The organism is Azospirillum cavernae, from assembly GCF_003590795.1.
Taxonomy (GTDB): Bacteria; Pseudomonadota; Alphaproteobacteria; order Azospirillales; family Azospirillaceae; genus Azospirillum; species Azospirillum cavernae.
In genome coordinates, this window is record NZ_QYUL01000002.1 from 1732036 (window position 1) to 1787018 (window position 54983).

47 protein-coding genes and 1 other RNA gene (2 of these 48 only partly in view) are annotated in these 54983 nt (G+C 66.7%); 28 read left to right on the forward strand and 20 right to left on the reverse strand.

The features are described 5' to 3' along the window. The 7 genes from D3877_RS19660 to D3877_RS19690 form a co-directional block, all read left to right on the forward strand. Positions 1–537: the 3' portion of a hypothetical protein gene (locus tag D3877_RS19660; protein ID WP_119832347.1), read on the forward strand. It extends 240 nt beyond the left edge of the window; only the last 537 of its 777 coding nucleotides appear in the window; its start codon lies beyond the left edge, outside the window; its stop codon occupies positions 535–537. Beyond that, complete coding sequence (locus tag D3877_RS19665) at positions 534–2042, forward strand: hypothetical protein (RefSeq protein ID WP_119832348.1); 1509 nt, start codon at positions 534–536, stop codon at positions 2040–2042. Before D3877_RS19660 ends, D3877_RS19665 begins: the two co-directional genes overlap by 4 nt. A gap of 11 nt (positions 2043–2053) precedes the next feature. Continuing rightward, on the forward strand, positions 2054–4174 hold the full coding sequence (locus tag D3877_RS19670) for a PP2C family protein-serine/threonine phosphatase (protein ID WP_119832349.1): 2121 nt from the start codon (positions 2054–2056) through the stop codon (positions 4172–4174). Positions 4175–4243: 69 nt separating this feature from the next. After that, positions 4244–4585, forward strand: coding sequence for an STAS domain-containing protein (locus D3877_RS19675; RefSeq protein WP_119832350.1), 342 nt, complete (start codon positions 4244–4246; stop codon positions 4583–4585). Positions 4586–4872: 287 nt separating this feature from the next. Beyond that, entirely contained in the window at positions 4873–5502 is a 630-nt protein-coding gene (locus tag D3877_RS19680) for a TetR/AcrR family transcriptional regulator (protein WP_119832351.1), read from the forward strand. Continuing rightward, a complete protein-coding gene (locus D3877_RS19685) occupies positions 5499–6695 on the forward strand; it encodes an efflux RND transporter periplasmic adaptor subunit (protein WP_119832352.1) in 1197 nt (398 codons plus the stop codon). The genes D3877_RS19680 and D3877_RS19685 overlap by 4 nt, the downstream gene beginning before the upstream one ends. Next, the gene (locus tag D3877_RS19690; RefSeq protein ID WP_119832353.1) at positions 6692–9808 is read left to right on the forward strand and encodes an efflux RND transporter permease subunit; all 3117 of its coding nucleotides are present in this window, start codon (positions 6692–6694) and stop codon (positions 9806–9808) included. Before D3877_RS19685 ends, D3877_RS19690 begins: the two co-directional genes overlap by 4 nt. A gap of 84 nt (positions 9809–9892) precedes the next feature. On the opposite strand, the gene D3877_RS19695 is transcribed toward D3877_RS19690, so the two are convergent. Further along, positions 9893–10366 (reverse strand): hypothetical protein, encoded by a 474-nt coding sequence (locus tag D3877_RS19695; RefSeq protein WP_119832354.1) that lies wholly within the window; start codon positions 10364–10366, stop codon positions 9893–9895. 320 nt (positions 10367–10686) lie between these two features. Here D3877_RS19695 and D3877_RS19700 point away from each other — a divergent pair, with 320 nt between their 5' ends. Then, positions 10687–12546: a PAS-domain containing protein gene (locus D3877_RS19700; protein ID WP_238474990.1), complete on the forward strand. Its 1860-nt coding sequence runs from the start codon at positions 10687–10689 to the stop codon at positions 12544–12546. A gap of 61 nt (positions 12547–12607) precedes the next feature. Here D3877_RS19700 and D3877_RS19705 read toward each other — a convergent pair whose 3' ends face one another. The 3 genes from D3877_RS19705 to D3877_RS19715 all read right to left on the reverse strand — a co-directional run bounded on the left by D3877_RS19705 (position 12608) and on the right by D3877_RS19715 (position 15878). Then, complete coding sequence (locus tag D3877_RS19705) at positions 12608–13621, reverse strand: 4-hydroxyproline epimerase (RefSeq protein WP_119832356.1); 1014 nt, start codon at positions 13619–13621, stop codon at positions 12608–12610. Between the two features lie 14 nt (positions 13622–13635). Then, positions 13636–14883: an NAD(P)/FAD-dependent oxidoreductase gene (locus D3877_RS19710; RefSeq protein WP_119832357.1), complete on the reverse strand. Its 1248-nt coding sequence runs from the start codon at positions 14881–14883 to the stop codon at positions 13636–13638. 62 nt (positions 14884–14945) lie between these two features. Further along, positions 14946–15878, reverse strand: a complete 933-nt coding sequence (locus D3877_RS19715; protein WP_119832358.1) for a dihydrodipicolinate synthase family protein — start codon at positions 15876–15878, stop codon at positions 14946–14948. Between the two features lie 88 nt (positions 15879–15966). Between D3877_RS19715 and D3877_RS19720 the strand changes: the two genes are divergently transcribed. Further along, positions 15967–16656: a GntR family transcriptional regulator gene (locus D3877_RS19720; protein ID WP_119832359.1), complete on the forward strand. Its 690-nt coding sequence runs from the start codon at positions 15967–15969 to the stop codon at positions 16654–16656. Positions 16657–16956: 300 nt separating this feature from the next. On the opposite strand, the gene D3877_RS19725 is transcribed toward D3877_RS19720, so the two are convergent. Next, complete coding sequence (locus D3877_RS19725) at positions 16957–18144, reverse strand: MFS transporter (protein WP_119832360.1); 1188 nt, start codon at positions 18142–18144, stop codon at positions 16957–16959. A 140-nt stretch (positions 18145–18284) separates the two neighbouring features. Here D3877_RS19725 and D3877_RS19730 point away from each other — a divergent pair, with 140 nt between their 5' ends. Next, the gene (locus D3877_RS19730; RefSeq protein ID WP_119832361.1) at positions 18285–19190 is read left to right on the forward strand and encodes a LysR family transcriptional regulator; all 906 of its coding nucleotides are present in this window, start codon (positions 18285–18287) and stop codon (positions 19188–19190) included. Positions 19191–19303: 113 nt separating this feature from the next. Here the strand turns inward: D3877_RS19730 and D3877_RS19735 are convergent, their stop codons facing one another. Further along, positions 19304–22822 carry an indolepyruvate ferredoxin oxidoreductase family protein gene (locus D3877_RS19735; protein WP_119832362.1) on the reverse strand — a complete coding sequence of 1173 codons (3519 nt, stop codon included), beginning with the start codon at positions 22820–22822 and terminating at the stop codon, positions 19304–19306. Between the two features lie 368 nt (positions 22823–23190). On the opposite strand from D3877_RS19735, the gene D3877_RS19740 reads away from it, so the two are divergent. Next, entirely contained in the window at positions 23191–23844 is a 654-nt protein-coding gene (locus D3877_RS19740) for a cation diffusion facilitator family transporter (RefSeq protein ID WP_119832363.1), read from the forward strand. A gap of 32 nt (positions 23845–23876) precedes the next feature. On the opposite strand, the gene D3877_RS19745 is transcribed toward D3877_RS19740, so the two are convergent. After that, positions 23877–24845 carry a tripartite tricarboxylate transporter substrate binding protein gene (locus D3877_RS19745; RefSeq protein WP_119832364.1) on the reverse strand — a complete coding sequence of 323 codons (969 nt, stop codon included), beginning with the start codon at positions 24843–24845 and terminating at the stop codon, positions 23877–23879. A gap of 594 nt (positions 24846–25439) precedes the next feature. Between D3877_RS19745 and D3877_RS19750 the strand changes: the two genes are divergently transcribed. Further along, a complete protein-coding gene (locus D3877_RS19750) occupies positions 25440–27662 on the forward strand; it encodes an anthranilate synthase (RefSeq protein ID WP_119832365.1) in 2223 nt (740 codons plus the stop codon). Positions 27663–27699: 37 nt separating this feature from the next. On the opposite strand, the gene D3877_RS19755 is transcribed toward D3877_RS19750, so the two are convergent. Further along, entirely contained in the window at positions 27700–27948 is a 249-nt protein-coding gene (locus D3877_RS19755) for a DUF2312 domain-containing protein (RefSeq protein WP_119832366.1), read from the reverse strand. 390 nt (positions 27949–28338) lie between these two features. On the opposite strand from D3877_RS19755, the gene D3877_RS19760 reads away from it, so the two are divergent. From D3877_RS19760 to D3877_RS30885, 5 genes are all read left to right on the forward strand, one after another. After that, positions 28339–29493: a Re/Si-specific NAD(P)(+) transhydrogenase subunit alpha gene (locus tag D3877_RS19760; RefSeq protein ID WP_119832367.1), complete on the forward strand. Its 1155-nt coding sequence runs from the start codon at positions 28339–28341 to the stop codon at positions 29491–29493. Positions 29494–29518: 25 nt separating this feature from the next. Continuing rightward, positions 29519–29938, forward strand: a complete 420-nt coding sequence (locus D3877_RS19765) for an NAD(P) transhydrogenase subunit alpha part 2 (RefSeq protein ID WP_119832368.1) — start codon at positions 29519–29521, stop codon at positions 29936–29938. Between the two features lie 4 nt (positions 29939–29942). Next, positions 29943–31343 carry an NAD(P)(+) transhydrogenase (Re/Si-specific) subunit beta gene (locus D3877_RS19770; RefSeq protein ID WP_119832369.1) on the forward strand — a complete coding sequence of 467 codons (1401 nt, stop codon included), beginning with the start codon at positions 29943–29945 and terminating at the stop codon, positions 31341–31343. A gap of 101 nt (positions 31344–31444) precedes the next feature. Then, the gene (locus D3877_RS19775) at positions 31445–31732 is read left to right on the forward strand and encodes a DUF1330 domain-containing protein (RefSeq protein WP_119832370.1); all 288 of its coding nucleotides are present in this window, start codon (positions 31445–31447) and stop codon (positions 31730–31732) included. Positions 31733–31902: 170 nt separating this feature from the next. Continuing rightward, the gene (locus D3877_RS30885) at positions 31903–32031 is read left to right on the forward strand and encodes a hypothetical protein (RefSeq protein WP_274379638.1); all 129 of its coding nucleotides are present in this window, start codon (positions 31903–31905) and stop codon (positions 32029–32031) included. 22 nt (positions 32032–32053) lie between these two features. On the opposite strand, the gene panB is transcribed toward D3877_RS30885, so the two are convergent. Together panB and rpsU are read right to left on the reverse strand one after the other, a co-directional pair. Next, positions 32054–32893: a 3-methyl-2-oxobutanoate hydroxymethyltransferase gene (gene panB, locus D3877_RS19780; protein ID WP_119832371.1), complete on the reverse strand. Its 840-nt coding sequence runs from the start codon at positions 32891–32893 to the stop codon at positions 32054–32056. Between the two features lie 336 nt (positions 32894–33229). Continuing rightward, positions 33230–33433, reverse strand: coding sequence for a 30S ribosomal protein S21 (rpsU, locus tag D3877_RS19785; protein ID WP_012974546.1), 204 nt, complete (start codon positions 33431–33433; stop codon positions 33230–33232). Between the two features lie 323 nt (positions 33434–33756). Here rpsU and def point away from each other — a divergent pair, with 323 nt between their 5' ends. Both def and D3877_RS19795 read left to right on the forward strand, forming a co-directional pair. Further along, positions 33757–34299, forward strand: coding sequence for a peptide deformylase (gene def / locus D3877_RS19790; protein WP_119832372.1), 543 nt, complete (start codon positions 33757–33759; stop codon positions 34297–34299). Continuing rightward, positions 34296–34991 carry a COQ9 family protein gene (locus D3877_RS19795; RefSeq protein WP_119832373.1) on the forward strand — a complete coding sequence of 232 codons (696 nt, stop codon included), beginning with the start codon at positions 34296–34298 and terminating at the stop codon, positions 34989–34991. The genes def and D3877_RS19795 overlap by 4 nt, the downstream gene beginning before the upstream one ends. A 27-nt stretch (positions 34992–35018) precedes the next feature. On the opposite strand, the gene D3877_RS19800 is transcribed toward D3877_RS19795, so the two are convergent. The 3 genes from D3877_RS19800 to ssrA form a co-directional block, all read right to left on the reverse strand. Further along, on the reverse strand, positions 35019–35417 hold the full coding sequence (locus D3877_RS19800; RefSeq protein ID WP_119832374.1) for a TfoX/Sxy family protein: 399 nt from the start codon (positions 35415–35417) through the stop codon (positions 35019–35021). Between the two features lie 10 nt (positions 35418–35427). Then, a complete protein-coding gene (locus D3877_RS19805; protein WP_119832375.1) occupies positions 35428–35925 on the reverse strand; it encodes an SspB family protein in 498 nt (165 codons plus the stop codon). A gap of 50 nt (positions 35926–35975) precedes the next feature. Beyond that, positions 35976–36338, reverse strand: a transfer-messenger RNA (tmRNA) gene (gene ssrA / locus D3877_RS19810). Positions 36339–36442: 104 nt separating this feature from the next. Here ssrA and thyX point away from each other — a divergent pair. The 3 genes from thyX (at position 36443) to D3877_RS19825 (ending at position 41276) form a co-directional block, all read left to right on the forward strand. After that, positions 36443–37384 (forward strand): FAD-dependent thymidylate synthase, encoded by a 942-nt coding sequence (gene thyX, locus D3877_RS19815; RefSeq protein WP_119832376.1) that lies wholly within the window; start codon positions 36443–36445, stop codon positions 37382–37384. A gap of 39 nt (positions 37385–37423) precedes the next feature. After that, entirely contained in the window at positions 37424–39319 is a 1896-nt protein-coding gene (locus D3877_RS19820; RefSeq protein WP_119832377.1) for an O-linked N-acetylglucosamine transferase, SPINDLY family protein, read from the forward strand. A gap of 241 nt (positions 39320–39560) precedes the next feature. Continuing rightward, positions 39561–41276 carry a methyl-accepting chemotaxis protein gene (locus tag D3877_RS19825; protein WP_238474991.1) on the forward strand — a complete coding sequence of 572 codons (1716 nt, stop codon included), beginning with the start codon at positions 39561–39563 and terminating at the stop codon, positions 41274–41276. A gap of 65 nt (positions 41277–41341) precedes the next feature. Here the strand turns inward: D3877_RS19825 and D3877_RS19830 are convergent, their stop codons facing one another. The 3 genes from D3877_RS19830 to D3877_RS19840 form a co-directional block, all read right to left on the reverse strand. After that, entirely contained in the window at positions 41342–42139 is a 798-nt protein-coding gene (locus D3877_RS19830) for an ABC transporter ATP-binding protein (RefSeq protein ID WP_119832379.1), read from the reverse strand. Further along, positions 42136–43029: an ABC transporter permease gene (locus D3877_RS19835; RefSeq protein ID WP_119832380.1), complete on the reverse strand. Its 894-nt coding sequence runs from the start codon at positions 43027–43029 to the stop codon at positions 42136–42138. Before D3877_RS19835 ends, D3877_RS19830 begins: the two co-directional genes overlap by 4 nt. An 85-nt stretch (positions 43030–43114) precedes the next feature. Next, positions 43115–44125, reverse strand: coding sequence for an ABC transporter substrate-binding protein (locus D3877_RS19840; RefSeq protein ID WP_199720841.1), 1011 nt, complete (start codon positions 44123–44125; stop codon positions 43115–43117). A gap of 166 nt (positions 44126–44291) precedes the next feature. On the opposite strand from D3877_RS19840, the gene D3877_RS19845 reads away from it, so the two are divergent. Then, complete coding sequence (locus D3877_RS19845; RefSeq protein ID WP_119832381.1) at positions 44292–44672, forward strand: DUF983 domain-containing protein; 381 nt, start codon at positions 44292–44294, stop codon at positions 44670–44672. Positions 44673–44825: 153 nt separating this feature from the next. Here D3877_RS19845 and apbC read toward each other — a convergent pair whose 3' ends face one another. Further along, positions 44826–45950 carry an iron-sulfur cluster carrier protein ApbC gene (gene apbC / locus D3877_RS19850; protein WP_119832382.1) on the reverse strand — a complete coding sequence of 375 codons (1125 nt, stop codon included), beginning with the start codon at positions 45948–45950 and terminating at the stop codon, positions 44826–44828. A 162-nt stretch (positions 45951–46112) separates the two neighbouring features. Between apbC and hflK the strand changes: the two genes are divergently transcribed. The 3 genes from hflK (at position 46113) to D3877_RS19865 (ending at position 50009) form a co-directional block, all read left to right on the forward strand. Continuing rightward, the gene (hflK, locus tag D3877_RS19855) at positions 46113–47354 is read left to right on the forward strand and encodes an FtsH protease activity modulator HflK (RefSeq protein ID WP_119832383.1); all 1242 of its coding nucleotides are present in this window, start codon (positions 46113–46115) and stop codon (positions 47352–47354) included. Positions 47355–47367: 13 nt separating this feature from the next. Beyond that, positions 47368–48231, forward strand: a complete 864-nt coding sequence (gene hflC / locus D3877_RS19860) for a protease modulator HflC (protein ID WP_119832384.1) — start codon at positions 47368–47370, stop codon at positions 48229–48231. Positions 48232–48476: 245 nt separating this feature from the next. Continuing rightward, entirely contained in the window at positions 48477–50009 is a 1533-nt protein-coding gene (locus D3877_RS19865; RefSeq protein WP_420796907.1) for a DegQ family serine endoprotease, read from the forward strand. A 99-nt stretch (positions 50010–50108) separates the two neighbouring features. Here D3877_RS19865 and hutG read toward each other — a convergent pair whose 3' ends face one another. After that, positions 50109–50933, reverse strand: a complete 825-nt coding sequence (hutG, locus tag D3877_RS19870) for an N-formylglutamate deformylase (RefSeq protein ID WP_119832386.1) — start codon at positions 50931–50933, stop codon at positions 50109–50111. 295 nt (positions 50934–51228) lie between these two features. On the opposite strand from hutG, the gene D3877_RS19875 reads away from it, so the two are divergent. Next, positions 51229–51705, forward strand: coding sequence for a DUF3299 domain-containing protein (locus D3877_RS19875; RefSeq protein ID WP_119832387.1), 477 nt, complete (start codon positions 51229–51231; stop codon positions 51703–51705). Positions 51706–51724: 19 nt separating this feature from the next. Here the strand turns inward: D3877_RS19875 and D3877_RS19880 are convergent, their stop codons facing one another. Beyond that, entirely contained in the window at positions 51725–52873 is a 1149-nt protein-coding gene (locus tag D3877_RS19880) for a succinylglutamate desuccinylase/aspartoacylase family protein (RefSeq protein ID WP_199720842.1), read from the reverse strand. Positions 52874–52977: 104 nt separating this feature from the next. On the opposite strand from D3877_RS19880, the gene D3877_RS19885 reads away from it, so the two are divergent. Then, the gene (locus tag D3877_RS19885) at positions 52978–54219 is read left to right on the forward strand and encodes a hypothetical protein (protein ID WP_119832389.1); all 1242 of its coding nucleotides are present in this window, start codon (positions 52978–52980) and stop codon (positions 54217–54219) included. Here D3877_RS19885 and D3877_RS19890 read toward each other — a convergent pair. Next, positions 54191–54983, reverse strand: partial view of a tyrosine-type recombinase/integrase gene (locus D3877_RS19890; RefSeq protein ID WP_119832390.1) — the 3' portion only. It continues 182 nt past the right edge of the window; the window shows 793 of its 975 coding nt (coding positions 183–975); the start codon falls outside the window, past its right edge — the gene reads right to left on this strand; its stop codon occupies positions 54191–54193. The two genes, D3877_RS19885 and D3877_RS19890, sit on opposite strands and share 29 nt — an antisense overlap.

Below are 54983 nucleotides of genomic sequence, written 5' to 3' on the forward strand. Positions count from 1 at the left end.
GCCGCGTTGCCGACGATCCAGTCGGTCGCCGTGCTGGACGAAAGCGACCGCGTGCTGTTTTCCACCAACGCGGTCGAGGTTGGCGATTCGTTGCCGCAAAACCCGACCTCCGTCAGCGCCGTCTGGTCCACCGACGTGGCGGGCGAGCGGGTTTACGGCGTTGGCTTGACCACGAGCTTTGACACGTCGGCGGGGTCGGTGCTGTTGCGCGTGCCGGTTGGCGCGATGACCGAGCGGGTGCGCCATTACGCGCTGACACTGGGCATTGGTGCGTTGGCGGCTGGCGCGCCGTTGGCGTTGATGGGGTGGCTGGGAGGTCTGTGGTTGATGCGCGAGCCGCGCCGCGCCCTGTCGGAGGTGGCGGAGGCGCTGGAGGGGTTGGAGGATGGCCGTCCGGGCGATGGCGCTGGAAGCGGGGCGGCGGCGGGCGCCGCGCTGGGCCTGCCGGTGCCGGGCTTTGTGGCGGCGGTGCGTCGGCGCTTTGGCGTTCTGGAAGGGGCTGAGCGCGAAGTGTCGCGTTTGGATGAGTTGGCATGATGATCGCCGCGCAGCGCGCCCGCCGCCGCTTTCTGCTGGGCATTCCGTTGGTGGTTCTGGCCGTCGCGCTGCTGACGATGATCGCCGTCGGGCTGATCGGCACGCGGCTGGCCGAAGAGCAGTTGGGGGAAACGGGCGCGGCCAAGGCCGCCGCCGTCGCCGAGGCTGTCCAATATGATCTGGAGCGCGCCATCGCCCTTGGCATTCCGCTGGAGCGGATCGAGGGAATCAGCGCGTATCTGCAAGGCATACAGGGCCGCAACCCCGATCTGGGTTTTCTTCTCATCACCGGCGAGGATGGGGCGTGGATGCATGGCGCCGCGCCCTTCGCCATTGGGCGCTTGGGCGCGCTGGTCGAATCGTTGCGCGGCATGGCGGTTCCGACCACGCGCGGCGCCGCCCTTCAGCCCATCGCGCGGGACGCGTTTTTGATTGTTCGGCTGCCCTTGCGCGCGGCGGCGGCGGCAGGACAGGGGCTGACGGCGGCGGGGCATGTGACGGCGGGGCATGTGCTGGTCGGGGTGCAGCCCGGACAGGTGCGCAGTCAGATCGCCGGAGAATTGGTGGCTGTGGCCTTGGGCGGGCTGGCGGTTCTGCTGCTGCTGGCCCAGGTGGCCGAGGCGCTGGTCGAGGCCAGCTTCTGCGCGCCCATCGCCGGGCTGTCGCAATTGATGGAGCGGGCCATCGCCGGGGATTTTGGCACCCTGATCGGGCGGCGGCCGCAAGACCAGGTTGGTCGGGTGCTCCACGCCTTCAACGCCGCCGTTTTCCGCGTCCATGACCGGCGCCAGCGCTTCACCGCCCACGCTGACGAGGTGCGCGGCGCGGTGTTCGATCCCGCTGTGGCCCAGGCGGTCGAAAAGACGCGGGCGGCGACGTTGGCCGCGTTGGGGCCGGGGTTGGACCAAGCGCCGCGCCGGGTGGTGGATCCACGCGCCAATGACGGACGGGCCTACGCCGCGTTGGCGATGACCGCGACCATTCTTCTGGCGCTGGCCGGGGCGAACGCCGGGGCGTCGCCAGGGGCGTTGGCGGCGGGTGGCTGGCCGTGGAACGTTGCGGTTGGCGTCGCGTTGGCGGCGGCGCTTGTGGGGGCGGCGGTCGCCTTTGGCGTCGACGCGGCGTGGCGGCGATTCGCGGCGGTGGTCGCCGCGTTGGGCGTTGGGTTGTGCGGCGGTCTGTTCGTTGGCGATTGGCTGCCTGGCGACTGGCTTCCGGGGGATTGGTGGTCTGGGGTTTGGTGGCTCGCCGATTCACGGCCGGTTTTGATCGTTGGGGCGCTGAGTGGCGGTCTGGCGGTTGGCGTCGCGCTGGCCTACGCCCGTCAGGCGGCGGAGGATGGCGGGGTGGCGCGGATCGCGTGGGCGCTGACGTCGGGCGCGGTTGTGGCCCTGTTGTGGGCGGCGGCGCTGGGGTGGGACGGCGTGGCGTTGGCCACGTCAGCGGTGCTTTTGGCCGTTCTGGCCGCCATGGTGGGGCGTCCCTTTGTCGTCTTGCGGCGTTGAGAGGCCCTTCAATGCTGCTTCAGACCCGGATCATCCTGTTCGTGCTGGCGACGTTGGCGGTGGTGGCTGGTCTGTTGATCGGCTTTTCCAGCCTGCGCGAGGAGGCGGCCAACCAGCAGGCCCGCGAGCTTGAGCTGAACGGCCTGGACACCGCCTGGCAATTGGCGGTCGCGGGGGCGGCGGGGCGGATCGACCAGAGCTTGGGACGGTTGGCCGGAGACCCGGAGATCCTGCGGGCGCTGGTGGCGGAGGAGCGTGGGACGCTGACCGCTCGGGTCACGGCCTTGGGTCTGTTGTCGGGCCGCGCCGGTCAGGGCGGCGCGGACAAGGGTGGGGAGACGGTGAGCGACGTCAATCTGTTCGCCGCCAACGGAACCCTGCTTTACAGCTCCGATCCCGCGCTGGACGCGGCGCCGTTGCTGAATCGGGCCTTGTTGGATCCGGTGTTGGCCGGGCAACGTTTGGCGCGTGGCGTTCGTTTGCTTGATGGAAACCGCCTGATCGTGATGGCCGGGGCGCCGATCTATGGCGCGGTGTCGGGCGATGGCGTGGTGGTTGGCGCGGTGGTGGCGGGGTTGGGCTTTCCGGCGGCGCTGGACGTGCTGCGCAAAAACACCGGCGGGCGGGTGTTCGCCGTCGGGCGGGACGGCAGCCCGTTGGATGGCGCCAGCGATCCCTTGTGGTCGGCGGTCCGGCAACGGATCAACCCGGCGGACCGCGAGATGCAGCTTTTGCGGTTCGACGGCCATCGTTACGCGCTGGCCAGTCTGCCGGTGGCCGATCTGGCGGGCGGACGGGTGGCGACGGTGCTGATCGCCACCGACATCACTCTGGCGATGGAAGAGCACGCCCTGTGGTCGGTCGCCTATGGGGTGGCGGTTTTGCTGGTTCTGGTGCTGGCGCTTGGGCTGCTCTACGGCTATTTGCGGCAGAATTTCACCGTGCTGGACGGCGCCGTGCAGGCGTTGCAGGACATTTCCCATGGCCGGGCCATGGGCTATGTCGAATTGCCCTCAGGCAACGACGAGATCGGACGGATTTCCGGCGCGGTCGATGTTTTCCGGGGGGTGATGCGCGAGATCGAGCGCACCGCCGGGCAGCGCGAACGCCGCCTGCGCCGCCAGCAGCGTTTCATCCGCCGCCAGATGGAGGCGTTGGCCGTCACGCTGGAGGACGAGGCGCGGCAAAGCCTGCTTGAGGAGCTTCGCCAGATCGAATCGGAAACCCACGACGCTGATTCCTCCCAATCCAGGGGCGTGGGGGATGAGCTGGGCTTGCTGGCGCTCGGCTTTTCCCGGCTGGCCACACGGGTCAGCACCCAGCAGGTGCAACTGACGCAGATGGTGCGCGATCTGCGCGACGCGCTGGCCGACAAGCGCCGCCTCATCAGCCTTCAGCAAGAGCTGGAAATCGCGCGCACCATGCAGTTGACCATTCTGCCCCAGGTCTTTCCGGAGTTGGCGGAGCTGGACACCGCCGCGCGGATGATCCCCGCCAAGGAGGTTGGCGGCGATTTCTACGATTTCTTCCCGATTTCCGAGGACAAGATCGCCGTCGTCATCGCCGACGTGTCGGGCAAGGGGATTCCCGCCGCCTTCTTCATGCTGATCGCGCGGACGATGCTGCGGGCGATCGCCGAGTCCGGCGTGGGGCCGGCGGAAACCATGCGGCGGGTCAACAATCTGCTGGCCGCCGAGAACGAACAGATGATGTTCGTCACCGTCTTTTACGGCGAGCTGGATTTGCGGACGGGCGTTCTCGCCTTTTCCAACGGCGGCCACAACCCGCCGCTGCGCGTCACCCGCGACGGGGCGGTGATCGAGTTGGAGCGCTGCCAGGGAATCGCTTTGGCGGTGATGCCCGACATGCCCTTCGCCGAAAAATCTCTGAGGCTCGACGCGGGCGACATGGTGGTGCTGTTCACCGACGGCGTGACCGAGGCCTTCAACGGGTCCGACACCATGTATGGCGACGCCCGGCTGGTCGAGGCGGTGGGCCGTCAGGTCACGGCCTCGGCGCGCGAGGGGCTGGATGGCGTGCTGTCCGACGTCGCCCGTTTCACCGCCGGGGCGCCGCAGTCGGACGACATCACCTGTCTGGTTCTGCGTTGGCGCGGGGCGGCGGGTGCGTAACCTGATGGCGCCGTGTTATACAGCCTGAAGCGTCATCACCTGAATCACCATGGTCACTGAGGGCAGAGTATGAACATCACCGAAGAATCGGTCGGCGGCGTCAGCGTTCTGCGGACCGAAGGTCGGATCGACAGCGGCAACGCCAGCGAGTTTGAGGGCCATCTGGTCCGCGCCATCGGCGATGGCAGCGTCAAGCTGGTCGTCGACATGGCGAAACTGACCTACATCAGCTCCGCCGGGCTGCGGGCGCTGCTGATCGCCGCCAAGAAGGCGCGGCCTACCGGCGGGCGCATCGCCCTGTCGGCGATGGCCCCGCACATCCGCGAGGTGTTCGACCTCAGCGGCTTTTCCTCCCTGTTCGAGATTCACAGCGATGAGGCTGCCGCCGTCGCCGCCTTCGGCGCGGCGTAAGCGACGATTCTCGGCAGAGAACTGCGTCAATTCTAAGCAGATTGACCGCATCGCCCATTAAGTGAGCGAAAAAAGAAAGGCTCCGGCGCGAAAACGCCGGAGCCTTAAGTCATGCGTGGAACCAACCGGAAAAAGCTTTGCAAGGCGTGGGCCACACGGACGCGGTCTGAGGGGCGGCGTGCGCGCGGCATTCCTTCGAGAGCAAATGATCGACAGTCAAAACCCTGTCACTTGACAGGGGGCGGAACTCGGCTATCGTCATTTTTGAAACTGACGGGTTCCATTTTATGCCACTCGACGCGGAAGACATCCCCGATTGGCGCGCCAAGCGGCGCGAGGAGATCCTCGCCGCCGCCACCACTCTGTTCGCCGGGCGGGATTACGCCGACGTTCAGGTCGATGAGGTGGCCAAACGGGCGGGCGTCGGCAAGGCCACGCTCTATCGTTACTTCCCATCCAAGGAAGATTTGTATCTGGAATCGTTGGAGCGGGCGCTGGGCGGGATGGAGGAGCGGCTCAACGCGCAGCCCGCGCCCGCCGCGACGGCGATCTCCCGCCTCAAAACCATGGTGTCAGCCCTGATCGACACGCTCAGCGAGCAGTTGTTAACCTTGAAGCTGATGGGCGGAGACCAGTCCGATCTGGCCGACCGAACCCGCCGCGTTTTGCGCCGCCGCAGCGCGCAAACCGCCGCGTCGCTGCGTCAGGTGCTGGAGGATGGGGTCGCCGCCGGGGAGTTCCGGCGGATCGACACCGACATCACGCCGCTTCTCATCATCGGCATGGTGCGCGGCGGCATCATGCTGGCGGGGGACCGCCCACGCGAGGCCCTGGAACGGGCCGTCCTTGATCTTGTTTTGACCGCCGCAACCACTCCGCCAGCCACCGCATCACACCCAGTCGGGAGCCAGACGTGACCACGAGACGAATCCTCATCCTGCTGCCGGTTCTGGCCGCTTTGGGCGCTGGAGGCGTCTGGTACGCGCAAAAAAGCGGCGGGGAGCCGCAAACCGCCAAGGCGGCGGCCCCGCCCGCCTCGCGCGCCATCCCCGTCGTCACCAAACTGGTGGAGCTGCGCGCGGTTCCCGACCGCATCGGCACCATCGGGTCGGTGCAACCCATCGCCGCCATCGCCATCAAGGCGCGGGTCGACACGGTGGTGGAGGCCGTCCATTTCATCGAAGGGCAGGAGGTCAAGGCGGGCGACCCGCTCTTCACGCTCGACGCCCGCGCGTTGGATGCTCAGTTGCGCCAAGCCCAGGCCAATCTGGAACGCGACCGCGCCAATCTGGAGAAGGCGAAGGGCGACGTGCGGCGCTATGGCGAGTTGGTCCGCACCAACGCGATTTCCCGCACCCAGTATGACGCGGCTGTGGCCGTCGCCGACGCGCTGGAGGGCACGATCAAGGCCGATCTGGCCGCCATCGAGGCCGCCAAGGTGTCCTTGAGCTTCACCCGCATCACCGCGCCGATGGATGGCCGCACCGGCACCGCCAACGCCAAGACCGGCACGATGGTCCGCGCCGCCGACGCCACGCCGTTGGTGACGCTGACCCAGCTTCGCCCAATCAACGTGTCGTTCAGCGTGCCCGAACGCCATTTGCCGACGATCCGCCGCGCGATGGCCGATGGGGTTCTGAAGGTGACGGCGGGGTTGCCCGGCTCGACTCTAGCCCCCGCCGAAGGAACCTTGAGCTTCGTGGACAGCCAGGTCGATCAGCAGACCGGCACCATTCTGGTCAAGGGCGAGTTCCCCAACGCCGACACCCGGCTGTGGCCGGGCCAATTCGTGGACACCGTGCTGACGCTGCGGGTCGATCCCCAGGCGCTGACGGTTCCTGACGAGGCGGTGCAAACCGGCCAGCAGGGGCGCTTTGTTTACGCGGTGAAGGCCGACGACACGGTGGAGGTTCGCCCGGTGACGGTCACGCGCAGCCAGGACGGCGTGACGGTGCTGGGCGGCGGCGTCGCCGCTGGTGACCGGGTGGTCGTGGATGGCCAGTCACGCCTTTATCCCGGCGCCAAGGTGGTGGAGCGCGCGGCGGACAAACCCGCCGACGGGGCCAAGAAAAAGGCTGAGACTCCCGCCGCCAGCGGAGGCGCGTCATGAACATTTCGGAGCTTTGCATCCGCCGTCCGGTGATGACCATCCTGCTGACGGCGGCGATGGTTCTGGGCGGTCTGGCGGCCTACCGGCAGCTTCCCACGGCGGCGTTGCCGCGCGTCGATTTCCCGGTGGTCAGCGTCTCGGCGGCCTTGCCCGGCGCCAGCCCGGAAACCATGGCGGCCTCGGTCGCCAGCCCGTTGGAGCGGGAATTCTCCACCATCGCCGGCATCGACACGCTGACCTCGTCCAGCACGCTGGGCAACACGTCGATCACCATCCAATTCGTGCTGGAGCGCGACATCGACGCGGCCGCCGCCGACGTGCAGGCGGCCATCGCCCGCACGCTGCGCCGCCTGCCCGCCGAAATGACGACGCCGCCCAGCTACCGCAAGGTCAACCCGGCGGATCAGCCGATCCTGTTCATCTCGCTGAACTCGCCGACGCTGCAACTGTCGGCGCTGAACGACATCGCCGAAACCATCGTCCAGCCGAAGGTCGCCACGCTGCAAGGCGTCGCCCAGGTGCAGATCTACGGGTCGCAGAAATACGCGGTGCGGGTCCAGGTCGATCCCAACGCGCTGGCGGTGCGCGGCATCGGCATCGACGAGTTGCAAAAGGCGATGACCGCCGCCAACGCCAACACGCCGGTCGGCACGCTGACCGGCAACCGTCAGCAATTGGTGATCGCGGCCAACCCGCAGCTTCCCAACGCCGCCGCCTTCCGCGACCTCATCATCGCCTACCGCAACAATGCGCCGGTGCGCGTCGGCGACGTGGCGAAGGTCGAGGACAGCGTGGAGAACAACCGCACGGCCAGCTGGCTGAACGGCACCCGCACCATCATGCTGGCGATCCAACGCCAGCCCGACGCCAACACGGTGGAGGTGGTGGACCGCGTGCGCGCCCTGATTCCGACCTTCCAGGCCCAGCTTCCGGCCTCCGCCGCCATCAAGATCGTCAACGACCGTTCTCTGTCGATCCGGCAGGCGGTGGAGGACGTCCAGTTCACCCTGGCGCTGACCATCGGGCTGGTGGTGATGGTGATCTTCCTGTTCTTGCGGCGGCTGTCGGCGACGCTGATTCCGGCGCTGGCGGTGCCGATCTCGCTGATCGCCACGGCGGGCGGCATGCAGATGATGGGCTACTCCATCGACAACATCTCGCTGATGGCGCTGACGCTGGCGGTTGGTCTGGTGGTCGATGACGCCATCGTCATGATGGAAAACATCGTCCGTTACGTCGAAGAGGGGATGAAGCCGTTCGAGGCGGCGATCAAAGGATCGCGCGAAATCGGCTTCACCATTCTGTCGATCACCCTGTCGCTGGTCGCCGTCTTCATCCCGATTTTGCTGATGGGCGGCGTGGTCGGGCGGTTGTTCCATGAGTTCGCCGTCGTCGTCACCATGTCCATCGCCGCGTCGGCCTTTGTGTCGCTGACGCTGACGCCGATGATGTGCTCCCGCTTCCTCACCCACCATGAGCCGGGCGACGAAAATCTGTTCGGGCGGGTGCTGGAGGCTGGTTTCACTGCTGTGCTGAACGGCTACGCCGCGTCGTTGCGTTGGACGCTGCGGCACCGGCCCCTGATGGGGCTGCTGATGATCGGCACGGTGGTCGGCTCGGTCCTGCTGTTTCAGGCGGTGCCCAAGGGCTTTTTCCCAACGGAGGACATCGGCCAGATTCAGGTGACGACCGAAGCCTCCGCCGACATCGCCTTTCCGGCGATGGCCGCGTTGCAGCAGAAGGTCGCCGCGATCATGCAGGCTCACCCGGCGGTGGCCGACGTCACCTCGTCCGTTGGGGTCGGCGGCAGCACCGGCAACCAGGGCCGCATGTTCCTGGTGCTGAAACCGCGCGAGGAACGCCCCCCCGCGCCGGAGGTGATCCAGCAGCTTCGCCGTCAGGTGAACGGCATCCCCGGCATGGCGGTCTACATGCAGCCGGTGCAGAATCTGCGCATCGGCGGGCGGGCGTCCAAGAGCCTCTACCAATACACCATCCAGGCGTTGGATCTGGACGAGCTGTATCAATGGTCGGGCAAGCTGGAAGGCACCCTGCGCGGCATGGGCAAGCTTCAGGATGTGACCAGCGACCTTCAACTCAACAACCCGCAGGCCTTTGTCCGCATCGACCGCGAAAAGGCGGCGACCTTGGGCATCGGCGTCGATCTGGTGCGCTCCACCCTCTACAGCGCCTTTGGTCAGCGGCAGGTGTCCACCATCTACACCCCCAGCAACGATTATCAGGTGTTGATCGAGCTGGAGCCGAAATACCAGCAGGACGACAACGCCCTGTCGCGCATCTATGTGCGCTCCACGTCCGGCAAGCTGGTGCCGCTCGACGCCTTCGCGCGGGTGGAGCGGACCGCCGGGCCGCTGGCGGTCAACCACCAGGGCCAGTTGCCCGCCGTCACCCTGTCCTTCAACCTTGCCCCCGGCGTGTCGCTGGGCGAGGCGGTGGAGCTGATCCGGGGGGCCGAGCGCGATCTGGGCCTGCCCGCCACCGTCACCACCGGCTTCGCCGGAACCGCCCAGGTGTTCCAGGACGCCCAGGCGGGGCAGGCGCTGTTGCTGGGCGCGGCGGTGCTGGTGATCTACATCGTGTTGGGCGTGTTGTATGAAAGCTTCGTCCACCCGCTGACCATTTTGTCGGGTCTGCCGTCGGCGGCGATTGGCGCGCTGGCCACCTTGCTGGTGTTCGGTCAGGAGCTGAGCGTCATCGCCATCATCGGCATTCTGATGCTGATCGGCATCGTGAAGAAAAACGCCATCATGATGATCGATTTCGCAGTCGACGCGCGGCGTGGCGGCATGTCGGCGCGCGACGCCATCGAACAGGCCTGCGTCCTGCGCTTCCGCCCGATCATCATGACGACGATGGCGGCGATCATGGGGACGCTGCCCATCGCCATCGCCCATGGCGCGGCGGCGGAACTGCGGCAACCGCTGGGTCTGGCGGTGGTCGGCGGCCTGTGCGTGTCGCAGGTGCTGACGCTCTACATCACGCCGACGCTGTATCTTTACATGGAGGATTTGGGCAACGCCATTGATCGCCTGATCCATGGCCGCCCGGCGGCGGCGACTCCGCACGGTTCGGCGACGGCGGACGGCGATTGAGTCGGGGTTGATGTTTGGAAGGGTGTGTTTGGAGCGGCGACCGTTGGTCGCCGTTTCCGTTTCCGCCGCGCCTTTTACACCCTTTTACACCGCGATCTGCGTGACCAGCGGCGTGTTCACCCCGGCGTCGGCCCGGCGGTAGGCGTCGATGGCGTCGGTCCAGGGTTCGATGTGCAACCCCTGACCGACGACTTCCTGGTGCAGGCTTTGGGTGATGAAACCGGCGTTGGGCAGTGCGGTCTGCGGGGTGGGGCCGGGAGACACCGGGCCGTTGGCCGCGCTGGCGCCGCCGCCGATGGCGAAGCCGCTCGACGCGCCGCCGGTGGATCGGCTGGCGGCGCGAGTCTCATCGGTTCCGGTCTGACCGCTGCGGCGCAGCGCCTCGTCGGTCGCCTCCAGCGGTTGGTCGGAGGAGGAGCGTTTGCGCTCATCCTCGCCGGGGACGCGGCGGATCGGTTGGACCGCCGGGGCGTCGCTCGCCAACATCTGCCGCAGCTTCGCCAGCCCGGAGGGGCTTTGCGCGCTCGATGGCGATGGCAGGGCGAGGAGCGTGGACAAGGGCGGTCGGGTCCGTTGGCTGGAGATGTCTGATTCTTGACTCACAACAGCCTACCAACGCAAGAGTTCCCAATTTATTAAAATACCGGACAAATGTCTTTGATGTGCAATACGAACAATTTCGCCGTTTCGCCCCATGCTCCGCCTCTCGGCAGGAGCGGTTGAGCCTGCTACACTGCAACCGTCGCGACGCCTTTCCGACCCCATCAACGGCGTGTGGTCCCTTGCTCTTGCCCGCTTCTGCCCGATCGGCGCCTTCGCTGGATGATGCTCAGAACCGCTTGTCGGTCCTGTTGGAGCATATGGATGAGGGCGTTGTCATGGTCGCCGCCGACCTGACGATTTTGGCGCTCAACGGGCCGTTGCTGGATTTGTATGGGCTGCCGCCGAACAGCGTGGCGGTTAGGGATTTTTTTGATTTTCTTCAGTGTCTGGCCGAGCGCGGGGAGTTTGGCCCGGGCGACACCGCCGCGATTGTCGCCGAGCAGTTGGAACTCGCCCGTTGCGCTGACCGCGCCCGGCACGAACACCGGCGCCCGGACGGTCGAATCCTGGAAATACGCACGCGCGCGCTGCCGGGGGGCGGCTTTGTCCGCACCCACATCGACATCACCGAGCGCAAGCGTGGTGAGGACGAGTTGGCCGACAAACGGGAAACCTTGCGGCTGATTCTCGACAATATTGGCCAGGGTTTTATCTTGTATGACCGGGATCTCCGGTCGATCATGTACAATAAAAAATTGCTGGAACTTACGGATGTTCCTGAACATTTGGCGAAAAATTTCAAGACGATGGAGGAGAGTACTCGTTTTCAGCTTGAAAGTGGCAGGCTTTTTCTTCCGGCGGACGCGCCAGATTTTGGCGATGACATCGACGCAAAGCTCAAATACGTGCTGGACAGGACGGCCCGTCCGAATCGCGAGTGCATTTATGTCCGCCCCCAGCATGATGGCCGCATCCTGGAGGTTCGCGTCGTTCCGCAGCCGGACGGCGGGCAACTCCGCACCTTCACCGACATCACCAAATGGGTGAACGCCGATCAGGCGGTGCGCCAAAGCCGGGAAATTCTGACCGGCGTGATCGATTCGATGCCCGCGCTGATTGATGTGCGGGATCGCGACGGCGTCATTCTGCTGACCAATCGGTCTTTCCGCGAGATCCACGGCGCCTCGCCAACGGTTCCCGACCGTGGCCCGACGGCGGATCGGGCCGAGAGCCTGAATCGTTTGGTGATCGAAAGTGGCCAGGGCGTTCCCTTTTTCGAGGAAAGCGGCCAAGACGCCAAGGGACGGCGGCGTGATTGGCTGACCACCAAAATGCCCCTGACTGACGAAGCGGGGGAGGTCACGCACATCGTCACCGTCGCGCTGGACGTCACCGCGCGCAAGCGGGCGGAGGAGGAGTTGCGCGACGCGCAAGCCAGCCTGATTCAGGCGGAAAAGATGGCGTCACTGGCGCAATTGGTCGCCGGGGTGGCGCATGAGGTGAACACCCCCATCGGCGTGACCCTGACCGCGATTTCCCATCTGGACGAGGAGGTGGTCAAGATTCGCGCGCTGTTCGACGCCAACCGGGTGAAGCGCAGCGATTTCCAAGGGTTTCTGGATGTCGCCTGGGAAACCACCCGGATGATTCTGTCGAACATCGAACGGGCCGCCAATTTGATCCAAAGCTTCAAGCAGGTGGCGGTCGATCAGGCCAGCGGTGAACAGCGGGTCTTCGATCTCGCCGCCTATGTGGATGAGGTGCTGCTCAGCCTGCAACCGCGCCTGCGCAAGACCAAGGTCACGGTGACGACTGACATTCCGCCCGGCCTGGAGATCGACGGCCACCCCGGTTCCTTCGCGCAGGTGCTGTCCAATCTGATCATCAACGCCCTGGTTCACGCCTATGACGAGGGGCAGGAGGGGCGCATCCTCTTGATCGCCGAGGAAGCGTCGGCGGGTTGGGTGACGATGCGCTACAGCGACGACGGCAAGGGCATTCCGCCCGACATCCGCAACCGCGTCTTCGATCCCTTCTTCACCACCAAGCGCGGGTTGGGGGCCAGTGGGTTGGGCCTGAGCATCTGCGCCAACATCATGGCGACGACGATGAAGGGATCCATCGCGCTGGACAGCGCGGACGGGCCGGGCACCCGCTTCCTGCTGCGCTTTCCCATGTGGGTCAAAGACGCCTGACGCCGCCGGTCGTTGAACAACCGGCGGCGTCTTGGGCGTTCAGTCTTGTGGGGCGCTTGGCTCAGGGGACGTCGGCGACCTGAAAGCCCTTCCAATAGGGATCGCGGTCATCGACGAAAATCGTGTTGTAGCCGGTGACGCGCGCCCAGCCTTCAATCGACGGGATGATCGCCGGAAGGCCGCCGGCCTCGGTGGTTCCCTCGACCCGCCCGATGAATTTGGACGCGATGATGCTTTCGTGGACGAAATCCTCGCCCTGTTTCAGACGGCCCAGCGCGTGCAACTGCGCCATCCGCGCCGAGGTGCCGGTGCCGCAGGGGGAACGGTCGATGGCCTTGTCGCCATAGAACACGGCGTTGCGGGCCGAACCGTCGGGCGTCGTCGGCTTGCCGGTCCACAGCACATGAGTCAAGCGGTTCAGCGCCGGGTTGGTCGGGTGGACGATGCTGTGCCGGGCGTTGAAGGCGGCGCGCAGCTTGGGCGAATAATCGAGGATTTGCGAGGGTTGCAGATCGGCGAGATCGGCGTAACCGGCTTGCGGTTCGACAATCGCGTAGAAATTCCCGCCAAAGGCGACGTCCACCGTGATCGGCCCCAGGCCGGGAACCTCGACCTCATAGCCCCGACCCAGCAGGAAGGAGGGAACGTTGGTCAGCCGAACGCTGTCCACATAGGGGCCGTTCTGGATGTAACGCGCCTCCACCAGCCCCGCCGGGGTGTCGAGCCGCAGCAGCCCCGGCGTCTTCGGCGTCACCAGCCCATGTTCGATGATGGTGGTGACGGTGCCGATGGTTCCATGGCCGCACATCGGCAGGCAGCCGGAGGTTTCGATGAACAGGATGCCGACGTCGCAATCCTCCCGCGTCGGCGGGTAGAGGATGGAGCCGGACATCATGTCGTGGCCGCGCGGCTCGAACATCAAGGACAGGCGAATCCAGTCATGGTCGGCCAGAAACTCCTGGCGGCGCTCGAACATGGTGGCGCCCTTCAGCATGGGGACGCTGCCGCCGGTGACGACGCGCACCGGGTTGCCGCAGGTGTGACCGTCGATGCAAAAGAAGCTGTGGCGGGCCATGGCGAAATGCCTCTTCAGAAGCGGGTGGGGGCGTAGGGGGCGAGCGGCAGGGCGGGGCTTTTCCCGTCGATCAGCGCGGCGACCAGCTCGGCGGTGACGGCGGCCTGGGTCAGCCCGTAATGGCCATGGCCAAAGGCGTGGATGACGGCGGGCAGGCGGGAGGCCGGGCCGATCACCGGCAGGCTGTCGGGAATCGACGGGCGGAAGCACAGCCGCCGCACCCCCTCCACCGCGCCCAACTCCGGCAGGAAACGGCGCAGCTTGCCCAGCAGCGCGTCCACCCGCGCGTAATTCGGCGGGGCGTCCAGCCCGGCGAACTCCACCGCGCCGCCGATGCGGTCGCCGCTGTCGAGCGGGGAGGTGACGAAGCCATGCCCCTCATACATCACCGGGCGGCTCAGGCCGAGCGCGCCGGGCGCGGTGGTGACGTTGTAGCCGCGTTCGGTGTCGAGCGGCACGGCGTCGCCGACCATCGCCGCCAGCGGCTTCGACCAGGCGCCCAGCGCCAGAACCGCGCGATCCGCCGTGATCGACACCCCGCCGTCGCACCGCGCGGTCACGCGGCCCGCCGCGTCCTCAAAGCCCTGGATCTGCGCGTTCACCAGCCGGGCGCCGCGCTCCAGCGCCATTTTGCCCAGCGTTTCGGTCAACAGCGCCGGGTCGGCGACGTGCGGGCCATCGGGGTAGAGCGCCCCGCCGACGATGGTTCCCGCCGCCGCCGCGCGGGCGAAGGCCGGTTCCAGCGCGGCGACCTGCGCGGCGGACAGGATGTCCACTGACACGCCGAAGCCGCGTTGCCGTTCGGCCAAGGCCGGGAAACGGGCGAAGGCGGCGGGATCGGTCCACACCGACAATTGCCCGCGCGGGCGCAGCAGCCCGCCGAGATCCAGCGCGTCGAGCCGCCGCCGCCACGCGGGCAACGAGGCCCCGTTCAGCGCGGCGATGGCCAGAGTCGATGCCTCGATCCGTCGCGGGGTGGAGGAGGCGGCGAAACGCAGCATCCAGGGCAGGATGCGGGGCGCGTAGGACGGGCGGATGGTCAACGGCCCCAGCGGGTCGGCCAGCCAGCGCGGCAGATTGCGCCACGCCTTCGGCCCGGCCAGCGGCAGGATGTCGTTGTGGGCGATCCAACCGGCGTTGCGCCCCGACGCCTCCGCGCCAAAGCCGGTTCGGTCGAGGATCGTCACCGCATGGCCGTTGTCGAGCAGCGCGTGTGCGGCGGCCACCCCGATGATCCCCCCGCCAACGACCAGGATGTGCATGATGCGGCGACTCCCCCCACTCGAACCAGACTCTGTTGCGGGCCGGACTCTGCGTCAGCCCGTCACTGGGCCAGCGGCGGCAACCCAACATCGGGCAGGGCCGGGCGGGTGGCCAGCGCCTTGCGCACGATGGCCTCCACCTCGTCGCGCTCCGCGCCTTCCAGCGGCAGGCGGGGCGGGCGGGTCAGCAGGCTGCCGCGACCGGCGATGTGCTCGGCCAGCTTGATTCCCTGCACCAGATCGGGGCGGGCGTCCAGATGCAGCAGCGGCATGAACCAATCATAGATCGGCAGCGCCTCGTCCAAACGGCGGTCGCGGGCCAGACGGAACAGCGTTTCGCCTTCGCGCGGGAAGATGTTGGACATGCCGGAAATCCAGCCGACCGCGCCCAACAGCACGCTTTCGACCACCACATCGTCCAAACCGCACAGCGGGATGAAGCGGTCGCCGGTCATGTTGCGGACGTCCACGATGCGCCGGGTGTCGCCCGAGGATTCCTTGAACGCCACGATGGTGTCCACGTCGGTCAGGCTGGCCAGCATGGTCGGCGTGACGTCGGTGCGGTAGGCGGGCGGGTTGTTGTACAGCATGATCGGCAGATCGGTCGCCGACGCCACGCCCCGGAAATGCACCAGCGTTTCGCGCGGCTTGGCCGGATAGACCATGGCGGGCAGCACCATCAGGCCGTGCGCCCCGGCCTTGGCCGCCATGCGCGCCGTCGTCGCCGCGAATTCGGTGGTGTATTCGGCCACGCCGACGATCACCGGCACGCGGCCCGCCGACACGGCGACCGCCGTTTCGACCAGCTCCTGCTTTTCGGCCAGGGTCAGCGCGGTGTTTTCGCCGACCGTGCCGCCGACCACCAGACCCGACACGCCGTCGTCGATCAGCGCGCCAATGACCTTGGCGGTGGCCGCCGCGTCCAGCGAGAAATCATCGCGGAACTGCGTGGTGACGGCGGGGAAAACCCCTTTCCAGCGTTGGCGAGGATCCATGGCGGCGTGAACTCCTGTCCGGGGGGTGATTGCTTGTATCCAATTTGTATATTTGAAATGGCCGCGCCGTCAAGCTAAGAAGATCAGCATGACGAACGACACCCCCCGGCGCGGCGGCGGCCCGCAGAAAATTTACGACGCGCTGAAGGCCGACATCCTCAACATGACTCTGGCGCCTGGCGCCGGGTTGGATGAGACGGAGCTGTCGGCGCGGTTCGGCATGTCGCGCACCCCGGTGCGCGAGGCCCTGCAACGGCTGGTCGCCGAAGGGCTGGCGACGACCTTGCCGAATCGCAACACGGTGGTGACGGTCCTGGATTTCGACGGGGTGCCGCATTACCTCGACGCGCTGACGCTGATGTACCGCGTCACCGGGCGTCTGGCGGCGCTGCGGCGGACGCCGGAGGATCTGGAGCGGATGCGGGCGGCCCAGGCCGATTTCGCCGCCGCCGTCGCCGCGTCCGACGCCATCGCCATGCTGGAAAGCAACCGCAACTTCCACCTCGCCATCGCGCGGGCGGGGGGCAACCGTTATTACACCGACCTGTTCGAGCGTCTGCTGAACGATGGCATGCGCCTGCTGCGCCTCTATTACCGCAGTTACCAGGACGCCTTGCCGCAGGAGTTCGTCCACGGACACGACGCGATGATCGCGGTGATCGAAGCGGGCGACGCCGCCACCGCCGAACGGCAGGGGGCGGAGCATGCCAGCCAGATCGTCGGCCAACTCCAACGCTTCATCGCCCCGGCGCTGGGGGCGGACATCGGGTTGGAGTGAGCGACAAGGGGCGTCTGATTTGCAGACAGGGCAACGAAGTCAGGTTAACGTAACGTCACCAACCTGGAAGACGTACCTGAGACACGGATGAACACGGATATCCACGGATGAACACGGATATCCACGGATGAACACGGATAAATAATTTCCCCTGATCCGTGTTCATCCGTGGGCCGACGCAGTCGGCATCCGTGTTTATCCGTGTTCAATGTCATTTTCCGGTTTTGAAGTGCGGCCACGTTAACCTGACTTCGTTGCCCTGGATTTGCAGACGCCCCTTGTCGCCATGGCCGCTCCGGGTCACGCCGCCTGAGCGGCCAGAGCAAAGGACGCGCGGCGGTCGAGACGGCCGCTCCACAGGGTCAGCAACAGGGCGACGGCGACCAGAATCGCGCCAACCCAGGGCGTGGCCCCCAGTCCCAGGGGCGAGGCGACGACCAGACCGCCGATCCAGGCTCCGGCGGCGATCCCCAGATTGAAGGCGGCGATGTTCAGGGCCGAGGCGACGTCCACCGCCGTGGGGCGCACGGATTGGGCCAGTTGGACCACATAGATCTGAAGCCCCGGCACGTTGGCGAAGGACAGGAAGCCCAGCGCCGCCAGCGTTGGCACCGCCAGCCAGGGCGACGGCGCGGTGACGCTGAACAGGGCCAGAACCAGCGCCTGCGCCACGAACAGACCGGCCAACGCCCGAACCGGATTGCGGTTGGCCAACCGCCCGCCCGCGATGTTGCCCAGCGCGATGGCGACGCCATACAGCACCAGAATGACGCTGACCGAGGATTCGGCGAAGCCGGTGATCTGTTGCAGGACCGACGCCAGATAGGTGAAGGTGACGAAGGTGCCGCCATAGCCAAGCGCGGTCATGGCGAAGACGATCAGCAACCGCCCGCTGCCCAGCACCCGAACTTGGTCCCCGATGCTGGCTGGGGGGGCCATGCGCAGACGGGCGGGCAGCAGCAGGGCGATGGCGGCGAAGGCGATCACGCCCAGCCCGGCGACGGCGGCGAAGGTCGCCCGCCAACCAAAATTCTGGCCGATCAGCGTGCCCAGCGGCACGCCGGTGACGATGGCCACGGTCAACCCCATGAACATCATGGCGATGGCCGAGGCCCGCCGGTCTTCCGGCACCAGATCGGCGGCGATGGTGGCGCCGACGGAAAAGAACACGCCATGGGCGAAAGCCGACAGCACGCGCGCGGCCAGCAACGGCGCGTAGGACGGGCTGAGCGCCGCCATGCCGTTGCCGACGACGAACAGCGCCATCAGACCGAGCAGCAGGCGTTTGCGGGGGATCCGCCCGGTCAGGGCGGTGAGGACCGGCGCGCCGAAGGTGACGCCAAGGGCGTAAACGCTGACGATCAACCCGGCGAGCGGCAGGTCGATGCGCAGATCCTCCGCCACCGTGGGCAACAGCCCGACGATGACGAATTCCGTGGTGCCGATCGCGTAGGCGGCGATCGTCAGGGCGAAGAGGGCAAGGGGCATGATCGGCGTCCTGAAAATGGGTCCGGCGGGCCGCTTGAGGCTGGCCGGTTGCGATTGACGCCGACTATGACGGACTGGCGTTCCCCCGATTAGAGCCGATAAGATTGAAACATCTGTGATTTGAATTCAAAAGTGAGGCTATGGACAACGCCGCCGGAGAGATGGAGGTTTTCGTCCACGCGGCGACCCTGGGCAGCTTTTCGGCGGCGGGGCGGGCGTTGCGCCTGTCCCCTTCGGCGGTGAGCAAGCTGGTGTCGCGGTTGGAGGAACGGTTGGGAACCCGCCTCATGGCGCGCTCCACCCGCAGCCTGAGCCTGACGCCGGAGGGCGAACTCTATCTGGAACGGGCGCAGCGCATTCTGGAGGAAATCCGGGAGGCCGAACGGGCCGTCGCCTTCGGCGGGGCGGCGCTGCCGCGCGGGCGTTTGCGGGTCAGCGCGTCTGTGGCCTTCGGGGTGCGGTTCATCGTGCCGCTGCTGCCGGATTTTCTGGCGCGCTACCCCGACGTTCAGCTTGATCTGTCGCTGACCGACGGAATCATCGATCTGGTGGGGGAGCGGACGGACATCGCCATCCGCGTGGGCGCGCTGCCCGACACGGCGTTGAAGGCGCGCAAGCTGATGGAAAGCCGCCGGGTGATCGTCGCCGCCCCGTCCTATCTGGACCGTCGGGGCGAGCCGCTGACGCCCGACGATCTCGACCGCCACAACGGGCTGACCTTCAATTTCCGGCAAAGCTGGGAGGAGTGGCCCTTCCGCGACCCCGCCACGGGCCGCCTCTTCACGCGCTCCGTCCGGGGAAATTTCGAGGCGAACAACGGCCCGACCGTGCGCGCGCTGTGCGTCGCCGGGGTCGGTCTGGCGCGGGTCGGGCGCTTCCACGTCCAACCCGACATCGAGGCGGGGCGGTTGGTTCCTGTGCTGGAATCGTTCAACCCGAACGACATCGAACCCATCCACGCCGTCTACGCCAGCCACCCCCATCTGGCCGCCCGCATCCGCGCCTTCATCGACTTTCTGACCGAGGGGCGGGCGGAGGGCGGTTGATGGCGAATGGGGGAAAAAGGAAACCGGCGTGGGGGATCATTGTCCTCCACGCCGGTTCGATCAATGGTGGCTTGGGCGGCGCAGTTGCGCCGTCGTCGCCGGGGTAATGGCGGTTACTCCGCCGCCATCGCCGGGGCCTTCGCCGGGTTGCGGAAGGCGTCCAGCAGTTTGGCTTCCTTGGCCTTGGCGATGGCGACGTTGCGGGCCTTGATTGGGCCGTAGCCGCGCATCTCCATCGGCAGGGCGGCGATTTCCAGGGCCAGGGCCAGCGTGTCGCGGGTCAGGCTGTGCAGGATTTCGCCCATCACCGCCTCGTAATCGGCGATCAGTTGACGTTCCTGGCGGCGCTCCTCCGTGCGGCCGAAGGGGTCGAAGCGGGTGCCGCGCAGGCGCTTGCCCTTGGCCAGCAGGCGCAGGACCGGCAGCATCCAGGGGCCGAAGGTCTTCTTTTTCGGCTCGCCGCCATCCTCGCCGACCTCGCCCAGCGCCGGGGGGGCCAGATGGAAGGTTAGCTTCCAGTCGCCTTCGAACTGGCGCTGGACGCTTTCGAGGAAACCGCTGTCGGTGTAGAGGCGGGCGACCTCATACTCGTCCTTGTAGGCCAGCAGCTTGAAATGGGCGCGGGCGACGGCTTCGGTCAGAGCGGTGGAGCCGGGGATTTTCTGCCCCTCGACCCGACGGGTCCAATCGACCAGCGCGTGATAACGGGCGGCGTAGGCGCTGTCCTGATAGTCGGTCAGGAAGCGGGTGCGCCGCTCGACGATCTCCTCCAGGCTGTCGGAGAAACGGCGCTGGTCGAGCAGGAGGGAGGCGTTTCCGACCTCCACCGGGGCGGGCGGGGCGGCGGCGGCCTGGACGGCGGCCAGATCGACGGCGGCGCGACGGCCCCACTGGAAGGCGTCGAGATTCAGTTTGATCGACACGCCGTTCAGTTCGATGGCCTTGAGGATCGCGGCCTCGGTCAGCGGGATCAGCCCCTTTTGCCAGGCGTAGCCCATCAGGATGGGGTTGGCGTAAACGCTGTCGCCCAACAGGCCGGTGGCGAGTTTCGAGGCGTCCAGCGCGTCGACCATGGCGTCGCCGCCGCAGGCCTTGCGGATGTCGCCGACCAGATCGCGGACGGGGATCACCATGTCCGGCTTTTTGATGAAATCGGCGGTGATGGCGTCGTGGGTGTTGACCACGGCGCGGGTGTGGCCCGCCCGCATCTTCGACAGCCCGTCGCCCGCCGCCGCGACGACGATGTCGCAGCCTAGAACCGCGTCGGCCCCGCCCGCCGCGATGCGGACGGAATGAATGTCTTCCGGCGTCTGACCGATGCGGATGTGGCTGGTGACGGCGCCGCCCTTTTGCGCCAGCCCGGTCATGTCGAGCACGCCGACGCCCTTGCCCTCGATGTGCGCGGCCATGCCGAGCAGCGCGCCGATGGTGACGACGCCGGTGCCGCCGACGCCGGTGACATACAGGCCCCAGGTCTTGTCAAAGGTCGGCAGGGTCGGGGTGGGCAGCGGCGCGCTGTCCACCGCCTTGGCGGCGGCGGGCTTGGGTTTGCGCAACTGACCGCCCTCGACCGTGACGAAGCTGGGGCAGAAGCCCTTGGTGCAGGAGAAATCCTTGTTGCAGGAGGATTGATCGATCTGGCGCTTGCGCCCGAACTCGGTCTCCAGCGGGATCACCGACACGCAGGATGATTTGGTCGAGCAATCGCCGCAGCCTTCGCACACCAGCTCGTTGATGACCACGCGCTTGGCCGGATCGACCATCTTGCCGCGCTTGCGGCGGCGGCGCTTTTCGGTGGCGCAGGTCTGGTCATAAATCAGGATGCTGGTGCCGCCGACCTCGCGCAGTTCCTTCTGCACGCGGTCCAGATCGTCGCGGTGCTCCACCGCCGTGAATTGCGGCAGGCCGCTGTTGATGCCGTATTTTTCCGGCTCGTCGGTGACGACGGTGATGCGGGTCACGCCCTCCGCCCGCAGGGTCTGGGCGATGGATTGGACGGTCTGCGTGCCGTCAAAGGGCTGGCCGCCGGTCATGGCGACGGCGTCGTTGAACAGGATCTTGTAGGTGATGTTCACCTTGGCGGCGATGGCCTGACGGATCGCCAGGATGCCGGAATGGAAATAGGTGCCGTCGCCCAGATTGGCGAAGATGTGGGTTTCGTCGGTGAAGGGGGCTTGGCCGACCCACGGCACACCCTCGCCGCCCATCTGGGTGAAGGTGTCGGCCTTGCGGTCCAGCCAGGTCGCCATGTAATGGCAGCCGATGCCGCCCAAGGCCCGGCTGCCCTCCGGCACCACGGTCGAGGTGTTGTGCGGGCAGCCCGAACAGAAGGTCGGCTTGCGCACGACGCGGGCGACATGGGCCTTTTGCTGCTCCTGCGCGTCGAGGAAGGCGATGCGGCGGGCGAGGTTTTCATTGTCGATGAAGCGCTGCAAGCGCCGCCCGATCACCACGGCGATCTGGGCGGGGGACAGCTCGCCCGCGCTGGGCAGAATCCATTCACCGGCCTCGTCGAACTTGCCGACGACCTTCGGGCGGACGTCGGAATTCCAGTTGTAAAGCTGTTCCTTGAGCTGGTTTTCAATGACCGCGCGCTTTTCCTCGACGACGACGATCTCCTCCAGCCCTTCGGCGAAATGGCGGACGCCGTCGCGCTCCAGCGGCCAGGGCATGCCGACCTTGTAGACGGTGATGCCCCAATCGGCCGCCATCTCCTCCGTGATGCCGAGTTCGTCCAAGGCTTGGCGAACGTCCAGATAGCTCTTGCCGGTGGTGACGATTCCGAAACGCGGGCGCGGGCTGGACAGCACGACTTGATCCAGCTTGTTGGCGCGGGCGAAGGCGAGCGCGGCGTAAAGCTTGTGCTTCATCAGCCGGTGTTCCTGCTCCAGCGGCGGATCGGGCCAACGGATGTTCAGGCCCCCGGCGGGCATCGGGAAATCGGCGGGAATGATCGGGCTGACGCGGTGCGGGTCGATGTAGACGGACGCCGAGCTGTCCACCGTCTCGGCGATCGTCTTCATGGCGATCCAGCAGCCGGAAAAGCGGCTCATCTGCCAGCCGATCAGGCCGTAATCCAAAATCTCCTGCACGCCCGACGGATTCAGCACCGGAATCATCGCGTGCATGTAGGCGTGTTCGGACTGGTGCGGGAAGGTCGAGGATTTGGAATTGTGGTCGTCGCCGGTCAGCACCAGCACGCCGCCGTTTTTCGAGGTTCCCGCCGCGTTGGCGTGCTTGAAGACGTCGCCGGAGCGGTCAACGCCCGGCCCCTTGCCGTACCACATGGCGAAGACGCCGTCGTATCGGGCGCCCTTGAACATGCCGACCTGCTGGCTGCCCCAAACGGCGGTCGCGCCCAACTCCTCATTCACGCCGGGTTGGAATTGGATGTGGTTCTTTTCCAGGAATTTGCGGGCGTTCCACAAATTCTGGTCGAACCCGCCCAGCGGCGATCCGCGATAACCGGAAATAAAACAGCCGGTGTTCAGCCCGGCCAACAGATCCCGTTGGCGCTGCATCATCGGCAGACGCACCAACGCTTGGGTGCCGGTGAGGTAAACGCGCCCCTGTTCGAGCGCGTATTTGTCGTCAAGCGACACGTTTGCCAATGACACAGGCGCCAGAGCCATCGTCCCCATCCCTTCCAAGCGTCGGCGGCCGGGCTTTATTGCTGGGCCGTCATTTTGTTCGACCTGCAAAAAGGTAATGAAGGCTGTCGTATGTGTCCACGCCCGTCATGGGCCGATCCGCAAAAAGCAAGGAACATCCGGCAACCAAGGGTCTTCCGTAACGGACCGTATGGAAACGCCTGCCTTGCGGACATTACCGCTCCGTCGTCGTTTCCTGGGCGCCGCCCCAACACGGAATATGGGGGTGACTCGGATCATTGGGAGGGGCCGCGTGTGGGCGCGTTGTTCAATCAGGAAAAACTGATGAAGATGGACGCGACGGTGGCCGACGCCTATCTTACGCGCAGGGCTTTTGCGAGGGGACGGACATGGACGGCGGTTGCGGCGGCGGCGCGTGTGGTGGCGGCGGTGGTGGGCGGCGCGGCGGTGGTCAGGCCGATTTTCGCCGCACCTTGCGCACGGCGATGATGGTCAGCGCGGTGATGGGGGCGTTCCTGCTCATCGCCGCCACCCGCACCCAGGCGGTGGCGCTGTGGGCGGTGGCGCTGCTGGCGTTGAACCACGCCGCGACCTACGGCGTCAGTCTGGCGACGATGGGGCGCTCACTGGAAACGCGGGCGCGGCTGTCGTTGCTTCAGGGGGCGGTTCTGGCCGGGGCGGTGGTCTGGGTTCTGGTGACGGCTGGGCGCGCGGTGATCGGCGCGGGCGCGCCCGACGCGCCGCTGGCCAGTTTGGCCTTGCTGGTGGTGATCGGCGTCAGCCTGTCGATGGCGACCCTGCTGTTCGCTGGGCGGCGGGGGACGCTGTCGCTGCGATCAGTGTGGCTGTGCGCGCGCGGGGATCTGCTGCCGCAAGCCGCAGGGATGATGGGATTGCTTGGGGTTTGGGCGTTGGCCGATGGGTGGCCGGACGCGGCGGTGGGCGCGGTGATCGCCGCCTCGCTGTTGCCCGCCGCCTGGTCGCTGACGCGTGGGGCCTTGGGTCTGTCGCTGCCGACTGCGGGATCAATCCCCCGCCGCTGACGCGGCGGAGGGGCGCTTTTCAGAGTTTTGCTTTATCGGGCGAGCCAGGGGGCTTCGGTCCACAGCGCGCGGAAATCATCGTCGCCCGCCCGCAGCTCCGTGGCGAAGGTGACAGGATCGAGCACGCGCAGGGGCTGGAAGGTGTCCTCGGCGATCTTGCGGAATCCTGGATCGTTGGCGGCCTTGGTGATGGCGTCGACCAGTTTGGTCTTCACCTCATCCGAAAGGTCCTGGGGCGCGGCCAAGCCGCGCATCGATCCCATGACGATGTTGTAGCCCTGCTCCTGAAAGGTCGGCACGTTTGGCGCCATCGGCGAGCGGGCGGCGGCCATCACCCCCAAAACACGCACCGGGTCTGATTGCACCCCACGCAGCGCTTCGGCGATGTTGGTGGCCGAGGCCGCCGTGTTGCCGTTCAGCATGGCGCGGTAATTGTCGATGCTGGTGGTGAAGGGAATGTGCAGGAATTGCGCCTTGGACTGGCGTTGCAGGGCCAAAATGGCGAGGTGATCGTCCGACCCGACGCCAGTGGACGCGATGCTGACCTTCAGCGGATTGGCCTTGGCGTGGGCGACGAGATCGGCCAGCGTTTTGTAAGGGCTGTCGTTGCGCACGATGAGGACGCCGGGATCGTCGATGATGTTCACCAGCGGCGTCAGCCGGTCGAGCGTGAAGCGCGCCCGCCGCTCAATGGGGATGGTCTGGATCGTCGGCGTGTTGATGAAGCCGATGGTGTAGCCGTCGGGTTTGGCGTCCGCCAGCGCGGCAAAGCCGATTTCACCACCCGCGCCCGGCTTGTTCACCGTGATGACGCGGGCGCCCGGACCCAGATGCTTTTCAATGAAGGGAGCCAAGCTGCGCGCCGTGATGTCGGTTTGTCCACCGACGCCATAGGCAACGATCATGGTGATGGGCCGTTCCGGGTAGTCGGCTTTGGCGTGAAACGGCAGAATCGCCAAGGCGCCGGTCAACAGCGCCAAATGACGCAGACGATCACGCATTCTCAGCCCCCCATCCTTACAGGAACAGAGTTCCTATAATTTGCAGCGATTTTTACGATTATAGTCACCTGACAAAATTTTGTGCATTAAATTTAAATGCGGTAACTGAGACGTCGCCCTCTGGCATCCCTTTGGTGGTGGTGGTTCGATTATCCTCGCGCCGCTTCTGCATGCGGGAAATCAAATGTCCGGCTTTGTTCCCATTTCAGGCAATTTCCCGACCGACACCCGCAAATTTTCTTATCACAAAGCCGGACGGCGGCGGCGGAGCGTCACCAAGATGTTGCCAATCTGACATCTGCCGCGCGTTCGATTCGGGCGCGCTGCAATTTGAACGGGCCTTGACAATCCCGGCGGGGTTGTGGCGAAGTGTTTGCCATGAACACGTCCTCGCTCCTCCTGTCGCGTCGTTGGTGGCGGCCCGTTTAGATCGGGTCGGCCAGAACCACGCGTGCGTTTGAGCGCACCATGAACCAAAGGCCGCCCGGTGTTACCGGGGCGGCCTTTTTCGTGGGAACGAAAAGCACAAGGGTACGAACGGGAACTCCGGGTGGCGTCGATCGCCAGAACCACCGCCCCCCGGAGACGCCACCGATGTTCGCTCCCGATCTTTTCCTTGCCGATCCCCGCCATCTTGATTCGTTGAGCTACCAGACCGGCGGCGGGCTGGCCGTGACCCGGCAAAGCGCGCCGCTGCCGCCCCAAAACGCGCTGGATCCGTTGATCACGGCTCTGGACACGCGGCGGGGCCTGCTGCTGTCCAGCGGGGTGGAGGCGCCGGGCCGTTACCGCCGCCACGCGTTGGGCTTCGTCGATCCGCCGCTGGCGGTCACGGCACGTGGGCGGACGGTGCGAATCGACGCGCTGAACGAGCGCGGCCGGGTGTTGCTGCCCGCCCTGTTCCGCGCGTTGGATGGGTTGGACGCGCTGGTCGGGGTGGAGCAAGCGCCGGGTCGGCTTACGGCGCTGACCCGCAAGGCCGCCGGGCCGTTCCCCGAGGAGGAGCGCAGCCGTCAACCCTCGGTGTTTTCCGTGCTGCGCGCCTTGATCGGGCTGTTTTCCGCGCCGGACGACCCGTTTCTCGGCCTGTATGGCGCGTTCGGCTATGATTTGACCTTCCAGTTCGAGCCGATCCGCCTGCGGCTGGAGCGGCCCGACGACCAGCGCGATCTGGTGCTGTATCTGCCCGACGAGCTGGTCGCGCTCGACCCCGCCGCCGGGGTGGCCCGTTGTTTCCGCTACGACTTCACGGTCGATGGCGTCAGCACGCAGGGGCTGCCCCGCAGCGGGCGCGCCCATCCCTACCGCCCCGACACCAACGCGGCGGCGGAGGCGGACCACGCGCCGGGCGATTATCAGCGGGTGGTGGAAACCGCCAAGGCCGCCTTCCGGCGCGGCGATCTGTTCGAGGTGGTGCCCGGCCAGACCTTCGCCGAACCCTGCGCCGACAGCCCGGCCACGGTGTTCCGCCGCCTGCGCGCCGCCAACCCGGCCCCCTATGAGGCGCTGGTCAATCTGGGGCAGGGCGAGTTTCTCGTCGCCGCCAGCCCGGAAATGTATGTGCGGGTCGGCGCGGCGAACGGCGGTGGGGCGGGGCGGGTGGAGACCTGCCCGATTTCCGGCACCGTGGCGCGCGGGGCCGACGCGCTGGGCGATTCGGCGCAAATCCTGACGCTGCTGAACTCGGCCAAGGACGCGGCGGAGTTGACCATGTGCACCGACGTGGACCGCAACGACAAGGCGCGGGTGTGCGAGCCGGGATCGGTGCGGGTGATCGGACGGCGGATGATCGAGCTGTATTCCCGCCTGATCCACACCGTCGATCACGTCGAAGGGCGGTTGCGCGGCGGTTTTGACGCGCTGGACGCCTTTCTCACCCACACCTGGGCGGTGACGGTGACGGGCGCGCCCAAGCGTTGGGCCATGCAGTTTCTGGAGGACAACGAGAAATCGCCGCGCCGCTGGTATGGCGGGGCCTTTGGCCGCCTTGGCTTCGACGGCGGCATGGACACCGGCCTGACGCTGCGCACCATCCGCATGATGGACGGCGTCGCCTTCATCCGCGCCGGAGCCACCCTGTTGGCCGACAGCGACCCCGACGCCGAGGACGCCGAATGCCGTCTGAAGGCCGCCGCCTTCCGCGACGCTGTGCGGGGAGTCGCCCTGGAATTGCGCGTGATGGCCAAACCGGCGGCGGCGCGGAGCGGGCAGGGCAAACGGGTGCTGCTGGTCGATCACGACGACAGTTTCGTCCACACGCTGGGCGACTATTTCCGCCAGACCGGAGCGGAGGTGACGACGCTGCGCCACAGCCACGCGCGGGCGGCTCTGCGCGCCGATCCGCCCGATCTTCTGGTGCTGTCGCCAGGGCCGGGGCGGCCCAGCGATTTCGACGTCGCCGGAACCATGGCGGCGGCGCTGGAGTTGGGCGTGCCGGTGTTCGGCGTCTGTCTGGGGCTGCAAGGAATCGCCGAGGGGTTCGGCGGGACGCTGGACGTGGCCGAGCCGATGCACGGCAAGGCGTCAACCCTGCGGGCGCTGGGGGGAGGGCGGCTGTTCGACGGTTTGCCCGACCGTTTGCGGGTGGGCCGCTATCATTCTTTGGTCGCCCGCCGCGACACGCTGCCCGCCGTCTTGCAGGTGACGGCGGAAACCGACGATGGCCGCGTCATGGCGCTGGAACACCGGAGCTTGCCGGTGGCCGCCGTGCAATTCCACCCCGAATCCATCCTGACTCTGGAGGGCGGGCATGGCTTGGCGCTGATCGGCAACGTGATGGCCCGGCTGGCCGGGCGGGCGGTGGCGAAGGCGGCGTGAAAAGCGGGTTGCAAGAGAGGGGGCGCGCGGGCGCCCCTTACTCCACCATTCCCAAGGCTTCCTTGTAGAGGTCGAGCAGGGCTTCCTGCTCCTGGCGGTCGGCCTTGTCCATTTTGCGCAGACGGATGATCTGGCGGATGATCTTGGTGTCGAAGCCGGTGCCTTTGGCTTCGGCGTAGACCTCCTTGACGTCCTCTTGCAGACCCTTCTTTTCCTCTTCCAGGCGCTCGATGCGCTCGACAAAGGATTTCAGACGGTCCGCCGCAATGCCGCCGACATCGGACATGGAAACCTCACCACAAGAAAGAGAACATTTGGGAACGGGGCGGGACGATATCGGCGGGCGGCGGGAATGGCAAGCGGGCGATTCCGTGGGGCTGCCGGGCGTTGCCGAGGGGAGAGCGATTCACGGTCTGCGGCGCAGCGTCACGCCGCGTGGCGGGATACGGTGGAGCAATAGAACAGCGGGTTCATGTGTTGCCCGGTTTCTTGTTTCTTCGGAAACAATGCTACTTACGGCCAACACAGCCATTCTCTTTGTTGCGACGCGGTGAATTGGCTGGTAGTACCATCACAGTGTTTGACTTCACAAGGTCAGACAAATCCGGCATGTGTACGCGTCGTCTAAGCCGATGACCCGGGAATCGGCGTATTTGAGGCAGGGGAGTTGGACATAATGAAAGTCGCCATACCCAAGGAGCGACGTGCGGGTGAACTTCGCGTCGCGGCGTCGCCGGAGACGGTGAAAAAGCTGAAGGCGCTCGGGCTTGAGGTGGTTGTGGAAAGCGGGGCCGGTCTCGGCTCCAGCCTTCCCGACGCCGTGTTCGAGGCCGCCGGCGCCACCATCGCCGCCGACGCGGCGTCGGCGCTGAACGACGCCGACATCGTGCTGAAGGTGCAGCGTCCGCTCCTTTCGGGGGAAGGGTCGGACGGGGTTGACGAGCTGGCGTTGCTGAAAAAAGGCGCGCTGCTGTTCGCCATCCTGAACCCGTACAACAGCCGCGATCATGTGAAGGCCTACGCCGCCGCTGGCGTCAACGCCTTCGCCATGGAATTCATGCCGCGCATCACCCGCGCGCAGGTGATGGACGTGCTGTCCTCCCAGGCCAACCTCGCCGGTTACAAGGCGGTGGTGGACGCGGCGGGGGAATATGGCCGCGCCTTCCCGATGATGATGACCGCCGCCGGCACGGTTCCGCCCGCGCGCGCCTTCATCATGGGCGTCGGCGTCGCCGGTTTGCAGGCCATCGCCACGGCCAAGCGTCTGGGGGCCATCGTGTCGGCCACCGACGTGCGCCCGGCGGTGAAGGAGCAGGTTCAGTCGCTCGGCGGCAGCTTCGTCGCGGTTGAGAATGACGAGTTCAAGCAGGCGGAAACCGCTGGCGGTTACGCCAAGGAGATGAGCGACGACTACAAGCGCCAACAGGCGGCGCTGGTGGCCGAGCACATCAAGAAGCAGGACATCGTCATCACGACCGCGCTGATTCCGGGCCGCAAGGCCCCGATCCTGGTGACGGCGGAGCATGTCGCCTCGATGAAGCCCGGTTCGGTCCTGATCGATCTGGCGGTGGAGCAAGGCGGCAACGTCGAAGGCTCCAAGCTGGGCGAGACGGTCGTGACCGCCAACGGCGTCAAGATCGTCGGCCACGCCAACTACCCGAGCCGCATCGCCGAATCCGCCTCGCTGCTCTACGCCAAGAACCTGCTGGCTCTGTTGACGGCGTTGAACGACAAGGACAAGGGCGTCACCATCAACTGGGACGACGAGATTGTGAAGGCCATCGCGCTGACCCGTGACGGCGCCGTCATTCATCCCGCCTTCACCGGCTGATTGGGACGCCCCAGGAGAGACATCAATGGATCAGACACAACTGACCGCCCGCATCGCCGAGTTGAAGGCCAATCTGGCGGCGCTTGGCCAGCAGGCCGACCTGTTGGCCGCCCAGGTCGCCAACGCGGCGCACCCCGCCGCCGAGGCCGCCGGTGGTCATGGCAACTTCTTCGTCACCGGCCTGACCGTTCTCGTGCTGGCCTGCTTCGTCGGCTATTACGTGGTGTGGCGCGTCACGCCCGCCCTGCATTCGCCGCTGATGGCCGTCACCAACGCCGTCTCGTCGGTCATCATCGTCGGCGCGCTGATCGCCGCCGGTCCCGCCGAGTTCGGTTTTTCCAAGCTGTTGGGCTTCCTGGCCGTCATTCTGGCCAGCGTCAACATCTTCGGCGGCTTCCTGGTGACGCAGCGCATGCTCTCCATGTTCAAGAAGAAGGGCAAGTAAAACCATGGAAACCTTGTCCGCTCTTCTCTATCTGGTCGCGTCGATCTGCTTCATCATGGCGTTGCGCGGCCTGTCCAGCCCGGAAACTTCGCGTCAGGGCAACATCTACGGCATGGTCGGCATGACCATCGCCATCCTGACCACGCTGGCCTCGCCCATCGTCCAATCCTATTGGCTGATCGTGCTGGGCGTCGCCATCGGCGGGGCCATCGGCTACGTCGTCGCCAAGAAGATCGAGATGACGGCCCTGCCGCAGCTCGTCGCCGCCTTCCACTCGCTGGTCGGTCTGGCCGCCGTCTTCGTGGCGCTCGCCGCCTTCTACTCGCCGGAGGCCTACGGCATCGGCTCCGCCGGGGCCATCGCCAAGGGGTCGTTGATCGAAATGGCGCTTGGCGCCGCCGTCGGCGCGATCACCTTCACCGGCTCCATCGTCGCCTTCGCCAAGCTGCAAGGGCTGGTGACGGGCAAGCCGCTGGTCTTCCCGATGCAGCACCCGCTGAACGCGGCGCTGGGCGTGTTGAGCGTGCTGTTGATCGTCTGGCTGGTCCAGTCGAACGCGACCGCCGCCATGTGGCTCATCATCATCGCGGCGCTGGCGCTCGGCTTCCTGTTGATCCTGCCGATCGGCGGGGCCGACATGCCGGTCGTCATCTCGATGCTGAACAGCTATTCGGGTTGGGCGGCCTGCGGCATCGGCTTCACCCTGCAAAACAACCTGCTCATCATCACCGGCGCGCTGGTGGGATCGTCGGGCGCGATTCTGTCCTACATCATGTGCAAGGGCATGAACCGCTCGATCTTCAACGTCATCCTCGGCGGCTTCGGCGGCGAGGCGGCGGGCGCGGCGGCGGCGGGCGGCGGCGGCGGGCCGCAAGGTTCGGTCAAGGCCGGTTCGCCGGAAGACGCCGCGTACATCATGAAGAACGCCCAGTCGGTCATCATCGTGCCCGGCTATGGCATGGCGGTCGCCCAGGCGCAGCACGCCCTGCGCGAAATGGCCGACGTGCTCAAGCATGAGGGCGTTTCGGTCAAATACGCCATCCACCCCGTCGCGGGCCGCATGCCCGGCCACATGAACGTGCTGCTGGCCGAAGCCAACGTCCCCTATGACGAGGTGTTCGAGCTGGAGGACATCAACCGCGAGTTCGGCACGGCGGACGTCGCTTTCGTCATTGGCGCCAACGACGTGACCAACCCGGCGGCGAAGACCGATCCGTCCAGCCCGATCTACGGCATGCCGATTTTGGATGTGGAAAAGGCCAAGACGGTCTTCTTCATCAAGCGCGGCATGGCCGCCGGTTATGCCGGCGTCGAGAACGAGCTGTTCTTCCGCCCCAACACCATGATGCTGTTCGGCGACGCCAAGAAAGTCACCGAAGAGGTCGTCAAGGCGATGGACGCCTAACAGGGCTTCTCCGTCTGACGAGATTTGCCGGAACGGGCGCGAGGGGCTAGGCTCCTCGCGCCTTTTTTGCGTCAGAACCAATCCATTGGGAGTTTTCCGCCATGCCCGCCTATGTGATCGCCGACGTCCGCATCACCGACAGTGTCGCTTACGAGCGTTACAAGACGCTGACGCCGAACGCCATCGCCAAGAATGGCGGGCGTTTCCTGAGCCGGGGCGGCCAGACCGAGGTGTTGGAAGGCGGCTGGGAGCCGGGCCGCGTGGTGATCCTGGAATTTCCCGACTACGCCGCCGCCAAGGCCTTTTACGACAGCCCCGAGTATCGCGAGGCGCGGGAGGCGCGCAAGGACGCCGCCGATTTCAAGATGCTCGTCGTGGATGGGCTGTGAAAGTGGGGCTGTGAAGGCGGGCGCGCTGTGACGCCGCACGGTTACGTTCGGTTACACAAAGCCGCCCATCGCGACACACACGGGACACACCGCTCCGTTAGAGCTTGAGGCCATGCAACGACCCGGCGGAACGGCTCCGCCGGGTCGGCCCTCAAGCGGAGCCGCCGATCATGGATGAGTTAGACGAGACCGCGCCGGTCGAGATGCAGATCAGCCTGTGGACCCGTGTGATGTGCTGCGTTCTGCTGTTCGGCCTGTGGCTGTGCGCCACCTCGATCTTTTTGTTGACCGAGGTGTGAGCGCAGCCAAGCCCCGCCGGACTTACGCGTTGGTGGTCGCGGGCTTTTTGACGCCGAAGCAATGCTCCGGGCCGGGGAAGCTGCGGGCGCGGACCTCGGCGGCGTAGCTTGCGACCGCCTGGGTGACGGTGTCTGCCAATTCGGCGTAGCGCTTGACGAATTTCGGCTGGAACTGGCCGAACAACCCCAGCATGTCGTCCGTCACCAGCACTTGGCCGTCGCAGGCGGGCGAGCCGCCGATGCCGATGGTCGGGACCGCGACCTCTTCGGTGATGCGGCGGGCCAGCGGCTCCATGATCGCTTCCAGCACCAGGGAGAAGGCCCCGGCCTCGGCGATGGCGCGGGCGTCGGCGACGATTCGCTCCGCCACCGCCGGATCGCGGCCCAACGCCTTGTAGCCGCCCAGCGTGTTGACCGATTGCGGGGTCAGCCCGACATGCCCCATCACCGGGATGCCGCGCGCGGTCAGGAAGGCCACCGTTTCGGCCATCTCCAACCCGCCTTCCAGCTTCACCGCCTGCGCGCCGGTTTCCTGCATCACGCGGGCCGAGGCGCGGAAGGCCGCCTGCGGGCTTTCCTGGTAGCAGCCAAATGGCAGGTCGACGACGACGCACGCCTGTTCGGACGCGCGGACCACGGCGGCGCCATGGGCGATCATCATGTCGAGCGAGACCGGCAGCGTGCTGTCCAGCCCATAAACCACCATGCCCAGCGAGTCGCCGACCAGCAGCAGATCGACATGCTGGTCGAGCAGGCGGGCCATCGGGGCGGTGTAGGCGGTCAGGCAGACGATTGGCTCGCCGCCCTTGCGGGCGCGCAGGTCGGGGGTGGACACACGGGTGATCGACTTCGAGGCGCTCATGACAACCCTTCCGGTGGCAAGGGGGATGGCGGGGATGTTGGGAGTGGCTGCGGCGTATGCCCCCTCCCTAACCCTCCCCCGCTGGGCGGGAGAGGGGACGATCATCGTTTCAGACGCTGGCTCCCTCTCCCGCGTCAGCGGGGGAGGGCTGGGGAGGGGGCGTCAAGGCGACCGCGCGCCGCAACGAGGCCACTCCAGGGCGCTCAAACGAAACTCCAGACACACCAAAACCGCCCACGCGAAACTTCACGGGACGGTCCAGGTGCAAGACACAAAGGGGTCTTGGGCGCGCCGAAACACGCCCATAATCACAGGCGTCCTGACGACGCCTGTCGATCAATAGCCCTCGCGTTCCATCCGCTTGCGGAGAAGCTTCCGGGTGCGGCGAACCGCCTCCGCCTTCTCACGAGCGCGCTTTTCCGAGGGCTTCTCGTAATTACGGCGCAGCTTCATTTCACGGAAAATACCCTCGCGCTGCATCTTCTTCTTGAGCGCGCGGAGGGCCTGATCGACGTTGTTATCTCGGACCAGAACTTGCACGTTAACCGTCACCCTTCCAAGTGAGTCGTGTTGCAACCAAGCAACAGACAGGCATGCGCGGCGGGCGCACCCCTTGTGTGGTTCAGTGTGTAGCACGCTGTCGCGGCCTTGTGAAGAGGACTCTTTGCCGATGCGGCAAGGTCGCCACGCAGACGCCGGACAGCAGGTTCAACGTCGCGATTGCGCCGCCATTGCGCGGTTGATTGGGCTTGTCTGTCCTCTGTTCATGCCGTTTCTGCCGTGTGGACCACGATGATGATGTTTTCATCGTCCGACTCCGCGAAACAGTTGCCGGATGCGCGTCGCCTCCCAGATAATAGGGCATGGCTTTGTTGATGATCGCCCAGATGGGCAACCCGGCGCTGCGCGCGGTGGCGCGTCCGGTCGCCGACCCGACCGACCCGGACATCGCGCGGCTCGCCGCCGACATGATCGAGACGATGATGGACGCGCCCGGCGTTGGTCTGGCTGCGCCGCAAGTGGGCGAGTCCGTAAGGATGATCGTCTTCCGCGTGCCGCCCGACCGATCCGGCGGGGAGGCGATCCCGCCCACCGTCCTCATCAACCCGGTGATCGAACCGCTCGACGATGAAACGGAGTTGGGGTTGGAAGGCTGCCTGTCGATTCCGGTGCTGCGCGGGCTGGCGCCGCGCTTCACCCGCATCCGCTACAGCGGGGTGGGGTTGGATGGCGCGCCGATCAGCCGGGTGGCCGAGGGATTCCACGCCCGAGTCGTGCAGCATGAAGCCGACCATCTCGACGGTCATCTCTACATCGACCGCGTCACCGACACGCGCCACCTCGCCACCGTCGAGGAAAGCCATCACCTCACCGATGCCCTGAAGGGGGCGGGAGACCGCGAATGACCATCGACCAACTGCGCGACGCGCTTTTGCTGGCGACCCTGCCCAACGTCACCTTTGACGGCTGGAGCCTTCAGGCTCTGCGCGACGGCGCCGATCAGGCCGGGCTGGACTCCACCGCCGCGCTGCGCGCCTTCCCCGGCGGCGTCGCCGACGCGGTCGCCCATTTCAGCGCCTGGACCGACGCCGAGACCCTGGCGCGACTCGACGCACAGCCGCTTGACGCCCTGAAGGTCCGCGAAAAGATCGCTCTGGCCGTCCGCACCCATTTCGAGGTGTTGGAGCCGCACCGCGAGGCCAAGCGGCGGCAATTGTCCTATCTGGCCATGCCGCAGAATGTCGGGTTGGGCCTTAAGCTGCTCTACGCCACCGTCGATTCGCTGTGGTTCGCGGCGGGGGACACGGCGACCGACTACAACCATTACACCAAGCGGGCGTTGCTGGCCGCCGTGGTCAGCTCCGCGACCTTCTATTGGCTGGACGACCAGTCCGACGACCACGCCGAGACCTGGGCCTTCGTGGACCGCCGTTTGGCCGATGTGATGAGCGTTGGCAAGGCGACGGCGTCGCTGGGCAAGCTGGGCGCGCTGCTGTCGCATTTGCCAAGCCCGGTGCGCTTCGCCCGCCAGATCCGCCAGCGCAGCGGCTCCGCCGGAATCGACGCGACGACTCTGAACCGCACCGAGGCGGTGTGAGGAGCGCGGCGGCGCCCCGTTCGGTCTTCATTCCGACGCCGGAGCCGCCTTCGTCTTTTTTGTCGTCTTTCGCTTGGCCGCCGCCGCTTTGACCGCCGCCGCGCGCAACGCCGCCTCCAGGGCGGGGCGCGCCCAATCCAACAATTCGTCGGGATCGTCCAGCGCCGAGTCGGGCGGCGGATAATAAGAGAGCGTCACCGGCTTGTCGGCCATCGGGCGAAACGGCTCCAGCCCCAACGCCACGTAGGCGGCCCGGTTGCCGTCATCGACCTTGAAATAGAGAATGTCGTCGGACACCAGCGCGAAGGAAAAGCCGTCGCAGGTGACGCCGTAACCGCCAAACATGCGGCGCGCCCGCACGTCGCCAAGCCGGGACAACGTCGCGCAGACGTCGGTCACGAAATCGCTTGGCGGGCGGGCGGCCATCAGACGTGGGTTACTTTTTGCGGAAGGCGTCCAGGGTCACGACTTCGCCGCGCTTCGGCTCGTCGTCGGAATCGCTGGGCTTGGCCTCGTCCTTGCGCTCGACCATTGTCGGGCGGGGCGAGATCGCCGATATCTCCGCCGATTCGGCAGGGACGACCGGCTGGAATTGCAGGGCGAAATTCACCGACGGGTCGGCGAAGGTGGTGATCGCGCCGAACGGGATGACCAGACGTTCGTGCACGTTGTTGAAGCTCAGCGTCACCTCGAAATGATCGTCGTGAAGCTCCAGCCCATAATATTGGAACTGAAGGACGATGGTCATTTCGTTGGGGTATTGCGCGGCCAGATAGCTGGGGATGTCGACCCCCGGATAGCCGCTGCGGAACGTCACATAGAAATGATGATTGCCGGGCAGCCCGCGCTCGGCCACTTCGGACAAGGCTTCGCGGACGACGCCGCGCAACGCGGTCTCGACCATCCGGTCATAACGAAGCTGCTCTTTCGGCATGCTTGGGCTGGTCCCTGACAATCGCGTGAGCGAAACAACGATGATGGTGAAGTGTGGGCCTTCTGTTGCTAGGCGGCCCACGGCCCCACCCTCAGGCGCTAACCATCGGGGATTTAGGTTTAGGCCACCAGCCGCCGTTAGGCAGCGAGGCGAGCCTGAGCAACGTTGTCATTGGCAACTTTGCAAATGGCCCGATAACGGCGGTACCATGCCGAGCGAAAACCATGCCTTTACCACGCGTGTCGATCCTATTTCGCCCCCAACGACCCCGGCCAATGAGTCCGGAAGATGGTTGGTGGAGGCGCCGGGTACCGCCCCCGGGTCCACAACGCTTATTCCACAAGGCGTTTATCGCCATAGTCGGCAAGCCGACGAGTGGGAATATAGGGGGTCGCGCCCGGCAATGGAAGTGTTTGCGTCGCAGAATGCGCGAATGAGAGGGCTGCGTCGCCTTGCGGCTGGAATTGGCCGGTCGTCGCGCGCTAGAGTGCGCGCCATCGAAGCCCCTGGAGTCACCATGCCGATCACGCCCGAGCAGCGCGACGAAATTGATCGCCTGCGCGCCGTCACCGCCACCACCCGCCGCGCCACCGTTCCGGCGTTGGAAGAGATTCTGTACCAGCCGGTCGAGCTGCTCGACCATGGCTTTGTCCGGGTTGTCGATTATATGGGCGACGACGCCGCCGTCGTGCAGGCCGCCCGCGTGTCCTACGGCAAGGGCACCAAGAAGGTCAGCGAAGACGCCGGTCTCATCAAATATCTGATGCGCCACCGCCACTCGACCCCGTTCGAGATGTGCGAGATCAAGTTTCACGTCAAGCTGCCGATCTTCGTCGCCCGCCAGTGGATCCGCCACCGCACGGCCAACGTGAACGAATATTCGGCCCGCTATTCGATCCTGGACCGGGAGTTCTACGTTCCGGCCCCCGACCAGTTGGGCGCGCAGGCCGTCATCAACCGCCAGGGCCGGGGCGACGTGCTGGAAGGCGAGGAGGCGGCGGCGGTGCTCAAGCTGCTGCGCGACGATTCCGAACGCGCCTACAGCCATTATGAAGAGCTGCTGAACCAGCGCGAAGACGGCACGGTCATCGACGAGTCCCGCCAGGGTCTGGCGCGGGAATTGGCGCGGATGAACCTGCCGCTGAACTATTACACCCAGTGGTATTGGAAGGTTGACCTTCACAATCTGCTGCATTTCCTGTCGCTGCGCGCCGACAGCCACGCCCAGTATGAGATTCGCGTCTACGCCGACGCGATGCTCGACATCGTCCGCCGCTGGGTTCCGGCGGTGTATGAGTCCTTCACCGAATACCGCCAGGGCGGCGGCCATCTGTCGCGCACCGGGCTGGACGTGGTGAAGCGTCTGCTGGCGGGGGAGCCGGTGACGCAGGACAACAGCGGCCTGTCCAAGCGCGAGTGGCGCGAGTTGATGGACCAGTTGGGCCGTCCCGAGGCGTAACCCACTCTAGACGCTGCACACCAAGCAAGGATCACCGCCATGACGCCCGATCAGGCCGAAGGCTTTCACCGCCAAGGTCTGATCGCGGCGCAGGCGGGCCGCCTGGACGAGGCGCTGGACCTCATCGCCCAAGCCATCACGGCGAACCCCGGCGTCGCCGCCTGGTGGGCGAATTACGGGTTGGTGCTGGAAAGCAAGGGCGACGCGCTGGGCGCGGCGCAGGCCTACGCCGGGGCCTTGAACCTGGACGGCGGTCTGGCGCTGGCCATGGATGGGCTGCTGGCGATGGCGCAGGGTTTGCGTGACGCCAACCGGGCCGATCTGGCGGAGAGCTGCTACCGCCGCGCGCTGGCGCTTGACCCTGCCGCCGTGACGGTGACGGCCAACGCCGGGGTGCTGCTGCGGGCGCAGGGACGGCGCGACGAGGCGGCGGTTCTCTACCGCCGGGCGGCGGCGCTGGAGCCGGACAATTGGATTCACCCCTACAATCTGGGCAACGCGCTGGCCGAACTGGATCGGCTGGGCGCGGCGGAAGCGGCCTTCCGCGCGGCGCTGGTCCTTGATCCGGCGCGGGCGGAGGCGCTGGCCAACCGCGCCACCCGCGCGCTGGCGCTTCAGGGGCGGTTGGGCGAGGCGTTGGTCGCCGTCGAACGCGCGCTCCGCCTGCACCCCGGCGCCGATTCGCTGCACACGGCGCGGCTCTATCTGATGCAGTTCGACCCGGCCCGCAGCATGGCGCAGATCGCCCAGGCCCACGCCGATTGGGGGGCGCGTTACCCCGACCGTGTCGCGGCCTCCGTCGCGCCCCCGGCGCCGAAGCTGCGCGTCGGCTATGTCTCCCCCGACTTCCGCGCCCATCCGGTCGGCTTTTTTCTGGAGCCGGTGCTGGCGGCCCATGACCGCGAAGCGGTCGAGGTGGTGTGCTACGCCAACACCGCCAACCCCGATTGGAAGACGGAGCGCCTGATGGCGCTGGCCGATGGCTGGGTGTGGACGGCGGGCCTGAGCGACGCGGAGCTGACCGCCCGCATCCGCGCCGACAACATCCACATTCTGGTCGATCTGGCCGGACACACCTTCGGCAACCGGCTGGGGGTGTTCGCCCAGCGCGCCGCGCCCGTTCAGGCGACCTGGGCGGGCTATGTCGGCACCACCGGCCTTCCGGCGATGGACTACCTGATTTCCGACAGCCGCCAAAGCCCGCCGGGGGCCGACGGCTGGGCGATCGAGGGCATCGTCCGCATGCCCGACGCCTATGTGCCGTGGGGACCGCCCGAGGACGCGCCGCCGGTGGCCCCGCCGCCCATGCGGACCAACGGCTTTCCCACCTTTGGCTCGTTGAACGCGCTGCCCAAGCTGAACCCGGCGGTCGCCGCCCTGTGGTCGCGGCTGCTGGTCGCCGTGCCGGACGCCCGGCTGCTGCTGCGCGCGCCCGGCCTGGACGATCCCGAGCAGCGGGCGCGGGCGCTCGCCCTGTTCGCCGACGCCGGGGCCGACCCGGCGCGGATCCTGCTGCGCGGCGGCGCGCCGCACCGGGAGTTTCTGGGCGGTTACGGTGAAATCGACGTGGCGCTCGACCCCTTCCCCTATTCGGGCGGGCTGACGACGCTGGAAGCGCTGTGGATGGGCGTGCCGGTGGTGACGCTGGGGGGCGACCGTTTTTGCGCCCGCCACGCGGTGACGCATCTGATCTCCGCCGGCCTGTCGGCGCTGGCGGTGGACGGCGAGGCGGCTTACGTCGCCATGGCCGCCGCCCTGGTCTCTGACCCCGACGGGTTGGCCGATCTGCGGGCGGGCTTGCGCGACCGGCTGCGCGCCTCCCCGGCGCTGGACGGAATCCGCTTCACCCGCGCGCTGGAGGCGGCCTTCGCCGCGATGTGGCAACGCGCGGCGGCGGGGCAGGGCCGGGCCTCCTTCGCGTTGAATTTCGACTGATGAGATCTTCCAAAAGGAGTTTCGGCGACAGCGAGAGAAAGGATTTTCCCAAAATTGACTTTCTAAAATTTACGAAAAATTTGATGTGTGGATTTGTTGCGTTATCTGGGGTCTCCTCAAGAAAATCATCTGTTGATGGGGTGCCTTCGGAATGACGCGGCTGTCGATCAAAGCGCTGATGACCCTTTTTGCTCTGACTCTTCCTGTGGCTGTTCTGCTCAATATTTTGGCATTTTGGAACGTGCGCTTGGCGCGGGATGACGTTTCTCACGCGGTCAACGCCCGCTACGAGTCCTATCTTTTGGCCGATGAGTTGCGCCAAAGTTCCGATGACTTGACCCGCCTAGCCCGCACTTACGTCGTGACGGGCGACTCACGGTATGAGGACCAGTATTGGGCGGTTCTGGACATCCGCAACGGCAAGAAGCCCCGCCCGGTGGAGTATCACCGCATCTATTGGGACTTCGTCGCCGCCGGAACCGCCAAGCCGCGCGCCGATGGCGTGACCGTTCCCTTGCAGGAGTTGATGACCCGCGCGGGCTTCACCGAGGCGGAGTTCGCCAAGCTCAAACAAGCGCAAGCCAACTCCGACGGGCTGGTGAAGACCGAAACCATCGCCATGAACGCCGTCAAGGGGCTGTTCGACGATGGAACCGGCAAATTCACGCGCAAGGGGCCGCCTGATCTGGAACTGGCGCGCAAGCTGATGCATTCGCCGGAATACCACGCCTTCAAGGCCAACATCATGGCCCCGGTGGATGAGTTCTATGTGCTGCTGAACGCGCGCACGACCACCGCCATCGCCCAGGCCGAAGCGCGCGAGGCGGGGGCCACCCAGTTGTTTTTGGTCATGCTGGGGGTTCTGGCGCTGGTCATTCTGGGGGTGCTGTGGACGCTGTTCCGCCGCGTGTTGGCTCCGTTGGGCAGCCTGAAAGACGCGATGAACGCCTTGAGCGAGGGCAAGACCACGGTGACGATCCCGGGCCTGGAGAAGCCCGACGAGATCGGCGCGATGGCGCGGGCGACGCGCACCTTCCAAACCGCGATGGACGAGGCGGTGCGCCTGCGGGAAGCCCAGGTGCAAGGCGAACGGACGGCGGCCGAGCAGCGCCGCGCCATGATGAACGGTTTGGCGCAGAGCTTCGAGTCGGAGGTGGCGCAAACCGTGTCGGCGGTCGCTCACTCGTCGGTCGCGATGAAGACGGCGGCGCAAGCGATGTCCACCATGTCCGAACAGGTGGTGTCGCAATCCTCTCAGGTTGCGTCGGCGTCGCAGGGCGCGGCGTCGAATGTGGAATCGGTGGCCGTCGCCGCCGACGAGTTGGCTCAATCGGTGGCCGAGATTGACCGTCAGGTGTCGGAATCGACCAAGATCGCCCGCAGCGCGGTGGAGGAGGCGGCCAACACCGACGTCATCATGAAGGCGCTGGCCGAATCGGCCTCGCGCATCGGGCAGGTGATCGCGCTCATCAACAACATCGCCAGCCAGACGAACCTTTTGGCGCTGAACGCCACCATCGAGGCGGCGCGGGCGGGGGAGGCGGGCAAGGGCTTCGCCGTCGTCGCCAACGAGGTCAAGAGCTTGGCGAATCAGACGGCCAAGGCCACCGAGGACATCGGGGCGCAGGTGTCGGCGGTGCAGACCGAAAGCGCGCGGGCCGATCAGGCGATTCGCCAGATGGTCACGGTGATCGGACGGATCGACGAGATTTCCGGCTCCATCGCCGCCGCCGTCCGCCAGCAGGGGCAGGCCACCAGCCGGATCGCCGGGAATGTCGAGCGCGCGACGCGCGGCGCGGCGACCATGTCGGCGGCCATCGGCAACGTGACCGCCGCCGCCCAGGAGGCCGGGGCGACGACGCAAACCGTGCTCGACACCGCCAACCGGCTGTCGGGCGAATCCAGCGCCTTGCAAACCGCCATGGGGCGTTTCTTGGGGCAGATCCGCAACGCGTGACCCGATGGGGCCGGGGGGCGTCGTCTTGCGGCGGCGCCCTTCTCTCCCTCGGGGGCTGGCGCGGCTCAGCCGATCAGCAGGCTGTCGTCGCTGATCTCTTCGCCGCCGCGCTGCTTGGCGAACAGGGCCAGCAGATGCGGGACGTCCAGACCGGCGCGCGTCGTGCCCGCCACGTCCAGCACGACGCGCCCCTCGTGCAGCATCAGCGTGCGGTCGCCGTAATCGAGCGCTTGGCGCATCGAATGCGTGACCATCAGCGTGGTCAGCCGGTTTTCCCGCACGATGCGCCGGGTCAGGTCCAGGACGAAATCGGCGGTGGCGGGGTCGAGCGCCGCCGTGTGCTCGTCCAACAGCAGAATTTTCGATCCGGCCAGCGTCGCCATCAACAGGCTGACCGCCTGCCGTTGCCCGCCCGACAACAGACCCATGCGGTCGTGCAGGCGGTTTTCCAAACCAAGCCCCAACGCGGCGATGCGGTCGCGAAAGCCGCCGCGCCGCTCCGACGCCAGGGCCAGCGCCAAACCGCGACGGCGACCGCGCGCGGCGGCCAGCGCCATGTTCTCCTCAATGGTCAGGGTGGCGCAGCTTCCCGCCAGCGGATCCTGGAAGACGCGGGCGACCAGCCCCGCCCGCTTGGGCGTGTCCCAGCGGGTGACGTCGCACTCGTCGATGGCGATGCGCCCCTGTTCGGCCAGCACGTCGCCCGCCAGCGCGCCGAGAAAGGTCGATTTCCCCGCCCCGTTGGAGCCGATGACGGTGACGAACTGTCCCTCGGGGATCGTCAGGCCGATTCCGCGCAGCGCGTGCTTTTCCAGCGGCGTGCCGCGCCCGAAGGTGACGTGGATGTCCTTGACGACGATCATCGGGCGGCCCTCGCGCTGCGGGATTTGCCCTTCAAGCGGGGCAGGATCAAGGCGACCGCGACCAGCAGGGCGGTGACGAGGTTGAGGTCGGAGGCTTGCAGGCCGATGACGTCCGCCGTCAGCGCCAGTTGCACCGCCAGCCGGTAGAGGATCGACCCGGCGACGCAGCCGACCAGCGTCAGCAGCAGCGCGCGGGCGGGCAGCACCGTTTCGCCGACGATGACGGCGGCCAAGCCGACCACGATGGTGCCGATGCCGGTGGTGACGTCGGCGAAGCCGTTGGTTTGGGCGAACAGCGCCCCCGCCAACCCGCACAGGCCGTTGGACAGCGCGATGCCGCTGTAGATGTGGGCGTCGGTGTTGACGCCTTGGGCGCGGGCCATCCGGGCGTTGACGCCGGTGGCGCGCATCGCCAAGCCGAACTCGCTGGACAGGAACCGCGCCAGCAGCAGCACGACCACCCCGACGATGACCAGAACCACCAGAGGCCGCACGACGTGATCGGGCAGGCCCAGCCCGTAGAAGGGCGTCAGAACCGTGTCCTGCATCAGAAGCGCCACGTTGGGCCGCCCCATCACCCGCAGATTGACCGAGAACAGGGCGATCATCGTCAAAATGCTGGCCAGCAGATGCAGGATCTTGAAGCGCACGTTCAACAGCGCCGTGACCAGCCCCGCCGCCGCCCCGGCCAGCCCGGCGGCCAGACTGGCCAGCCACGGGTTAACCCCGGAAATCAACAGCACGGCGCAGACGGCGGCCCCCAGCGGAAAGCTGCCGTCAACCGTCAGATCGGGGAAATCCAGGATGCGGAAGGACAAAAAGACGCCAACGGCGACCAGCGCGTAGACAAGGCCGATCTCGATGGCGCCGAACAGGGCGATGTCGCTCATGGGGAACCGCTTTCGCTGGCGGGGGCGCTGGCCCCCTCCCTAACCCTCCCCCGCTGGACGCGGGAGAGGGGACAATGAAAAACCCTTACTGCCCAACCACCTTGGTCGCGCGCTTCAGCACCGAGTCCGGGATGGTCACGCCCATCGCCGCCGCCGATTTCGGGTTGACGAACAGGTCGGTTCCCTTGGCCAGGGCGACCGCGATGTCGCCGGGCTTCTCGCCCTTCAGCACGCGGGCGACGACCGCGCCGGTCTGCTTGCCGACCTGGAAATAATCAAAGCCGATGGAGGCGGCGGCCCCGCGCGTCACGCTGTCGGTGTCGGCGGAGAAGATCGGCAGCTTGGCCTGCTGGCCAACCGAAATCACGCTTTCCAGCGCCGACACGACCGTGTTGTCGAGCGGGACATAGACCGCGTCGGCCTTGCCGACCAGGCTGCGGATCGCCGGTTGGGCGTCCGCCGATTTGGGGACCGAGGCTTCGACCACCGACAGGCCGACCTTGGCGGCCTCATCCTTCAGGATCTTGACCAGAACGACGGAGTTCGGTTCGCCGGGGTTGTAAAGCACGCCCAGACGCTTGGCGGTCGGCACAATCTCGCGGATCAGGGCGACATGCTCGGCCACCGGGGCCATGTCGGACAGGCCGGTGATGTTGGCGCCGGGCTTGTCCAGGCTCTTGACCAACTGCGCGCCGACCGGGTCGGTCACGGCGGTGAAGACCACCGGAATGTCGCGGGTCGCCGCCGCCACTGCCTGGGCCGACGGGGTGGAGATCGGGACGATGACGTCGGGCTTCGATCCGGCGAACTGGCGGGCGATCTGCGCCGCTGTGGCCGGGTTGCCCTGGGCGCTCTGATACTCGACCTTCAGGTTCTGGCCGCTGGTCCAGCCCGCCTCCTTCAACGCTTCCACCACGCCGTCGCGCGTGGCGTCCAGCGCCGGGTGCTGGACAATGGCGGTGATCGCCACGGTCTTGGTCTGGGCCTGGGCGGCGCCGGACAGGGCGACCGGGGTCGCGAAAGCGGCCAGGGCGACCGCAGCGCACAGCAGACGGGGGGCCAACAGACGGGGGGCCAACAGACGGGAGAAGGTCATGATCGCGTCGTCTCCGAAACGGTGAACCCATCCCCTAGACCGGGACGACCGGCCCCGTCAACTCGGCGGCGGGTCGCGCAGTGCAGAAACGCGGGCGGAGACGGGGCGGCGGGGTGCGCGCGCTTGGAAAAGAGCCTATATTGTCGGCGACACGGAAGGATGCCCTATGATCGCGACCACCGCCCGGCCCCCCTCGAAACTCGCCGCGTCTTTGCGCGGGCTGATCGGCTGTTGCCCGAATTGCGGGCGGGGCCGGTTGCTGCGCAACTATCTGAAGCCGGTTGACCATTGTTCGATCTGCGGCGAAGCCTTTGGCCATCTGCGCGCCGACGACGCGCCGCCCTGGATGACGATCCTGATCGTCGGCCACATCGTCATTCCGGCGCTGCTGGCGGTGGAGCAGACCTATGAGCCGCCGACCTGGGTCCATATGGCGGTCTGGCCGCTGCTGTCCCTGCTTCTGACGCTGGCGCTGCTGCCGCGCTGCAAGGGCTTCATCCTTGGCCTGCTGTGGAGCACCGGCGCGCCGGGATCGGAGCGGGGGTAGGCGCGCGCGCCGCTTGCCCCCTCCCCAACCCTCCCCCGCTCGCGCGGGAGAGGGAACGCCGCTGATCTTCAACTCGGCTGACCTTCAACAAGCCTCCTACCCCCTCTCCCGCAACGCGGGGGAGGGATGGGGAGGGGGCCGTTCGCCGCAGCCTTACTGAACCACAATCTTCGGCGCGACGCGCCCGCCGCCGCTGATCTTGTCCCACAGCCGAGTGGCGATCTGGCGGTAGACTTTGGCGTGCTCCGAATCGGGCTGCGACACGACGATGGGTTGCCCCTGGTCGGACGTCTCGCGGATCGACAGATGCAGCGGGATTTCGCCCAGGAACTCCATGCCCAGATCGTCGGCTTCCTTGCGGGCGCCGCCGTGGCTGAAGATGTCTGTGCGGTGGCCGCAGTTTGGGCAGCAGAAATAGCTCATGTTCTCGATGATGCCCAACACCGGGACATCGACGCGGCGGAACATGTTCAAGCCCTTGCGGGCGTCGAGCAGGGCGATGTCCTGCGGGGTGGAAACGATCACCGCGCCCGCCAGCGGCACCTGTTGGGCCATGGTCAATTGCGCGTCGCCGGTGCCGGGCGGCATGTCCACCACCAGCACGTCGAGATCGCCCCAATTGACGTCGCGCAGCATCTGCTGAAGCGCGCTCATCACCATCGGGCCGCGCCAGATCATCGGGGTGTCTTCGGCGACCAGGAAGCCCATCGACATCACCTTGATGCCGAAATTCTCCATCGGCTCCAGCCGTTTGCCGTCGGGGCTGTTGGGGCGGCCGGCGATCCCCATCATGCGCGGCATCGACGGGCCGTAAATGTCAGCGTCGAGCAGCCCGACCTTGCGCCCGTTGGCGGCCAGCGCCAGCGCCAGATTGACCGAGGTGGTCGATTTGCCGACGCCGCCCTTGCCGGACGCGACGGCGACGATGAATTTGACGCCGGGAACCAGCGGCTTTTGCTCGGCGGGGCCGTGCGCATGCGCGTGCCCATGCCCGCCCTTCGGCGCTGGCGCGGCGGCCTGCGGCGCGGCGCGGTGGGCGGTCAGCACGGCGGTGACGGACAGCACGCCGGGCAGCGCCTCAACCGCTTTTTCGGCGGCGTGGCGCACCGGCTCGGCCTGCGCGCCGCGCTTGGGATCGACCTCGATGGAGAAGGCGACGTGCCCGTCGCGGACCACCAAACCCGACAACATGCCCAGGCTGACGATGTCGCCGCCCCGGTCCGGGTCGGTGATGGACTTCAGCGCCGCCAGAACTTGCGCTTCGCCGATCTGCGCCATGGTTGAAAACTCCGCTGCGTTCCCGATATTTGGCAGACATCCGACTGTGGACGTGCTCTTCGAGGGAAGCGGCACTATAGGACCGTCGGACAGGAATGGTAAAGAGATCGGCGGACGCCGAGCTTTCCGCAGCGAGAGCGCCACAAAAGGGGAATGACGCGTATGCCGTGGAACAATCAGAGCGGGGGTGGTCAAGGTGGAGGCGGCCAGGGCGGCGGCGGCGGGGGCGGTGGCCCCTGGGGCGCGCCTCCGGGCAACAACGGCCCGAACACGCCATGGGGTCGGCCCTCCTCCGGTGGTGGCGGCGGTGGCGGCGGTGGGCCGCAGCCGCCCGACCTTGAGGACCTGATGCGCCGTGGGCAGGAGCGCCTGCGCCGCGTCATGCCCGGTGGTCTTGGAACCGGGCGCGGCGTCGGCATCGGCGTCGGCATTCTGGCTCTGATCTGGCTGGCCAGCGGCATCTACCGCGTCGAGGCGGACGAGCAGGGCGTGGTCATGCGCTTTGGCCAATGGGTGCGCACCGAACAGCCCGGTTTGAGCTATCGCTTGCCGTCGCCCATCGAATCCGTGCTGCTGCCCAAGGTGACGCGGGTCAACCGGATCGAAATCGGCTATCGCTCGACGGGCGACGGGCGGCGGGCTGACCGCGACGTTCCCGACGAATCGCTGATGCTGACCGGCGACGAAAACATCATCGACATTGATTTCACGGTGTTCTGGGTCATCAAGGACGCCGGAAACTTCCTGTTCAAGATCCGCGAGCCGGAAGTGACGGTGAAGAAGGCCGCCGAAAGCGCGATGCGTGAGGTGATTGGCCGCACCGAGCTGCAACCGGCGCTGACCGAGGCCCGCCAGCAGATCGAAAACTCGACCCGCAAGCTGCTCCAGGCCATGCTGGACGAGTATCAGTCCGGCATCGAAATCACCCAGGTGCAGTTGCAGAAGTCCGATCCGCCCGCCCCGGTGATCGACGCCTTCAACGACGTGCAGCGCGCCCGCGCCGACCGCGAACGCTCCCGCAACGAGGCGGAAACCTACCGCAACGACATCATCCCCCGCGCGCGCGGCGAGGTGGAGCGTCTGGTTCAGGAGGCCTCGGCCTACCGTGAGCAGGTGGTCAGCCTGGCTCAGGGCGACGCCGAACGCTTCCGCAAGGTCTATGAGGCATACGCGCTGGCCAAGGACGTCACCGCCAAGCGCATGTATCTGGAAACGATGGAGGAGATTCTGCGCGGTCGGAACAAGATCATCGTCGATGGCGCCGCGCAGGGGGTGATTCCCTATCTGCCGCTGAATCAACTGTCGCCGCAGGTCGCGCCGACGCCGCGCCCGGTCGCGCCGCCGGCCAACACCCCGTCCAACAGCGCTGGGCCGCAAACCCAGCCCCAGCCGACCAATCGGTGAGGAGGAACGCATCATGAGCCGCACTCTCGCCGCCATCGGTTTCGCCGTCGCCGTTTTGGGCGTCGTCGGATCCGCTTCGGTCTTCACCGTCAACGAGGCGCAACAGGCGCTGGTTCTCCAATTCGGCGAACCGCGCCGCGTCGTCCGCGAACCCGGCCTGAAATTCAAGGTGCCCTTCATTCAGGAGGTGCGCATCCTCGACCGCCGCGTGCTGGATCTCGATCCGCCGGTGGAGCAGGTGATTCTGGCCGACCAGAAGCGTCTGGACGTTGACGCCTTCGCCCGTTACCGCATCCATGACCCGCTGCGCTTCTACCAGACGGCGGGGACGGAGGCGGTGGCGGAAACCCGCATGAACGCCACGGTCAATTCGGCGCTGCGCCGCGTGTTGGGCAACGTCACGGTTCTGGCCGTGCTGTCCGACGAGCGGACGAAGATCATGACCGACATCAAGAATCAGGTGAACGCGGAGGCGCAGCGTTTCGGCATCGAGATCGTCGACGTCCGCATCCGCCGCGCCGACATGCCGCAGGAAACCAGCCAGTCGATCTTCGCCCGCATGCGGTCGGAGCGCGAGCGCGAGGCGTCGGAAGCCCGCGCCCAGGGCCAGGAGCAGGCGCAGCAGATCCGCGCGCGGGCCGAGCGTGAACGCACGGTCATGGTCGCCGAGGCGCAGCGCGACGCGCAGATCCTGCGCGGCGAAGGCGACAACACGGCGTTGAAGCTGATCGCGGAAGTCACCTCGAAAGATCCCGAATTCTATGGGTTCTATCGTTCGCTGGAAGCCTATCGGAAGGCGCTGAACAAGGACGACACCACCATGGTGCTGTCGCCCAACAGCGAATTCTTCCGTTATTTCGGCAAGCCGACGCCGTAACCTTGGCGTTTGGCGGATCTGGTGTATGTTTCCGATGGGCTGCGTTCCGGCGCGGCCCATCGGTTTTGTCGATCAAGACCGTCCACCGTGGTCTCTGGACCGTCCCGCCCTGTTGCGGCCATATTGCTGGTCCAACAGTGGGGCGGCCATCCACCTGTAAAGCATTGGCCGGACGTCTGGCAGGGAGAGCAGAGTTGACGAGCACACCCAACACCGAACCCGCCATGGCGGTTGCGGCGGCCCCCATGGGCGCGCACCGCGCGTCAGGCCGCCGGGGCCGGAAGGCGGGCGTTTATCCCGTGATCGCCGCTCTCCTGTGGGCGTTGACCGCCGTGGTCGGCGCGCCGTCCGTCAGCGCCGCGCAAACCACGACTGGGCCGTCGCGCGCCTCCAACGGCAGTTTCGCCGATCTGGCGGAAAAGCTGCTTCCGGCGGTCGTCAACATCTCGACCAGCCAAGCCGCGCCCCAGCGCGCGCCGGGGCAGCGTCCGGAAGTGCCGCAATTCCCGCCCGGCTCGCCGTTCGAGGATTTCTTCCGCGACTTCTTCGACCGTCAGCAGCAGCAGGATCAGCCGCAGCGCAAGGCGACCTCGCTCGGCTCCGGCTTCATCATCGACGCCAAGAACGGCTATGTGGTGACGAACAACCACGTCGTGCAGGACGCCGACGAGATCACCGTCATCCTTCAAGACGACACCAACATCAAGGCGGAACTGGTCGGCAAGGACAGCAAGACCGACGTCGCCCTGTTGAAGATCAAGACCAGCCATCCGCTGGTCGCCGTTCCCTTCGGCGACAGCGACGCCATGCGCGTGGGCGATTGGGTGCTGGCCATCGGCAACCCGTTCGGTCTGGGCGGGTCGGTGACGGCGGGCATCATTTCGGCTCGGCAGCGCAACATCGACGCCGGTCCGTATGACGACTTCCTGCAAACCGACGCGTCGATCAACCGGGGCAACTCCGGCGGCCCGATGTTCAACCTGAACGGCGAGGTCATCGGCATCAACACGGCGATCTTTTCGCCGTCGGGCGGTTCGGTCGGCATCGGCTTCGCCATTCCGGCCAACCTCGCCAAGCAGGTCGTGGCCCAGCTCAAGGAATTCGGCAAGACCAAGCGCGGCTGGCTTGGCGTGCGCATCCAGGCGGTGACGCCGGAAATCGCCGAAAGCCTGGGGCTGCCCGCGCACAAGGGCGCGCTGGTCGCCTCGCTGACTCCGGACGGCCCGGCGGCCAAGGCGGGCATCCTGGCGGGCGACATCGTCACCAAATTCGACGGCAAGGAGATCGGCGAGATGCGCCGCCTGCCGCGCGTCGTCGCCGAAACCGCCATCGACAAGGCGGTTCCCGTCGAAATCTGGCGCAAGGGCAAGGCCCAGACGCTCCAGGTCAAGGTCGGCGAGTTGGAAGCGGCGGAAGAGCAGGGCTTGCTCGCCGCCGGGCCGGAAGACAAGGCGCCCAAGGACAAGACCCCGGCCCAAAAGCCGACCGAGTCGCTTGGCTTGAAATTCACCGCCATCACCCCGGACCTGCGTCAGCAGTATGAGATCAAGCCCGACATGAAGGGCGTGGTCGTCACCGACGTGCAGGCCAATTCGGCGGCGGCGGAAAAGGGCCTGAAGGCGGGCGACGTCATCATCGAAGTCGGCCAGGAAGAGGTCCGCAAGCCCGAGGACGTGACCGCCAAGGTCCAGAAGGCCAAGGAGCAGAGCAAGAAATCCATCCTGCTGCTGGTGGACCGCAAGGGCGACCTGCGCTTTGTGGCGATCCCGCTGAGCTGAGGCTGGCTGGAGTCATAAAAAAGAGCGCCGACGGGAAACCGTCGGCGCTCTTTTTGTTTCTGGGAAAATGCGCTGGGGCCGCGCGCTGTAAGATTTTCCTTACAGATACCCGGCCCGCCGCCGTCCCGACGCCTTTTCCCACGCCCATTCGACGATCACGCTCATCAGCCGTTCCAGCGACGGGCGGACCTGAGCGGTCAGGTCGGGGCGAAAGCGGTGGGGCGGATCCTCGTCCATGTAGGTGGCTTGGGTCAGCTCCAACTGGATGGCGTGGATGTTTTCGGCAGGGTTGCCGTAGGTCCGGGTGATGTAACCGCCCTTGAAGCGACCGTTCAGCATGGCGGAATAGCGTTCCGACGCGGTCAGCACATTCATCAGGCGGCCGACCAGCGGCGGGGCGGCGGTCTGGCCGTCGGCGGTGCCCAGGCTGAAGTCGGGCAGGGCGCCGTCGAAGAAGCGCGGCACTTGGCGGCGCACCGAATGGGCGTCGAACAGCACGGCGACGCCGAAGCGGTCCTTCAGGCTGCGCAATTCGGCCTGGAGTTGTTCGTGGTAGGGGCGCCAGTAAGCGCCGATCCGCCGTTCGATCTCGGCGGCGTCCGGCTCCTGGCCGGGCTTGTAGACGGGGGCGTTGTCGAAGGTGGTCAGCGGGCAGATTTCGGTGTTGCTGGCGCCGGGATAGAGCGGTTTCCCGGTCGGGTCGCGGTTCACGTCCACCACATAGCGTGAACAGAGCGGCGTCATAAAGCCGATGCCCAGCGCCGGGGCGAAGTGATACAGGCGGTCCAGATGACGGTCGGCGTCCGGCTGCGCCAGCCCCTCCTCGGTCAGAGTGGCCGCAATGTCCGGGGGGATCATCGTCCCGACATGCGGAATGCTCAGCAACACCGGGGTTTCACCCGGCTGGAAGCGAAAGGATTCCATGGCTCGTCTCATGACCGGAAGGGTGGCGCGCGACCGTTTCCGGTGCGGCGCAACATTGGGCCGACTATGGTCCGTTGGGTCGCCGTGCGTCAAACATATTGCGTTTCTGCGAAATCCTGCGCCGTTTCTGTGAAATATTCAGAGCGGATGTTGGCTCTGCCGCGCCGCGCCTTTTTGCGCGTTGACCGGATCGGCGGCGTGCCGGACACTGCCGTCCAAACAGCGGCGGCCCGTCGAAACGCGCCGCGCAAGGGACGCCGGGCGACAACCGGCCCCACATCGGGGGAGACGCGCCATGAGGACGACACGCCGTCAGCTTTTGTTGCCGCTTGCTCTGGCCCCGGTCGCCGGTTGGGCGGTCTGGGCGACGGGAACGGTGGACGCGCCCTCGCACGGGGCCGGGCCGTTTCACCTGCCGCTGGATGAGTCAACGGCGCTGTGGCGCGACCTCGCTCAGGTTCGTTTGGGCGGGCCGACCGGCGACCCGCAATTTCCCGCGCGGGTCGCGGCGCTGAACGGCCAGCCGGTGGCCGTGCGCGGCTTCATGGTTCCCCTGGCCGACGGGACGGCGCACAACCGCTTCATCCTGTCGGCCAACCCGGTGAGTTGCCCGGCCTGTCAAAGCCCCAGCCCGGCCAGCATGCTGCACGTCCACGCGCAAGGCCCGTTGGGCGAAACGCAGGAGCCGGTCCTGTTGACCGGCACCCTGCGCCTGCGCCCGCATGAGGGGCTGTTCTATCGGCTGGAGCGGGCCGAAGCCCGCTGGTCCTGATCCGGCGCAAACGCGAGGATCAATCGAACAGCAGCGCGTGGCGGTTGGATTCCAGCGGTTCCGGCCCGGCGATGGAGGCCACCAACTCGCCCCGGCTGACGAAGCGCAGATTGTTGCGCGCCATGACGATGCCGCCGCCCGGCGTGCGCAGCGGCGTGCGGGCTTGATCGGGATCGGCGGCGGTGGGATCGACGATGTCGGCGATCAAATCGCCCGCCGCCACCTGGTCGCCGACGGCGCGGTGAAAGGCGATGACGCCGGACACCGGCGACACCACGCGGGCCAACCCGGTCAACGGCGTGGCGTCGCAAAGCAGCGGCGGCAGATCGGGCGGGGTTCCGGCGACGATGCCCCGTCGGATCAAGGCGCCGATGATCGCCTGGGCGTCGGCGTCGGCCTGGGCGTCGTCAACGTCGGCCTTGCCGCGCAGCTCAATCGTGGTGGCGACGCAGGCCGCCGGGATCGGCCCATCGGCGGCGAAGCGCGCGGCCAGCGTCCACCAGGGCACCGAACAGGCCTCGTCAAACGGCTTGCCGCCCGCGTCGGGGGAGAGCAGCACGGCCTTGGCCCCCAAAAGGGCGGTCAAATCCGCCAGCTCCGGCCACAGGGCGTCGCCCGCGTAAAGGTGGGGGACCGATTCCTGGTCGCAATGCAGATCCAGAACCATGTCGGCGTCGAACGCCATGCCCATCAGCGTGTGGCGCAGGGCGGCGACTTCGCTGTCGGGCGGCGGCAGCGCGTCAAAGGCGGCGCGCAGGGCGGCGCGCACGGTCTGGACGTTGGCCTGAGGGTCGGGGCCGATCTTTCCGACCAGCCGTTCGGCGGCGCCCTCGATCAGATCGGGAAAGATCCGGTTGAAATTGCCCGAGCCGTCCAGGGCGTAGCGCCCGACATGGACGCCCTCGACGATCTGGCCGATGCCGGTCGGGTTGCACATCGGCACGACGATGATCTCGCCCGACACGGCGGCGCCGCGCAAACGGCGAATCAGGTGATGGGCGACCAGCAGGCCGGGGGTTTCATCGGCGTGCAAGGCGGCCTGGATGTAGATTTTCGGGCGCGCGCCGGGCGTGCCGAAGCGATGAACCGTCAGCGACCGGCGCGTGCCGAGTCGGTCGGTGAGCAGAGTCACCTCCTCAACGCGGTGGTGCGAAGGGGGAAGGCTCACGATGATGCATCCTCGTCATGAATGGGGCGCGGCGGCGCGCCGACCGGGGGAGTGTGCCACAATCGGCGTTTTCGGGAACCGCAAAGCGTGCATGGGGAGATGGGATGAGCGTCGCGGCGGAGGGTGAGACGAGCTTGCGGGTGGGGCTGGCGGGCGCGGCGCTGGTCATGGCCCTGGCGCTCTATGGCGCGTTCAGCGCGCCCGCGCCCCCATCCGTCCGGCTGACCGAGGCGGCCATCGGCGCGCTGCTGTTGTTGGCCGTCGGCTGGCGCGCGCCGTTGTTCGCGGCGACGGGCCACGCCCTGCGCCGGGCCGACCTTCCAACCTGGGAGGCGCTGGCGATTCCGGCGCTGGCTTGGCTGCTGTGGGCGCCGCTGTTGCGCGGGGCGGCGCTGGGCTGGGAGAGCGCCGACATCCTGCGCGACGTGGTGCCGCTGTTTTATCTGTTCCTGCCGGTTCTGCTGGTTCCAGCCCTGCGGCGTGGCGGGGTGTGGGCGGAGCGGCTGTTGGGCGGCGGGCTGATTTTGGCCGGGCTGCTGTTCACCCTGCGCTGGTGGAAAGAGGTTCAGTGGGGGTTCGGCGCGGTCGGCGTCCGGGCGATGACCGACGGCGGGGCCTATTTCCTCAACGCGCCGTCGGTGCTGTTCGCGGCGGTCGCCCTGCCGGTGTTGGCGTTGGGGCTGGCGGCGCGCGGCGGGGTGGCGCGGTGGATCGCCGCGCCCGCCTGCGCGCTGGCGGGGGCCTTTTGTCTGGCGGCGCTGGCGGGGGCGGTGCATCGCAGCGCGCTGGGGCTGGCGCTGCTGTCGGGCGTGGCGGTGGCGGTCTGGTGGGCGCGGCGGGCGCCGTGGCTGATCCTGCTGATTCTGGCTGGCTTGGCGCTGGTCGGTGGGTTGGCGGGCGAGTCGCTGTTCGGGGCCTGGGGGCAGGCGGCGGAAAAGACTCGTTTGACCGGCGTCAACGCCCGCTGGGACGAGGCGGCGGCGGTGTTTCAGCATGCGGCGCAATCGCCCTGGTCGTTGCTGTTCGGCGACGGCTGGGGCGCGCGGCTGGAAAATCCGGCGGTCGGCGGCTGGCGGGTGTCCTACACCCACACGCTGGCGACCTACGCGCTGGTCAAGGGCGGCCTTCTGGGGGCGTTGGCGTTGGCGGCCTATTTCGGTGGGGTGGCGCCCGCGCTGCTGCGGTTGCTGCGTGTGGATCCGCCGCTGGGCTGGGCGCTGCTGCCGCCGCTGCTGATGGCGCTGGGGGTTCACACCAGCTTCAATGGTGCGAAAATCAATATATATCAATCCACTAAATATGATTTTTCATCGTTTGTCATTGGCGGAAATTTTCCAGCTTTGTGATGGCGGCAGACGCTCTTCGGCGTTGGTCTGCGGCCTTGGTATAATGCTCGACCATAGCGAGTGTGGCATGTCCGGTGATTGCCGCAATCTCGTGGACGCTACAACCCGCCTCCGCCAGCCGGGCGGCGGCTACCTTGCGCAAGCCGTGGAAGACGTAGCCCACGAACTCAGGCCGGAGGAACTCCCTCTTGCCGTCCTTGGCCTTGCTGCGAGCGCGCAGGCACCGGCTGAACATCGTCGCGAAGGATGGACCATCCCTCCAAGGCTTGTCGTTCGACCGCACGAGCAGTGTTGTCGATTCAGAATTCTGCCTCCAGGCCGCAAGTTCAGCGCGCAGCGTTGCGTGGCAGGGGATCCAGAGCTTTGCGCCAGTCTTCTCCTGCACCACGCGAATCGCGGAGCCGTCGTAGTCTGCCCACGTCATCCGAATGCAATCCCCTTCGCGCTGGCCGGTATTCAGCCCCAAAACAACCGCTCGGCGCGCCCACTCAGGCAGGCCCCCAGGTGCAATGGCCTGCTCAACCAGATCTGGCGGCCAAGTCGCATATTCGCCGGTGGAAAGAGCTTTGATGCGGAGCGCGGGGTGGTAATCAATGTATTCCCGGTCTACAGCAAACTGCAATATAACGCCGAACATCACATGAACCTGATTGGCCCGAGCTGGCTGTTCGGCGATGCTGTCGCGGAGCGCCAACACGTGGCGGCGCTTGATCGCCTTGATGTCAACATTTCCGTACGTGTCAATTATGTGGTTTAATGCTCGT

What these genes read in the sequence shown, in the direction of transcription:
- D3877_RS19665 (WP_119832348.1), top strand. Translation starts at nt 534, where the DNA reads ATGATGATCGCCGCGCAGCGCGCCCGCCGCCGCTTTCTGCTGGGCATT.
- D3877_RS19670 (WP_119832349.1), top strand. Translation starts at nt 2,054, where the DNA reads ATGCTGCTTCAGACCCGGATCATCCTGTTCGTGCTGGCGACGTTGGCG.
- D3877_RS19675 (WP_119832350.1), top strand. Translation starts at nt 4,244, where the DNA reads ATGAACATCACCGAAGAATCGGTCGGCGGCGTCAGCGTTCTGCGGACC.
- D3877_RS19680 (WP_119832351.1), top strand. Translation starts at nt 4,873, where the DNA reads ATGCCACTCGACGCGGAAGACATCCCCGATTGGCGCGCCAAGCGGCGC.
- D3877_RS19690 (WP_119832353.1), top strand. Translation starts at nt 6,692, where the DNA reads ATGAACATTTCGGAGCTTTGCATCCGCCGTCCGGTGATGACCATCCTG.
- D3877_RS19700 (WP_238474990.1), top strand. Translation starts at nt 10,687, where the DNA reads ATGGTCGCCGCCGACCTGACGATTTTGGCGCTCAACGGGCCGTTGCTG.
- D3877_RS19705 (WP_119832356.1), bottom strand. Translation starts at nt 13,621, where the DNA reads ATGGCCCGCCACAGCTTCTTTTGCATCGACGGTCACACCTGCGGCAAC.
- D3877_RS19710 (WP_119832357.1), bottom strand. Translation starts at nt 14,883, where the DNA reads ATGCACATCCTGGTCGTTGGCGGGGGGATCATCGGGGTGGCCGCCGCA.
- D3877_RS19715 (WP_119832358.1), bottom strand. Translation starts at nt 15,878, where the DNA reads ATGGATCCTCGCCAACGCTGGAAAGGGGTTTTCCCCGCCGTCACCACG.
- D3877_RS19720 (WP_119832359.1), top strand. Translation starts at nt 15,967, where the DNA reads ATGACGAACGACACCCCCCGGCGCGGCGGCGGCCCGCAGAAAATTTAC.
- D3877_RS19725 (WP_119832360.1), bottom strand. Translation starts at nt 18,144, where the DNA reads ATGCCCCTTGCCCTCTTCGCCCTGACGATCGCCGCCTACGCGATCGGC.
- D3877_RS19730 (WP_119832361.1), top strand. Translation starts at nt 18,285, where the DNA reads ATGGACAACGCCGCCGGAGAGATGGAGGTTTTCGTCCACGCGGCGACC.
- D3877_RS19735 (WP_119832362.1), bottom strand. Translation starts at nt 22,822, where the DNA reads ATGGCTCTGGCGCCTGTGTCATTGGCAAACGTGTCGCTTGACGACAAA.
- D3877_RS19740 (WP_119832363.1), top strand. Translation starts at nt 23,191, where the DNA reads ATGGACGGCGGTTGCGGCGGCGGCGCGTGTGGTGGCGGCGGTGGTGGG.
- D3877_RS19745 (WP_119832364.1), bottom strand. Translation starts at nt 24,845, where the DNA reads ATGCGTGATCGTCTGCGTCATTTGGCGCTGTTGACCGGCGCCTTGGCG.
- D3877_RS19750 (WP_119832365.1), top strand. Translation starts at nt 25,440, where the DNA reads ATGTTCGCTCCCGATCTTTTCCTTGCCGATCCCCGCCATCTTGATTCG.
- D3877_RS19755 (WP_119832366.1), bottom strand. Translation starts at nt 27,948, where the DNA reads ATGTCCGATGTCGGCGGCATTGCGGCGGACCGTCTGAAATCCTTTGTC.
- D3877_RS19760 (WP_119832367.1), top strand. Translation starts at nt 28,339, where the DNA reads ATGAAAGTCGCCATACCCAAGGAGCGACGTGCGGGTGAACTTCGCGTC.
- D3877_RS19765 (WP_119832368.1), top strand. Translation starts at nt 29,519, where the DNA reads ATGGATCAGACACAACTGACCGCCCGCATCGCCGAGTTGAAGGCCAAT.
- D3877_RS19770 (WP_119832369.1), top strand. Translation starts at nt 29,943, where the DNA reads ATGGAAACCTTGTCCGCTCTTCTCTATCTGGTCGCGTCGATCTGCTTC.
- D3877_RS19775 (WP_119832370.1), top strand. Translation starts at nt 31,445, where the DNA reads ATGCCCGCCTATGTGATCGCCGACGTCCGCATCACCGACAGTGTCGCT.
- D3877_RS30885 (WP_274379638.1), top strand. Translation starts at nt 31,903, where the DNA reads ATGGATGAGTTAGACGAGACCGCGCCGGTCGAGATGCAGATCAGCCTG.
- panB (WP_119832371.1), bottom strand. Translation starts at nt 32,893, where the DNA reads ATGAGCGCCTCGAAGTCGATCACCCGTGTGTCCACCCCCGACCTGCGC.
- def (WP_119832372.1), top strand. Translation starts at nt 33,757, where the DNA reads ATGGCTTTGTTGATGATCGCCCAGATGGGCAACCCGGCGCTGCGCGCG.
- D3877_RS19795 (WP_119832373.1), top strand. Translation starts at nt 34,296, where the DNA reads ATGACCATCGACCAACTGCGCGACGCGCTTTTGCTGGCGACCCTGCCC.
- D3877_RS19800 (WP_119832374.1), bottom strand. Translation starts at nt 35,417, where the DNA reads ATGGCCGCCCGCCCGCCAAGCGATTTCGTGACCGACGTCTGCGCGACG.
- D3877_RS19805 (WP_119832375.1), bottom strand. Translation starts at nt 35,925, where the DNA reads ATGCCGAAAGAGCAGCTTCGTTATGACCGGATGGTCGAGACCGCGTTG.
- thyX (WP_119832376.1), top strand. Translation starts at nt 36,443, where the DNA reads ATGCCGATCACGCCCGAGCAGCGCGACGAAATTGATCGCCTGCGCGCC.
- D3877_RS19820 (WP_119832377.1), top strand. Translation starts at nt 37,424, where the DNA reads ATGACGCCCGATCAGGCCGAAGGCTTTCACCGCCAAGGTCTGATCGCG.
- D3877_RS19830 (WP_119832379.1), bottom strand. Translation starts at nt 42,139, where the DNA reads ATGATCGTCGTCAAGGACATCCACGTCACCTTCGGGCGCGGCACGCCG.
- D3877_RS19835 (WP_119832380.1), bottom strand. Translation starts at nt 43,029, where the DNA reads ATGAGCGACATCGCCCTGTTCGGCGCCATCGAGATCGGCCTTGTCTAC.
- D3877_RS19840 (WP_199720841.1), bottom strand. Translation starts at nt 44,125, where the DNA reads ATGACCTTCTCCCGTCTGTTGGCCCCCCGTCTGTTGGCCCCCCGTCTG.
- D3877_RS19845 (WP_119832381.1), top strand. Translation starts at nt 44,292, where the DNA reads ATGATCGCGACCACCGCCCGGCCCCCCTCGAAACTCGCCGCGTCTTTG.
- apbC (WP_119832382.1), bottom strand. Translation starts at nt 45,950, where the DNA reads ATGGCGCAGATCGGCGAAGCGCAAGTTCTGGCGGCGCTGAAGTCCATC.
- hflK (WP_119832383.1), top strand. Translation starts at nt 46,113, where the DNA reads ATGCCGTGGAACAATCAGAGCGGGGGTGGTCAAGGTGGAGGCGGCCAG.
- hflC (WP_119832384.1), top strand. Translation starts at nt 47,368, where the DNA reads ATGAGCCGCACTCTCGCCGCCATCGGTTTCGCCGTCGCCGTTTTGGGC.
- D3877_RS19865 (WP_420796907.1), top strand. Translation starts at nt 48,477, where the DNA reads ATGGGCGCGCACCGCGCGTCAGGCCGCCGGGGCCGGAAGGCGGGCGTT.
- hutG (WP_119832386.1), bottom strand. Translation starts at nt 50,933, where the DNA reads ATGGAATCCTTTCGCTTCCAGCCGGGTGAAACCCCGGTGTTGCTGAGC.
- D3877_RS19875 (WP_119832387.1), top strand. Translation starts at nt 51,229, where the DNA reads ATGAGGACGACACGCCGTCAGCTTTTGTTGCCGCTTGCTCTGGCCCCG.
- D3877_RS19885 (WP_119832389.1), top strand. Translation starts at nt 52,978, where the DNA reads ATGAGCGTCGCGGCGGAGGGTGAGACGAGCTTGCGGGTGGGGCTGGCG.